Origin of the sequence: Mesorhizobium album (assembly GCF_033977205.1) — a bacterium.
In the GTDB taxonomy this organism is placed as follows: Bacteria; Pseudomonadota; Alphaproteobacteria; order Rhizobiales; family Rhizobiaceae; genus Mesorhizobium; species Mesorhizobium album.
The window spans coordinates 108,428-164,967 of sequence record NZ_JAVIIW010000006.1 but is presented as its reverse complement, the minus strand read 5'-3'; the positions used below and the strand labels follow the sequence as shown (position 1 = coordinate 164,967).

General features: G+C 64.8%; 49 protein-coding genes and 1 pseudogene (2 of these 50 running past the window's edge). 23 read left to right on the top strand and 27 right to left on the bottom strand.

The features are described from left to right. From RFN28_RS07605 to uxaC, 3 genes and pseudogenes are all read right to left on the bottom strand, one after another. Positions 1 to 65, bottom strand: partial view of a sulfotransferase domain-containing protein gene (locus RFN28_RS07605; protein ID WP_320286752.1) — the 5' end (the start) only. It extends 682 nt beyond the left edge of the window; only the first 65 of its 747 coding nucleotides appear in the window; its start codon is at positions 63 to 65; its stop codon lies beyond the left edge, outside the window. A 233-nt stretch (positions 66 to 298) separates the two neighbouring features. Then, positions 299 to 397: pseudogene (locus tag RFN28_RS07600) on the bottom strand (2-deoxy-D-gluconate 3-dehydrogenase); the annotation flags it as partial. A gap of 28 nt (positions 398 to 425) precedes the next feature. Further along, complete coding sequence (gene uxaC / locus RFN28_RS07595; protein ID WP_320286751.1) at positions 426 to 1,835, bottom strand: glucuronate isomerase; 1,410 nt, start codon at positions 1,833 to 1,835, stop codon at positions 426 to 428. Between the two features lie 283 nt (positions 1,836 to 2,118). On the opposite strand from uxaC, the gene RFN28_RS07590 reads away from it, so the two are divergent. Then, positions 2,119 to 3,627, top strand: coding sequence for a mannitol dehydrogenase family protein (locus RFN28_RS07590; protein WP_320286750.1), 1,509 nt, complete (start codon positions 2,119 to 2,121; stop codon positions 3,625 to 3,627). Positions 3,628 to 3,933: 306 nt separating this feature from the next. Here RFN28_RS07590 and RFN28_RS07585 read toward each other — a convergent pair whose 3' ends face one another. The 7 genes from RFN28_RS07585 to RFN28_RS07555 all read right to left on the bottom strand — a co-directional run bounded on the left by RFN28_RS07585 (position 3,934) and on the right by RFN28_RS07555 (position 10,529). Next, a complete protein-coding gene (locus RFN28_RS07585) occupies positions 3,934 to 4,341 on the bottom strand; it encodes a F0F1 ATP synthase subunit epsilon (RefSeq protein ID WP_320286749.1) in 408 nt (135 codons plus the stop codon). 98 nt (positions 4,342 to 4,439) lie between these two features. After that, the gene (atpD, locus tag RFN28_RS07580) at positions 4,440 to 6,023 is read right to left on the bottom strand and encodes a F0F1 ATP synthase subunit beta (protein ID WP_320286748.1); all 1,584 of its coding nucleotides are present in this window, start codon (positions 6,021 to 6,023) and stop codon (positions 4,440 to 4,442) included. 68 nt (positions 6,024 to 6,091) lie between these two features. Beyond that, a complete protein-coding gene (locus tag RFN28_RS07575) occupies positions 6,092 to 6,979 on the bottom strand; it encodes a F0F1 ATP synthase subunit gamma (RefSeq protein ID WP_320286747.1) in 888 nt (295 codons plus the stop codon). A gap of 28 nt (positions 6,980 to 7,007) precedes the next feature. After that, positions 7,008 to 8,537, bottom strand: coding sequence for a F0F1 ATP synthase subunit alpha (gene atpA, locus RFN28_RS07570; protein WP_320286746.1), 1,530 nt, complete (start codon positions 8,535 to 8,537; stop codon positions 7,008 to 7,010). Continuing rightward, entirely contained in the window at positions 8,537 to 9,097 is a 561-nt protein-coding gene (locus RFN28_RS07565) for a F0F1 ATP synthase subunit delta (RefSeq protein WP_320286745.1), read from the bottom strand. Before RFN28_RS07565 ends, atpA begins: the two co-directional genes overlap by 1 nt. Before the next feature lie 226 nt (positions 9,098 to 9,323). Then, a complete protein-coding gene (locus RFN28_RS07560) occupies positions 9,324 to 9,719 on the bottom strand; it encodes an AGROH133_08824 family phage infection protein (protein WP_320286744.1) in 396 nt (131 codons plus the stop codon). A 114-nt stretch (positions 9,720 to 9,833) separates the two neighbouring features. After that, the gene (locus tag RFN28_RS07555; RefSeq protein ID WP_320286743.1) at positions 9,834 to 10,529 is read right to left on the bottom strand and encodes an aspartate/glutamate racemase family protein; all 696 of its coding nucleotides are present in this window, start codon (positions 10,527 to 10,529) and stop codon (positions 9,834 to 9,836) included. A 66-nt stretch (positions 10,530 to 10,595) separates the two neighbouring features. On the opposite strand from RFN28_RS07555, the gene RFN28_RS07550 reads away from it, so the two are divergent. Together RFN28_RS07550 and RFN28_RS07545 are read left to right on the top strand one after the other, a co-directional pair. Continuing rightward, positions 10,596 to 10,841: a type II toxin-antitoxin system Phd/YefM family antitoxin gene (locus tag RFN28_RS07550; protein WP_095816592.1), complete on the top strand. Its 246-nt coding sequence runs from the start codon at positions 10,596 to 10,598 to the stop codon at positions 10,839 to 10,841. Next, positions 10,838 to 11,293, top strand: coding sequence for a type II toxin-antitoxin system VapC family toxin (locus tag RFN28_RS07545; RefSeq protein ID WP_320286742.1), 456 nt, complete (start codon positions 10,838 to 10,840; stop codon positions 11,291 to 11,293). Before RFN28_RS07550 ends, RFN28_RS07545 begins: the two co-directional genes overlap by 4 nt. 10 nt (positions 11,294 to 11,303) lie before the next feature. On the opposite strand, the gene RFN28_RS07540 is transcribed toward RFN28_RS07545, so the two are convergent. Then, on the bottom strand, positions 11,304 to 13,487 hold the full coding sequence (locus RFN28_RS07540; protein WP_320286741.1) for a primosomal protein N': 2,184 nt from the start codon (positions 13,485 to 13,487) through the stop codon (positions 11,304 to 11,306). 91 nt (positions 13,488 to 13,578) lie between these two features. Here RFN28_RS07540 and fsa point away from each other — a divergent pair, with 91 nt between their 5' ends. Continuing rightward, positions 13,579 to 14,235: a fructose-6-phosphate aldolase gene (gene fsa / locus RFN28_RS07535; protein ID WP_320286740.1), complete on the top strand. Its 657-nt coding sequence runs from the start codon at positions 13,579 to 13,581 to the stop codon at positions 14,233 to 14,235. Positions 14,236 to 14,706: 471 nt separating this feature from the next. On the opposite strand, the gene RFN28_RS07530 is transcribed toward fsa, so the two are convergent. Together RFN28_RS07530 and leuS are read right to left on the bottom strand one after the other, a co-directional pair. Continuing rightward, positions 14,707 to 15,288: an LPS assembly lipoprotein LptE gene (locus RFN28_RS07530; RefSeq protein WP_320286739.1), complete on the bottom strand. Its 582-nt coding sequence runs from the start codon at positions 15,286 to 15,288 to the stop codon at positions 14,707 to 14,709. Continuing rightward, the gene (leuS, locus tag RFN28_RS07525; protein WP_320286738.1) at positions 15,275 to 17,902 is read right to left on the bottom strand and encodes a leucine--tRNA ligase; all 2,628 of its coding nucleotides are present in this window, start codon (positions 17,900 to 17,902) and stop codon (positions 15,275 to 15,277) included. The genes RFN28_RS07530 and leuS overlap by 14 nt, the downstream gene beginning before the upstream one ends. A 146-nt stretch (positions 17,903 to 18,048) precedes the next feature. On the opposite strand from leuS, the gene RFN28_RS07520 reads away from it, so the two are divergent. The 3 genes from RFN28_RS07520 to RFN28_RS07510 all read left to right on the top strand — a co-directional run bounded on the left by RFN28_RS07520 (position 18,049) and on the right by RFN28_RS07510 (position 20,519). Further along, on the top strand, positions 18,049 to 18,714 hold the full coding sequence (locus RFN28_RS07520) for a YggS family pyridoxal phosphate-dependent enzyme (protein ID WP_320286737.1): 666 nt from the start codon (positions 18,049 to 18,051) through the stop codon (positions 18,712 to 18,714). Positions 18,715 to 18,911: 197 nt separating this feature from the next. Beyond that, positions 18,912 to 19,313 (top strand): hypothetical protein, encoded by a 402-nt coding sequence (locus RFN28_RS07515; RefSeq protein ID WP_320286736.1) that lies wholly within the window; start codon positions 18,912 to 18,914, stop codon positions 19,311 to 19,313. 156 nt (positions 19,314 to 19,469) lie between these two features. After that, positions 19,470 to 20,519 (top strand): aldo/keto reductase, encoded by a 1,050-nt coding sequence (locus RFN28_RS07510; RefSeq protein ID WP_320286735.1) that lies wholly within the window; start codon positions 19,470 to 19,472, stop codon positions 20,517 to 20,519. Between the two features lie 61 nt (positions 20,520 to 20,580). Here RFN28_RS07510 and RFN28_RS07505 read toward each other — a convergent pair whose 3' ends face one another. After that, positions 20,581 to 21,486 (bottom strand): LysR family transcriptional regulator, encoded by a 906-nt coding sequence (locus RFN28_RS07505; protein ID WP_320286734.1) that lies wholly within the window; start codon positions 21,484 to 21,486, stop codon positions 20,581 to 20,583. A gap of 124 nt (positions 21,487 to 21,610) precedes the next feature. Between RFN28_RS07505 and RFN28_RS07500 the strand changes: the two genes are divergently transcribed. Then, positions 21,611 to 22,792, top strand: coding sequence for an MFS transporter (locus tag RFN28_RS07500; protein ID WP_320286733.1), 1,182 nt, complete (start codon positions 21,611 to 21,613; stop codon positions 22,790 to 22,792). Between the two features lie 38 nt (positions 22,793 to 22,830). Next, on the top strand, positions 22,831 to 23,865 hold the full coding sequence (locus RFN28_RS07495) for an aldo/keto reductase (RefSeq protein ID WP_320286732.1): 1,035 nt from the start codon (positions 22,831 to 22,833) through the stop codon (positions 23,863 to 23,865). A gap of 200 nt (positions 23,866 to 24,065) precedes the next feature. On the opposite strand, the gene RFN28_RS07490 is transcribed toward RFN28_RS07495, so the two are convergent. After that, positions 24,066 to 24,338 (bottom strand): usg protein, encoded by a 273-nt coding sequence (locus tag RFN28_RS07490; protein ID WP_320286731.1) that lies wholly within the window; start codon positions 24,336 to 24,338, stop codon positions 24,066 to 24,068. Between the two features lie 306 nt (positions 24,339 to 24,644). On the opposite strand from RFN28_RS07490, the gene acs reads away from it, so the two are divergent. Then, a complete protein-coding gene (gene acs / locus RFN28_RS07485; RefSeq protein ID WP_320286730.1) occupies positions 24,645 to 26,603 on the top strand; it encodes an acetate--CoA ligase in 1,959 nt (652 codons plus the stop codon). Continuing rightward, positions 26,600 to 27,346, top strand: coding sequence for an MOSC domain-containing protein (locus tag RFN28_RS07480; RefSeq protein WP_320286729.1), 747 nt, complete (start codon positions 26,600 to 26,602; stop codon positions 27,344 to 27,346). Before acs ends, RFN28_RS07480 begins: the two co-directional genes overlap by 4 nt. Positions 27,347 to 27,358: 12 nt before the next feature. Here the strand turns inward: RFN28_RS07480 and RFN28_RS07475 are convergent, their stop codons facing one another. Next, the gene (locus RFN28_RS07475; protein ID WP_320286728.1) at positions 27,359 to 28,627 is read right to left on the bottom strand and encodes a class I SAM-dependent methyltransferase; all 1,269 of its coding nucleotides are present in this window, start codon (positions 28,625 to 28,627) and stop codon (positions 27,359 to 27,361) included. Positions 28,628 to 29,185: 558 nt separating this feature from the next. Here RFN28_RS07475 and RFN28_RS07470 point away from each other — a divergent pair. Then, positions 29,186 to 29,851, top strand: coding sequence for an HAD-IA family hydrolase (locus RFN28_RS07470; protein ID WP_320286727.1), 666 nt, complete (start codon positions 29,186 to 29,188; stop codon positions 29,849 to 29,851). 18 nt (positions 29,852 to 29,869) lie between these two features. Here RFN28_RS07470 and RFN28_RS07465 read toward each other — a convergent pair whose 3' ends face one another. Beyond that, entirely contained in the window at positions 29,870 to 30,091 is a 222-nt protein-coding gene (locus tag RFN28_RS07465; RefSeq protein WP_320286726.1) for a DUF1674 domain-containing protein, read from the bottom strand. Positions 30,092 to 30,213: 122 nt separating this feature from the next. Between RFN28_RS07465 and htpX the strand changes: the two genes are divergently transcribed. The 5 genes from htpX (at position 30,214) to purH (ending at position 36,478) form a co-directional block, all read left to right on the top strand. Further along, positions 30,214 to 31,233: a zinc metalloprotease HtpX gene (gene htpX / locus RFN28_RS07460; protein ID WP_320286725.1), complete on the top strand. Its 1,020-nt coding sequence runs from the start codon at positions 30,214 to 30,216 to the stop codon at positions 31,231 to 31,233. Continuing rightward, positions 31,230 to 31,556, top strand: a complete 327-nt coding sequence (locus tag RFN28_RS07455) for a hypothetical protein (protein ID WP_320286724.1) — start codon at positions 31,230 to 31,232, stop codon at positions 31,554 to 31,556. The genes htpX and RFN28_RS07455 overlap by 4 nt, the downstream gene beginning before the upstream one ends. Beyond that, complete coding sequence (locus RFN28_RS07450) at positions 31,553 to 32,899, top strand: RsmB/NOP family class I SAM-dependent RNA methyltransferase (protein ID WP_320286723.1); 1,347 nt, start codon at positions 31,553 to 31,555, stop codon at positions 32,897 to 32,899. The genes RFN28_RS07455 and RFN28_RS07450 overlap by 4 nt, the downstream gene beginning before the upstream one ends. Before the next feature lie 144 nt (positions 32,900 to 33,043). Further along, a complete protein-coding gene (locus RFN28_RS07445; protein ID WP_320286722.1) occupies positions 33,044 to 34,768 on the top strand; it encodes a heparinase II/III family protein in 1,725 nt (574 codons plus the stop codon). A 93-nt stretch (positions 34,769 to 34,861) separates the two neighbouring features. Next, entirely contained in the window at positions 34,862 to 36,478 is a 1,617-nt protein-coding gene (purH, locus tag RFN28_RS07440; RefSeq protein ID WP_320286721.1) for a bifunctional phosphoribosylaminoimidazolecarboxamide formyltransferase/IMP cyclohydrolase, read from the top strand. Positions 36,479 to 36,676: 198 nt separating this feature from the next. On the opposite strand, the gene RFN28_RS07435 is transcribed toward purH, so the two are convergent. After that, complete coding sequence (locus RFN28_RS07435) at positions 36,677 to 38,053, bottom strand: MFS transporter (protein WP_320286720.1); 1,377 nt, start codon at positions 38,051 to 38,053, stop codon at positions 36,677 to 36,679. 254 nt (positions 38,054 to 38,307) lie between these two features. After that, positions 38,308 to 43,107, bottom strand: a complete 4,800-nt coding sequence (locus RFN28_RS07430) for an NAD-glutamate dehydrogenase (RefSeq protein WP_320286719.1) — start codon at positions 43,105 to 43,107, stop codon at positions 38,308 to 38,310. A gap of 127 nt (positions 43,108 to 43,234) precedes the next feature. On the opposite strand from RFN28_RS07430, the gene RFN28_RS07425 reads away from it, so the two are divergent. The 3 genes from RFN28_RS07425 to RFN28_RS07415 all read left to right on the top strand — a co-directional run bounded on the left by RFN28_RS07425 (position 43,235) and on the right by RFN28_RS07415 (position 45,366). Then, a complete protein-coding gene (locus RFN28_RS07425; protein ID WP_320286718.1) occupies positions 43,235 to 43,798 on the top strand; it encodes a peroxidase-related enzyme in 564 nt (187 codons plus the stop codon). 196 nt (positions 43,799 to 43,994) lie between these two features. Next, positions 43,995 to 44,318, top strand: coding sequence for a YciI family protein (locus RFN28_RS07420; protein ID WP_320286717.1), 324 nt, complete (start codon positions 43,995 to 43,997; stop codon positions 44,316 to 44,318). Positions 44,319 to 44,739: 421 nt separating this feature from the next. Next, positions 44,740 to 45,366, top strand: a complete 627-nt coding sequence (locus RFN28_RS07415) for a DUF1062 domain-containing protein (RefSeq protein WP_320286716.1) — start codon at positions 44,740 to 44,742, stop codon at positions 45,364 to 45,366. A gap of 55 nt (positions 45,367 to 45,421) precedes the next feature. Here RFN28_RS07415 and typA read toward each other — a convergent pair whose 3' ends face one another. Beyond that, entirely contained in the window at positions 45,422 to 47,251 is a 1,830-nt protein-coding gene (typA, locus tag RFN28_RS07410; protein WP_320286715.1) for a translational GTPase TypA, read from the bottom strand. A gap of 196 nt (positions 47,252 to 47,447) precedes the next feature. Between typA and RFN28_RS07405 the strand changes: the two genes are divergently transcribed. Beyond that, positions 47,448 to 47,735, top strand: a complete 288-nt coding sequence (locus tag RFN28_RS07405; protein WP_320286714.1) for a hypothetical protein — start codon at positions 47,448 to 47,450, stop codon at positions 47,733 to 47,735. 229 nt (positions 47,736 to 47,964) lie between these two features. Here the strand turns inward: RFN28_RS07405 and RFN28_RS07400 are convergent, their stop codons facing one another. The 7 genes from RFN28_RS07400 to RFN28_RS07370 all read right to left on the bottom strand — a co-directional run bounded on the left by RFN28_RS07400 (position 47,965) and on the right by RFN28_RS07370 (position 54,965). Continuing rightward, a complete protein-coding gene (locus tag RFN28_RS07400) occupies positions 47,965 to 49,539 on the bottom strand; it encodes an alkaline phosphatase D family protein (protein ID WP_320286713.1) in 1,575 nt (524 codons plus the stop codon). 137 nt (positions 49,540 to 49,676) lie between these two features. Next, positions 49,677 to 51,731 (bottom strand): M3 family metallopeptidase, encoded by a 2,055-nt coding sequence (locus RFN28_RS07395; protein ID WP_320286712.1) that lies wholly within the window; start codon positions 51,729 to 51,731, stop codon positions 49,677 to 49,679. A 131-nt stretch (positions 51,732 to 51,862) separates the two neighbouring features. Beyond that, a complete protein-coding gene (locus RFN28_RS07390) occupies positions 51,863 to 52,279 on the bottom strand; it encodes a nuclear transport factor 2 family protein (RefSeq protein ID WP_320286711.1) in 417 nt (138 codons plus the stop codon). Between the two features lie 6 nt (positions 52,280 to 52,285). Then, positions 52,286 to 52,930, bottom strand: coding sequence for a carbonic anhydrase (locus tag RFN28_RS07385; RefSeq protein WP_320286710.1), 645 nt, complete (start codon positions 52,928 to 52,930; stop codon positions 52,286 to 52,288). Positions 52,931 to 53,067: 137 nt separating this feature from the next. Then, entirely contained in the window at positions 53,068 to 53,817 is a 750-nt protein-coding gene (locus tag RFN28_RS07380) for a DUF429 domain-containing protein (protein WP_320286801.1), read from the bottom strand. Beyond that, positions 53,817 to 54,701: a pyridoxal kinase PdxY gene (gene pdxY / locus RFN28_RS07375; RefSeq protein ID WP_320286709.1), complete on the bottom strand. Its 885-nt coding sequence runs from the start codon at positions 54,699 to 54,701 to the stop codon at positions 53,817 to 53,819. The genes RFN28_RS07380 and pdxY overlap by 1 nt, the downstream gene beginning before the upstream one ends. Before the next feature lie 12 nt (positions 54,702 to 54,713). Continuing rightward, entirely contained in the window at positions 54,714 to 54,965 is a 252-nt protein-coding gene (locus RFN28_RS07370; RefSeq protein ID WP_320286708.1) for a hypothetical protein, read from the bottom strand. A 155-nt stretch (positions 54,966 to 55,120) separates the two neighbouring features. On the opposite strand from RFN28_RS07370, the gene RFN28_RS07365 reads away from it, so the two are divergent. Both RFN28_RS07365 and RFN28_RS07360 read left to right on the top strand, forming a co-directional pair. Further along, positions 55,121 to 55,759 (top strand): LemA family protein, encoded by a 639-nt coding sequence (locus RFN28_RS07365; RefSeq protein ID WP_320286707.1) that lies wholly within the window; start codon positions 55,121 to 55,123, stop codon positions 55,757 to 55,759. A gap of 197 nt (positions 55,760 to 55,956) precedes the next feature. Further along, a protein-coding gene (locus tag RFN28_RS07360; protein ID WP_320286706.1) for a TPM domain-containing protein crosses the window boundary here: on the top strand, positions 55,957 to 56,540 show its 5' portion. Its footprint extends 226 nt past the window's final position; the window shows 584 of its 810 coding nt (coding positions 1–584); the start codon lies at positions 55,957 to 55,959; its stop codon lies off the right edge, out of view.

Below are 56,540 nucleotides of genomic sequence, written 5' to 3'. Positions count from 1 at the left end.
ATCTCTCTGATCGGTCGCCTGGCGGCCGCGCGCAAAAAGCCTTCTGATTTTCGTAGAACGTCCATTCCCGACTTTCTCTCCCGCCGCCTATTCATCCGCTGCCGGCGCAGCCGAACGATGATGTGCGACTCGCCATCTCTTTGGCCGATACGGCGCGAGAGTTCCAGTCTCCTTCGTTAAACCTATCTTCACCATGTTGCGGCACCGTTGTCGTCCTGCGGCAATGTTTGAGTACCGCGGCGGCGCCACGAGCGCCCAGGCAACAAACCCGCGCCTCACGGCGCGGGTTTTCCTTGCATCAGCGCCAGCCGCCGTTCACCGGCATCACCGCGCCATGCATGCAATCCGCCGCCGGCGCCAGCAGGAACACCGCCGCATCGCCGATGTCGTCCGGCCCGGGTCCCGCGAAGCTTGGCAGCCTCCCCTCAAAGGCGATACGCCTTCTTGGCAAGCGTGTAGGCCAGTTCCGCGGCCAGCTCATGCGCTTCCTCCTCGCGCAGCCGGTGTTCGGCGACGAGCCGCGCCAGGAAGGCGCAGTCGACGCGGCGGGCCACATCGTGGCGCGCCGGGATCGACGGGAAGGCGCGTGTGTCGTCGTTGAAGCCGACGGTGTTGTAAAAGCCGGCCGTCTCGGTGGTCATCTCGCGGAAACGGCGCATGCCTTCCGGACTGTCGTGGAACCACCATGCCGGTCCGAGTTTCAGCGCCGGATAGACGCCGGCAAGCGGCGCCAGCTCGCGCGCGTAGCTCGTCTCGTCCAGCGTGAACAGGATGATTGTGAGGTCGCGTTCCAGCCCGACTGCGTCGAGCAGCGGCTTCAGCGCCGTCACGTAATCGGTCTTGGTCGGGATATCGAAGCCCTTGTAGCGGCCGAATCTCTGGAAGATGGAGGGAGAGTGATTGCGCCATGACCCCGGATGGATCTGCAGCACCAGCCCATCATCCAGGCTCATCTTGGCCATTTCGGTCAGCATCTGGGCACGGAACAGCCGCCGCTCGCGCTCGTCCTCGGAACCGCGGCGGATGCGGTTGAACAGCTCCTCCGCCGCGGCGCCGGAAAGATTGGCGGTCTCGGCGGTCGGATGGCCGTGGTCCGTCGAGGTCGCGCCGAATTCCCTGAAATAGGCGCGCCGCTGCCGGTGCGCCTCGAGATAGCCGGCCCAGTTGCCGGTGTGGCAACCGGTGATTTCACCCAAGCGATCGAGATTGGCCGCAAACCCTTCGAAGTCGGGATCGACCACGGCGTCCGGCCGGTAGGCGGTGACGACACGGCCCTTCCAGCCGCTGTCGCGGATCATCCGATGCCATTTGAGGTCGTCGAGCGCGCCTTCGGTCGTCGCGATCACTTCGATGTTGAAGCGCTCGAACAGCGCACGCGGACGATAGTCGTCTTGGCTAAGCTGCGCCGCGATCGCATCGTAATGGCGGTCGGCGGTGCTCGCATCGAGCGGCGCCTCGATGCCGAACAGATGTTCGAGCACATGGTCGAGCCACAGCCGGGTCGGCGTGCCGCGGAAGAGGTAGTAGTGCTCGGCGAAACGCCGCCAGATCGCCCTGCCGTCGGTCTCGACCGGCGCCCCGTCGAGCGCCGGCACGCCGAGCTCTTCCAGCCGCACGCCCTGGCTGAACAGCATGCGGAAAATGTAGTGGTCCGGCACGATCAAGAGCTGCGCGGGATCCGGAAACGGCTCGTTGAGCGCATACCAGCGGGGGTCGGTGTGACCATGCGGGCTGACGATGGGCAGGTCTTTCACGCCGGCGTAAAGCGCGCGCGCCAGAGAGCGCGAATTCGCTTCCGGCGGAAACAGCAGATCCTGATCGGTCAGCGCGATCATCGAAAAAGCGGCTCCTCCAATGCAAGTCGCTCAGAAGTGTGCAACGGTTCTGGGGCAACGACTTGCATCAGTAAAAGGACCTAAAGCGGGTCGCCGGAATCCGCTTCAGCGCGACGCGCTTTAGGGTTGGGTATGGGTACGGTCGGCCAGGGATGATGTCAACGCGGTCGGCCAAGTCCTGGCCTCCTTGCGGTTGCGGGGAACAGGTGGTACGCCGCGTGTGCTCCATCGCACGGGACATCGACATGCCGCTCCCCCGAAACCTCTCAGCCGTTTTGGTGCCATGACCCGCCTTTCCGACAAGACGTTGCGGTCCTTGCCAGGCGAGGTTTCGGTTCCCCTCTATGATCGGGCCAGCGTCAAGCCAGGCATCGTCCATCTCGGCGTTGGTGCTTTTCACCGCGCCCATCAGGCGGCCTATGTCGATGCCTGCCTGGCGGATGGCGAGGTGGACTGGGGCATTATCGGCGTCTCGCTGCGCAGCCCCGACACGCGCGATGCGCTGGCGCCGCAGGACGGGCTCTACACGCTGGCGGTGAGAGACAGCGCCGGGGAGCAGCTGCAGGTGATCGGCTCGATCCTGTCGCTGCTGGTGGCGCCGGAAGACCCCGGCGCGGTGCTTGCCGCGCTGACCGATCCGCGCACCCGCATCGTCACGCTGACCATCACCGAAAAAGCCTATCTCAGGGCAGCCGACGGCGGCCTCGACGGGAACCATCCCGACATTACGCACGACCTCGCGAATCCCGGATCGCCGAAGACGGCGCATGGTTTCCTGGCCGAGGCGCTTGCGCGCCGCCGCGCCGCCGGTACGCCGCCCTTCACGGTGCTTTGCTGCGACAATCTTCCGGCCAATGGCGCCACGTTGCACCGGCTGTTGATAGAGTTTGCGAAGCTGCGCGACGCTCGTGCCGACGCAGGCGATCAGCCGTTAGCCGGCTATGTCGCCGACGAAGTGGCCTTCCCGTCGAGCATGGTCGACCGCATCGTGCCGGCGACGACGGACGCTGACCGGGCGCGCATCGCGGAAGAACTCGGGCTTGGGGACGCTTGGCCTGTTATGACCGAGCCCTTCCGTCAGTGGGTGATCGAGGATCGTTTTCCCGCCGGTCGCCCGGCCTGGGAAAGATTCGGCGTCACCATGGTCGAGGATGTCGGTCCCTTCGAGGATATGAAGCTGAGGCTTCTCAATGGCGCCCATTCAGGCATCGCCTATCTCGGCCTGCTCAGCGGTCATGCCACCGTCGATCGCGCCTTCGCCGATCCGTCGATCCGGCAGTTCGTCGACGCATTGTGGGCCGAAGCCATCCCGACGCTGCCTCAGGATGCTGGGCTCGACACGACTGCCTACACGGCCGAGCTCGCCGAACGCTTTTCCAACACCGCACTTGCCCACCGCACGGCACAAATAGCCAATGACGGCAGCCAGAAGCTGCCGCAGCGCATTGTGGCTTCCGCGCTCGCAAGCCTGGAGGCCGGGTTGCCTCCAGAACACCTATCGCTGGTTGTTGCCGCGTGGATCGCCGCTTGCCAGGCGCGCGGCAAGACCCTGCCGGAAGCCCATTTCACCGATCCGCTCGACGCTGCCCTCGGCGACCTTTTCGCCCGCAATCTGCCGACAGCGGAAATGACGACGGCCGTGTTCGATCTGGCGGGCTTTGCCAAGGACCATCGCAAGCGTCAGACATTGATTGAGTTCGTGGCCACCCACCTTGTGCATGTCAGGCAGGGTGGTCCAGCACTTGCGCTCGCCGCGCTTGGCATTGGCGGCGAGCGCGGAAAAGCCGAATAGCCTCTGCGGCGCCACCTACCTGGCTGCGTTCACGACCTGACGCGAGGAATAATCGACCCCGTTTGAATTCCAGACAGGCGTACCGCCTTGCCGACCAGATTCCCGTAGGGAACCGTGCCCATGATGAAACGGCTGTCCGCCGGGTTGTCGGCCTGCCGAACACCGCCACAGCGTTGTCGACCATCTGGACCATGAGCCTGGTTCGTTGGACATCCGGCGCCCTTCCGAAAAGCAGGCGGACTGTCCATCAAACAAAAAAGCGGGGCAAGCCCCGCCTTTTCAATCCATCATCATCCAGGAAGCTTATCAGGCCGGCAGCAGCGCGCCTTCCAGCGTGGTGAGCTGGCTGAGGAACTGCTCCGCCTTTGCGCGGCTCTCGTCGTCCTTGGCGTCGGCGGCGTCTTCCCTGGCTTCCTGGATACGGCGGGCAAGATCGGCGCGGTCGATGTCGCCGACAGCCACCGCCGATTCGGCAAGCAGCGTGCAGCCCGAAGGCAGGATGTCGGCGAAGCCGCCGAACACGACATAGCGCTCTTCCTTGCCGGCCACGGTCTTCACCGTGACGACGCCGGGCTTGATCATGGTCATGACCGGAGCGTGCTGCGCCAACACGGTCATCTCGCCTTCGGCGCCCGGGATGACGACGGAATCGACCTGCTCGGAAACGAGCAGCCGCTCCGGAGAGACCAGTTCGAACTTGAAAGCTTCAGCCATGCCTGTTTAGCGAGTAGGGAATAGTGAGTAGCGAGCAGTGAAGAACTCTGCCGGCCCACTGATCCCTATTCGCTACTCCCTATTCGCTATTCGCTTCTTTACGCCGCTTCAGCCGCCAGGCGCTGCGCCTTCTCGACCGCTTCCTCGATGCCACCGACCATGTAGAAGGCGGCTTCCGGCAGGTGATCGTAATCGCCGGCGCAAAGGCCCTTGAAGCCCTTGATGGTGTCGGCGAGGTCGACCAGCTTGCCCGGCGAGCCGGTGAACACTTCGGCGACGAAGAACGGCTGCGACAGGAAGCGCTCGATCTTGCGGGCGCGGGCAACCGTCTGCTTGTCCTCTTCCGACAGCTCGTCCATGCCCAGGATGGCGATGATGTCCTGCAGCGACTTGTAGCGCTGCAGGATCGACTGCACCTGGCGGGCGACCTGGTAGTGCTCCTCGCCGACGACCATCGGGTCGAGCATGCGCGAGGTGGAATCCAGCGGGTCGACGGCCGGATAGATGCCCTTTTCCGAGATCGCGCGGTTGAGCACGGTGGTGGCGTCCAGGTGAGCGAACGACGTCGCCGGCGCCGGGTCGGTCAGGTCGTCGGCCGGCACGTAGATGGCCTGCACCGAGGTGATCGAGCCCTTGGTCGTCGTCGTGATGCGCTCCTGCAGCGCGCCCATGTCGGTGGCCAGCGTCGGCTGGTAACCCACGGCCGAGGGGATGCGGCCGAGCAGCGCCGACACTTCCGAGCCCGCCTGCGTGAAGCGGAAGATGTTGTCGACGAAGAACAGCACGTCCTGGCCCTGGTCGCGGAAATACTCGGCGACGGTGAGGCCGGTCAGGCCGACGCGGGCGCGCGCGCCCGGCGGCTCGTTCATCTGGCCGTAGACCAGCGCGGCCTTGGAACCCTGGCCGCCGCCCTTCTTGTTGACGCCGGATTCGATGAACTCATGGTAGAGGTCGTTGCCTTCGCGGGTGCGCTCGCCGACGCCGGCGAACACCGAGAAGCCGCCGTGCGCCTTGGCGACGTTGTTGATCAGCTCCTGGATCAGCACGGTTTTGCCGACGCCGGCGCCGCCGAACAGGCCGATCTTGCCGCCGCGGGCGTAAGGCGCGAGCAGGTCGAGAACCTTGATGCCGGTGACCAGGATCTGCGCTTCGGTCGACTGGTCGACATAGGCCGGAGCCGGCTGGTGGATGGCGCGCTTTTCGACGGCGTCGACCGGGCCAGCTTCGTCGACCGGCTCGCCGATGACGTTGATGATGCGGCCGAGCATGCCCGGGCCGACCGGCACCGAGATCGGCGCGCCGGTGTCATAGACCTCCTGGCCGCGCACCAGGCCTTCGGAAGAGTCCATGGCGATGCAGCGCACGGTGTTCTCGCCGAGGTGCTGGGCGACCTCGAGCACCAGGCGGTTGCCGACATTGTCGGTTTCGAGAGCGTTCAGAATTGCCGGCAGATGGTCTTCGAACTGCACGTCGACGACGGCGCCGATGACCTGGCGGACCTTGCCGGCGACGCCGGTCTTCTTCACCGCGGTGCCCGCCGCCTTGGCCGGAGCTGCTGCCTTGGCCGGAGCGGCCGCCTTCTTGGCCGGAGCGGCCTTCGCGGCTGCTGCCGGGGCCTTTGCCGCTTCCTTGGGGGCCGGTGCCGCCTTGGCGGCGGTCTTTTGGGTAGCTGCTTTCGCCATCGTCTTTGCCCTTTTCGTCTATCTGTTGCTCACGCCGCTGCGGGGTCTCAGACCCCGCCCGCGCGCGCCTAGAGCGCCTCGGCGCCCGAAATGATTTCGATGAGTTCCTTGGTGATCTGCGCCTGCCGCTGGCGGTTGTAAGTGATCGACAGCCTGTTGATCATGTCGCCGGCATTGCGCGTCGCATTGTCCATCGCGCTCATCTTGGCGCCCATCTCGCCGGCCGCGTTCTCAAGCAGCGCGCGGAAGATCTGCACAGCGATGTTGCGCGGGATGAGGTCGGAGAGGATCTCGCCCGGCTCCGGCTCGTATTCGTAGACGGCGCCGCCGGCGCCGTTGCTCGTCTCGGCATTGGCGGAAGCCTGCGCGGCCGGGATGATCTGCTGCGCCGTCGGGATCTGGCTGATCACCGACTTGAACTGAGAGTAGAACAGCGTGCAGACATCGAAGCCGTCCTGGTTGAACAGGTTGATGACCTTGCGCGCGATCGCGTCGGCATTGCCGAAGCCGAGCGTCTTGACCTCGCGCAGGTCGACACGCTCCAGCACCAGCGAGCCGTAGTCGCGGCGCAGGATGTCGTAGCCCTTCTTGCCGACGCAGATGATCTTCACCTGCTTGCCGTCGGAGAGAAGCCGGCGGATATGCTCGCGGGCAAGGCGCGCTATCTGCGAGTTGAAGCCGCCGCACAAGCCGCGCTCGGCAGTGCAGACGATGAGCAGATGCACGTCGTCCTTACCGGTGCCTCTCATCAGCGCCGGGGCGTCACCGCCGCCGCCGATCGCCTGGGTGATGTTGGCCAGAACCGCGCCCATGCGCTCGGAATAAGGACGCGCCGCTTCCGCCGCTTCCTGCGCGCGACGCAGCTTCGCCGCGGCGACCATCTGCATCGCCTTGGTGATCTTCTGCGTCGCCTTGACCGAGGCGATACGGTTACGAAGGTCTTTTAACGAAGCCATGCTTCAAACCCGATCCCGTCCGACTTCTTTAAGCGAAGGTCTTGGCGAAGGCGTCGATCTCGGCCTTGAGCTTGGCGCGCAAATCGTCCGACAGCGCCTTCTCCTTGCGGATGCCGTCGAGCACGTCCTTGCCGGCCGAGCGCATGTGGCTGAGCAGGCCATGCTCGAACTTGCCGACCTGGTTGAGCGCGAGCTTGTCGAGATAGCCGTTGACGCCGGCGAAGATCACCGCGACCTGCTCTTCGGTCTTGAGCGGCGAGAACTGCGGCTGCTTCAGGAGCTCCGTCAGGCGCGAACCGCGATTGAGCAAGCGCTGGGTCGCAGCGTCGAGGTCGGAGCCGAACTGCGCGAAGGCCGCCATCTCCCGGTACTGCGCGAGCTCGCCCTTGATCGAGCCGGCAACCTGCTTCATCGCCTTGACCTGCGCCGACGAGCCGACGCGCGACACCGAGAGACCAACGTTCACCGCCGGGCGGATACCTTGGAAGAACAGGTTGGTTTCGAGGAAGATCTGGCCGTCGGTGATCGAGATCACGTTGGTCGGGATGTAGGCCGACACGTCGTTGGCCTGCGTCTCGATGACTGGCAGCGCAGTCAGCGAGCCGGCGCCGTTGTCCTCATTGAGCTTGGCGGCGCGCTCGAGCAGGCGCGAGTGCAGGTAGAAGACGTCGCCCGGATAGGCTTCGCGGCCCGGCGGGCGGCGCAGCAAGAGCGACATCTGGCGATAGGCGACGGCCTGCTTCGACAGGTCGTCATAGCTGATCAGCGCATGCATGCCGTTGTCGCGGAAATACTCGCCCATGGTGCAGCCGGCGAACGGCGCCAGGAACTGCATCGGCGCCGGATCGGACGCGGTGGCGGCGATGATGATGGAGTAGTCGAGCGCGCCGCGCTCCTCCAGCACCTTGACGAACTGCGCGACGGTCGAGCGCTTCTGGCCGACGGCGACGTAGACGCAGTAGAGCTTCTCCTTCTCCGGGCCGCTGTCGTGCACCGACTTCTGGTTCAGCATCGTGTCGAGGATGATGGCGGTCTTGCCGGTCTGGCGGTCGCCGATGACCAGCTCGCGCTGGCCGCGGCCGACCGGGATCAGCGCGTCGATGGCTTTGAGGCCGGTCGACATCGGCTCGTGCACCGACTTGCGCGGAATGATGCCGGGAGCCTTGACGTCGACGCGGCGGCGCTCGGTGGCCTTGATCGGGCCCTTGCCGTCGATCGGGTTGCCGAGCGCGTCGACCACGCGGCCGAGCAGGCCCGGGCCGACCGGAACGTCGACGATGGCGCCGGTGCGCTTGACGGTGTCGCCTTCCTTGATGTCGCGGTCGTTGCCGAAGATGACGACGCCGACATTGTCGGCTTCGAGGTTCAGCGCCATGCCGCGGATGCCGCCGGGGAATTCGACCATCTCACCGGCCTGGACATTGTCGAGGCCGTAGACGCGGGCAATGCCGTCACCGACGGACAGAACCTGACCGACTTCGGAGACCTCGGCCTCCTTGCCGAAATTCTTGATCTGGTCTTTCAGAATTGCGGAAATTTCCGCGGCGCGGATGTCCATCAGCCGACCTCTTTCAGTGCAAGCTTGAGCGAATTGAGTTTAGTTTTGAGCGACGTATCGATCTGGCGCGAGCCCATCTTGACGATCAGGCCGCCGAGCAGCGACGGATCGACCGTCATGGCGATGGCCACATCCTTGCCGGCGATGCTCTTCAGCGTCGCCTTGAGCTCGGTCTGCTGCGCATCGGTCAGCGCGTGCGCCGAAGTGACTTCGGCGGAAGCCTCGCCGCGATGGTCGGCGGCGATCTGGCGGAACGCCTTGATCATGCCGGGCACGGCGAATAGGCGGCGGTTGCGGGCGACGACGCGCAGGAAATTGCCGACGAGGCCTGTGATCTCGGCCTTGTCGGCGATAGCGGCGATCGCCTTTGCCTGATCCTCACTGGAGAACACCGGGCTGTTGATCAGCCGGGCAAGGTCGGCGCTGTCGTTGAGCAGCGCCTCGAAGTCGTTGAGGTCGGTTTCGACCTTGGCGACCGAATTTTCCTGCAGCGCGAGCTCGAACAGCGAGCTTGCATAGCGTTCTGCGACAGCTGAGATTGGCGATGACGATTGGGCCACGGACCGTCTTTTCTCTTGTCTGACAGGCCCAAGATTGTTGGCGCGAGCGAAAACTCTGGCTAAATCTTTGACCTTACTGCGATTTTTCCAAGCACAGAGGCGCGGCTTCCGCTATCCCCGGCCGAAAGTCGATTGCCGTCTAGCACAGGCCTTTTAAGACCGCAATGCATCGTCCGGCATGGTTTTCAGGCACTTTTGTCGCATCGGGCCAGCCCAGGCGCCGGATTCATGGCACGAAGCCGAAGGCGAAGGCCAGCGGCAGCGCCGCCAGCGCCAACTCGACGACAATCGAAACCCAGTTGAAGGGCGTGTTGGCGCCGTCCGACATCATCGACAAAAGCCGGCCGAAAGCGGTGAACAGCCAGGAGAAGCCGAGCGCCATGTAAAGCAGCGGCTGCGCGAGCAGAATGCAGCACAGGCTGACGCCGAGATAGAAGCCCGACATGCGACCGCGCCCTTCGGCGATCGCCGCCGCCTTCTCCGGCTTGGCCTGCAGCCGCAGGATGCGGAAGGCGAGGTTCGGCGCCAGGAACAGGACGAGTCCGATGAGCAGGGTCACGACGGCGCTCGACCATGCCAGCCATTCGCCCTGGCTCGCCGGCCACGGAAACGCGAAGTCCATCTGATCCCCCTCGTAAAGTCTTGTTTTTGAGATTGCCGGCATTCTAGCGAAGGAAAACCCGCGCGCCAGATGGCGGCCGGCACATTAGAAAAGACGCATCAGAAGAGCGCCTTATCAGGACAGCGCGTAATCGACCGCGGCCCCGGCATGGATGAGCGTGGTGTCGAACACCGGGATGTCGAAATCGGCCTGGCCGATCAGCATGGTGATCTCGGTGCAACCCATGATGAGGCCGTCGATCTTCTCGTCGCGCCGCAGTCGGGCGATCTCGTCGACATAAGCCGCTTTCGAGTCGGCTTTGACAATGCCCTGGCAAAGCTCGTCATAGATGACCCGGTGCACCATGTCGCGACCGGCCTGGTCTGGCACCACGGGCTGCAGCCCGTATTTGTCGGCGAGCCGGCCCTTGTAGAAATCCTGCTCCATGGTGAAGCGCGTCGCGAGCAGAGCCGGGCGCCGCACGCCGGCTTCGACGACAGCGCGCGCCGTGGCATCGGCGATGTGAATGAGCGGGACCGAGATGGCCGCCTGCACCGTATCGGCGAGCTTGTGCATGGTGTTGGTGCAGATCACCAACCCTTCGGCGCCGGCCGCCTCCAGCCCGTGCGCCGCCGCGACGAGGAGAGCCCCGGCGCCGTCCCAATCACCTGCATGCTGGCGTTCGGCGATCTCGGCGAAATCGAACGACCACAGGAGCAGCTTTGCCGAATGCAGGCCGCCAAGCCGCTCGCGCACGATCTCGTTGAGCAGGCGGTAGTAGATCGCCGTCGATTCCCAGCTCATGCCGCCGAGCAGGCCAAGGGTTTTCATGAGGACTTGTTCCTTTCCTATGCAATCTCTATATTGTGACCACATGAGACTACAACGGAGGTCATCATGAAAACCGTCCAGCTTCGGGAGGCCAAGGCAGGGCTCTCGGCACTCGTCGAGGCCGCGGGAAATGGTGAGCCTACTACCATCACCAGGCATGGCAAAGCGATTGCCATGGTTGTTCCGATTGATGAGGGGCGAAAGCTTTATCCGCAAGGCAGCCAAAAAGCCTTTGTCGACTTCCTGCTTCAGTACCCTGGCGGCATCGAATTTGAGCGAAACGAATCGCCGTCACGGGACGTCGAATTTTGAGCGGCTACTTACTCGATACGTCGTTCCTGTCGGCCTTTGCGCCTGACCGTCCTCCGCTTCCCTCGCACGTACTGACATGGGTTGACGAACAACGGGAGCGCGGCTCCTGGCATTTATCGTCCATTGTCGTTTTGGAGCTGGAAAGAGGCATCGCGAAACTGAAGCGATCGGGTGCAAGTTCGAAGGCCGCGCGCGTCAGTGGCTGGTTCGAACGGCTGCTGACGGAATTCGACCAACGCATTCTGCCGGTAGACGTCGCAATCGCACGAGAGGCCGGCAAACTGGAAGATGCCGCGATCGCCAAAGGCTTCAATCCTGGCTTGGCGGATATGCTGATCGCCTCGACTGCCCGTTTGAACGGCATGTCCGTCTTAACGACCAATCTCCGACATTTTGCGGTTCTCGATGTACCTCACCTGAACCCCTTCACCGAGAGTGGTCCGAGGAGGTAATTCCGCAAGCTCACAGAAAGCTTTGCGGGTCGATGTCGACCTGCACGCGCACCGAGCCTCGGAGCTTCGGCCCGTCCGCCAGCATGGCGCGAATAAAACCCTGCATGTCGGCGCGCCGTTCGCCCTGCACCAGGAGGCGGAAGCGGTGGCGGCCACCGATCAGCGACAGTGGCGCTTCGGCCGGCCCAAGCACGAAGATATCGGAGGCGGTCGGCGCGGCGCGCCTCAGGCCGCGCGCGTGGGTTTCGGCCTCGCCGCGCGTGGCGGCACTGACGATGATACCGGCGAGCCGGCCAAAGGGAGGGAGTGCCGCCCGCTCGCGCTCGGCGATCTCGCGCTCGTAAAAGGCTTCCGAATCGCCCGAGACGATCGCGCGCATCACCGGATGGTCGGGCTGATAGGTCTGTAAGAGGCCGAGGCTCTTCTTGCCGGTGCGGCCGGCGCGCCCGGTCACCTGGCTGAGCAGCTGGAATGTGCGCTCGGCGGCCCGCGGGTCGCCATTGGCGAGACCGAGATCGGCATCGACCACGCCGACCAGCGTCATGCCCGGAAAATTGTGGCCCTTGGCGACGAGCTGCGTGCCGATGACGATGTCGGCCTCGCCATTGGCGACGGCTTCCAGTTCGAGCCTCAGCCGGCGCACGCCGCCCAAAAGGTCGGACGAGAGCACGATGGTGCGCGCCTCGGGGAAATGCGCGACAACTTCCTCGGCGATGCGCTCGACGCCCGGCCCGCAGGCCACCAGGTGATCGAGCGTGCCGCATTCCGGGCAGGCCTCAGGCCGCCGCTCGTTGTGGCCGCAGTGATGGCACACGAGCTGGCCGCGAAAACGGTGCTCGACCAGCCAGGCCGAGCAAACCGGGCAGCCGAAGCGATGGCCGCAGACGCGGCAGAGCGTCAGCGGCGCATAACCGCGCCGGTTGAGGAAGAGCAGCGACTGCTCTTGTCTCTCCAGCGTGCGCTGCATGTGTTCCAGCAGGACCGGCGACAGGAAGCCGCCGCGCGCCGGCGGCGAGCGGCGCATGTCGATCGACTTCAGGTCGGGGAGCGCCGCTTCGGCGAAGCGCGACGACAGCACGGCTCTGTTGTACCGGCCCTGGCTGGCATTGACCCGGCTTTCGACCGACGGCGTCGCCGATGCGAGCACGACCGGGAAAGCCCCTATATGGCCGCGCACCACCGCCATGTCGCGCGCATTGTAGAAGACGCGGTCTTCCTGCTTGTAGGCGGGATCGTGCTCCTCGTCGACGACGATCAGGCCGAGTTCCTTGAACGGCAGGAACAGTGCCGAACGCGCGCCGGCGACGACGCGCACGCCGCCTTCCGCCACCTGCCGCCAGACGCGCTCGCGCATCCTTGGCGGCAGGTCCGAATGCCATTCCGCCGGCTTGGCGCCGAACCGGTCCTGGAAGCGTTCGAGGAAGGCATGGGTGAGCGCGATTTCCGGCAGCAGGATCAGCACCTGCCTTCCCTTGTCGAGTGCGGCCGCCACCGCTTCGAAATAGACTTCCGTTTTGCCGGATCCCGTGACGCCGTCGAGCAGCGTGACGTTGAAGACGTCGGCGGAGATGGCGGCGCGCAGCTTGTCGGCGGCCGCTTTCTGGTCCGCCATCAGTTGCGGCACGGCGTGCTCCGGATCGGGCGCCGCGACCACAGGCCTTGGCGGGATCATCACCGTCTCGAACACGCCTTGCGCCCTCAAGCCGTCGATGACCGTCGAGGAGACGCCCGCCGCATGTGCAAGCCCCGATCGCGTCCAGGCAAGGCCGCCTTCCGCCGTCGCCAGCACCCGCCGCCGTGCGTCGGTCAGGCGGTCGGGCTCGGCAAGCGTGCGCTGCAGCCCTTCGATCCAGGGCTCCGGATCGAAAGCCTCCGGCACACGAAGCAGCATGCGCGCCACCATGCCGGGCGCGGAAAGCGTGTAATGCGCGATCCAGTCGACGAAGCGGCGCATGGCCTTGTCGATCGGCGGACAGTCGAAGACCTCCTCGATCGGCCGGAGCTTCTTCGGATCGACCGATTCGACGACGGCGTCCCACACGATGCCGGCCACCTGCCGCGGCCCCAAAGGCACGCGCACGATCGAGCCCGGCACCACGCGCATGCCCTGCGGCACGGCATAGGTATAGGGCCGTTCGGCCGGCATCGGCACCAGCACCGGTGCGGCCGCGACAAAGGGCGAATCTTCCATCATGAGGCGTGACCTTGCCCCGACTTTGCTCTAGATCAAAGGGTGACTCTCGAACGTGCCTGACCGGCACCATGAAATCCCCAAGGAGACCGCCATGAAGTTTTTTGTCGACACCGCCGACATCAAGGAGATTAAGGAGCTGAACGATCTGGGGCTTCTCGACGGGGTCACCACCAACCCCTCGCTGATCCTGAAATCTGGCGGCAAGATCTCCGAGGTGACGAAGCAGATCTGCGACATCGTCGAAGGCCCGGTCTCGGCCGAGGTGGTGGCCACCGAGTTCAAGGACATGATGGCCGAGGCCGAGGCGCTGGCCAAGATCGCGCCCAATGTCTGCATCAAGGTGCCGCTGACGCTGGACGGGCTGAAGGCCTGCAAGACGATCCGCACCGAGTTGAACCGCATGGTCAACGTCACGCTCTGCTTCTCGGCCAACCAGGCGCTGCTCGCGGCCAAGGCCGGCGCCTCCTTCATCTCGCCCTTCGTCGGCCGCATCGACGACACCGGCGCTGATGGCATGGAACTGATCTCGGAAATCCGCACCATTTACGACAATTACGATTTCAAGACCGAGATCCTGACCGCGTCGGTGCGCACAGTGAACCACGTCAAGCAGGCCGCGCTCATCGGCTCCGATGTCGTGACCGCGCCGCCGGCGACGCTGCGGGCGCTGGTCAACCATCCGCTCACCGACAAGGGCCTTGCCGCCTTCCTCGCCGACTGGGCCAAGACCGGCCAGAAGATTTTCTGAGGCTGGGGCAATTCCAGGAAAGGTGTATAACGATTTTCCGTCCGGAATTGCGCAAGGCAAAAGCTACTGAGTAGCGAAGAAGGCCGGGCAACCGGCCTTTTTTCGTGGCAAAGTGCCTATGCCTTGGCAGGTCGCATGCCTTGGCGATTGGTCGGAACGTCCATCGCGATCGTCATCCTCGGGCGAAGCAAGGAGCGACGCGACGCGGCGCAGACCCGAGGATCCATTCCGTGAAATACGAGCGTTGCAACGGTGCAGAATTCTGCTCCGCTGCACCCTTCGATCAAGGTAACGGCATGGATCCCAGGGTCTCCGCGACGGAGCTTACGCTCCTGCTTCGCCCTGGGATGACGAGGTTGGGGAGGCTTCAGCCAATCCCCAGCGCTTGCGCTGATTCCACCGAGACGAACGGTGAAAATCTTGCCCGCCGACAAGCCTGCAACCTTTCAAAATCCCTGTGTCCTTGAGGAACTAGGCCTTCTTGCCGTGCTTGGCCAAGTCCTGGGCGATCGCCAGCCTGAGCAGATCGGCGAGTTCGCGGGCGGCGCGGTTCTCGGCGTCGATCTGCGCCCGGTAGGCGGCAAACTCCTGGCGCGGCCGGTCGAAGGACGACGGGATCGAGCGCTTGCCGACCGCGACCACCGTGCCCGTCGCAGCATCCCTCAGCACATAATTGGCGGTGAGCGTCACGGTGCCGGCCGTCGGCTCGTCCTCTTCGGTCTGCACCTGGACGATGGCCGCCGACTCGACCAGCTCGCTGACGCCGAGGTCGAGCGTATAGGCAGGCGATGCAGGCTCGCCCGAGCCCTGGCCGAAAGCGAAGATCAGATTGTTGCGCACCTGCTGGGCGTAGCGCGTGCCGACAGGCTTGATCGAGATCGATGCCAGCTCGGAGGCGGCGCCGACCTGCGAGCCGGCGACAAGCGGCGCGCTGGAATAGAGCGGCCGCACCGTGCAGGCCGAGACCAGTGCCAGCGAGGCGATCAGGCCGCAGACCGCCACGCGGCCGAGCAGGCGTGCCGCCTCTGACTTTTCCGGATCAGGCAACGACATTGACGATCCTCTGCGGGACGATGATCACCTTGCGCGGGGCCTTACCATCGAGCGCTTTTTGCACGAAGTCGAGAGCCAGCACTGCTTTTTCGACGGCACCTTGGTCCGCGTCGCGGGCAATTGTCAAATCCCCGCGCTTCTTGCCGTTGACCTGCACCGGCAGCACGATCTCGTTGTCGACCACCAGAGCCGGATCGTAGACCGGCCACGGCCGTTCGGCGACCATCTCGGTGCCGCCCAGCGTCTCCCAGCATTCCTCGGCCAGGTGCGGCATCACCGGCGCGATCACATGCACCAGGATCTCCACGGCCTCGCGGCTGGCGCCTTTCAGCGCAGCGTCGGCCTTGCCTTCGGCGACATCGTTGAGCGGCGCGGTCAAAACGTTGGCAAGCTCGTAGATACGGGCGATCGCGCGGTTGAAGCCGAGCTTCTCGATGTCCTCGCCGATCGCCTTCAGGATCTTGTGCGCGGCCTTGGAGACAGTGCCCGCCTCGCCCTCCTTCGCCGCGGCGGGCATCACGCCGTTGAGCTGCTCGGCGGCGATCTGCACCAGGCGCCAGACGCGCTGCACGAAGCGATGAGCGCCGGCGGCACCCTCGTCCGTCCATTCGACATCGCGCTCTGGCGGCGAGTCCGACAGCATGAACCAGCGGGCGGTATCCGCGCCGTAGCCGTCGGTGATCTCTTCCGGGCTCACCGTGTTCTTCTTCGACTTCGACATCTTCTCGAGCGCGCCGATTGTCGCTTCCTCGCCGGTCGCGATCTCGATGGCGCGGCGCTTGCCGCCCACATCCTCGATCCTGACCTCGCTCGGCGACAGCCAGCGTCCATTGGTCGACGGGCCGCCGACACGGTAGGTCTCGTGCACCACCATGCCCTGCGTGAACAGTCCCTTGAACGGCTCTGCGAGGTTGAGGTGGCCGGTCTCGCGCATGGCGCGGGTGAAGAAGCGCGAATAGAGCAGGTGCAGGATCGCGTGCTCGATGCCGCCGATATACTGGTCGACCGCCAGCCAGTCGTCGGCGGCCTTCGGCTCGGTCGGCTCGTTGGCCCAGGGCGCGGTGAAACGGGCGAAATACCAGGACGAGTCGACGAAGGTGTCCATCGTGTCGGTCTCGCGCCGCGCGTCGCCGCCGCATTGCGGGCACTTCACATGCCGCCATGTCGGATGCCGGTCGAGCGGATTACCCGGACGGTCGAACTCGATGTCGTCGGGCAGCCTGACCGGCAGGTCGGCCTTCGGCACCGGCACCACGCCGCAGGCTTCGCAGTGGATCATCGGGATCGGGCAGCCCCAGTAGCGCTGCCGCGAGATACCCCAGTCGCGCAGGCGGAAATTCACCTTGCGCTCCGCCATCGGCCGGCCGCCGATGGTCTTCTGTTCCAGGAGCTTCGCCACTTCGTCGAACGCCTTCTCCGGCTTCATGCCGTCGAGGAAGCGCGAGTTGATCATCACGCCGTCGCCGTCATAGGCCTCCTCGATGATCTGGAAGCTTCCTTGATTTTCGCCTTCCGGCATCACCACCGGAATCACCGGCAGGCCGTATTTGTTGGCGAAGTCGAGGTCGCGCTGGTCGCCGGACGGGCAGCCGAAGATGGCGCCGGTGCCGTATTCCATCAGCACGAAATTGGCGACATAGACGGGCAGCGTCCAGCTGTCGTCGAAGGGGTGCACGACGCGGATGCCGGTATCAAAACCCTTCTTCTCGGCCGTCTCAAGCGCGGCCACCGAGGTGCCCATGTGGCGGACCTCGTCGATGAACTTGGTCAGCGCCGGATTGCTTTCGGCGGCTTTCCTGGCCAGCGGGTGGTCGGCGGCCACCGCCATGAAGGAGGCGCCGAAGATGGTGTCCGGCCTGGTCGTGTAGACTTCCAGCTCATCCATATCGCCGACTGGCGCGGCCAGCGGCCAGCGGATCAGCAGGCCTTCCGAGCGGCCGATCCAGTTGTGCTGCATCAGCTTGACCTTTTCCGGCCATTCGTTGAGCTCGCCCAGCGAATCCAGCAGGTCCTGCGCATAGTCGGTGATCTTGAAGAACCACTGCGTCAGCTCGCGCTGCTCGACCAGCGCGCCCGAGCGCCAGCCGCGGCCGTCGATGACCTGCTCGTTGGCGAGCACCGTCATGTCCTCGGGGTCCCAGTTGACCTTGGAGGACTTGCGCGTCACCAGCCCCTTCTCGACGAAGTCGAGGAACAGCATCTGCTGGCGATGGTAATAGTCGACATCGCAGGTGGCGAACTCGCGCGCCCAGTCGAGCGACAGGCCCATCATCTTGAGCTGCTCGCGCATGACGGCGATGTTCTCATAGGTCCAGTCCTTGGGGTGGACCTTGTTCTGCATGGCCGCGTTCTCGGCCGGCATGCCGAAGGCGTCCCAGCCCATCGGGTGCAGCACGTTGAAGCCCTTGGCCCGCTTGTAGCGTGCCACGACGTCGCCCATCGTGTAGTTGCGCGTGTGGCCGATATGGATCTTCCCCGACGGATAGGGGAACATCTCGAGCACATAGTATTTCGGCTTCGGGTCGTCGTTCCTGGCCTCGAACAGCTTCTTTTCGGCCCAGGCCTTCTGCCATTTGGGCTCTGAGGTGCGCGGATTGTATCGTTCGGTTGCCATAGGATGTTTTTCACTTAAAAGCGGGTGCGCGGCGTCGGACAAGGCCGGCAGCCGAGAAATGTCGTCGCGGTGTTCACCATGGATTGCCGGACCCGTCAACTGCGGCGATCCGGCGTCGGCGCTAAAACTATAGGCAGGATATGGGCATGACGAGTGCCGTCGAACAGCTTTACGCGGTCAAGGCAAGCATCGCGAACGCCGAACGCGAAGCCGGGCGTGAGCCTGGCGCGGTGATGCTGGTTGCGGTGTCGAAGACCTTTGCGGCCGAAGACATTCGTCCCGTGATCGAGGCTGGCCAGCGCTTTTTCGGCGAGAACCGCGTGCAGGAAGCTCAAGGCAAATGGCCGGCGCTGAAAGAGGCATTTCCCGATCTCGAGCTCCACCTGATCGGCCCGCTGCAGTCCAACAAGGCCAAGGAAGCGGTGGCGCTGTTCGACGTCATCGAGACGGTCGACCGCGAGAAGATCGCCGCCGAGCTGGCGAAGGAGATGGCCAGGCAGGGCCGTTCGCCAAAGCTCTATGTCCAGGTCAACACCGGCTCCGAGCCGCAAAAGGCCGGCATCGAGCCGCGCGAGGCGGTCGCCTTCGTCAAGCGCTGCCGAGAGGTTCATGGCCTCGCCATAGAAGGGCTGATGTGCATTCCGCCGGCCGACGAGAATCCCGGCCCGCATTTCGCCCTTTTGGAAAAGATCGCCCGCGAGGCCGGTGTCGAAAAACTCTCGATGGGCATGTCCGGCGATTACGAAACCGCGATCGCCTTTGGCGCGACCAGCGTCCGGGTCGGCACCGCGATCTTTGGCGGCCGAGCCTAGGCCCGACAATACGGGATTTGTCGACGCAGGCACCATCCAACTTCCAGAAAAGTGTATGGCGGCTTTGGCTCGCAATTCCTTTGAAACACAAATGCTTATAGCAGGCGCGTCACACCACCGCATTGCGCCGCTGGATTGGCTCTCTAGCTGCGGGTGAGGAACGAGCGAGCGGCTCCTTTCAACGAAAGTAGGTCTCCATGACCCGCGCACGCCACGACCAGGAAATCAGACACGACCAGCAGGTCTCCCGCGGACTGCACCGATGGGTCTACTACGCCATGGTCGGGCTTGCGGCCTGCTATGCGCTATCGGCCTGGGTCGGCTTCGCCGGCGGCTATGACGAATATCTGCTTTTCGTCGTGACGGGTTTCATCGTGATGTCGGTGGCGCTGCCGGCCATCGCCGGCCGCGTCTGGCGCCACCACCGGCTCAGCCGTCCCGGCAGGGTCAAGACTTTTCCCGACTGGATCGCAGGCGAATTCGACACCGGCGAGCATCCGGTGAAGGCCAGCACCGCGACGATCGAAATTCTCCTGCCTCTTGCCGCCGTCGCATTGGGCATGACGGCCTTCGCTATCCTTGCTCTCGTGGAGAGCTGATCCCGCCCTTCGTCACGATCTCGTTACCAGTCCCGTCAGCGGGGTGATTTCGTAGCACCGGCACTTGAAACGAAACGGGCCGTTCCTATTTCCCTCGTGTCAATCAGACAGACTTGTCATTCAGACACAACCCAATCCTTCTCGGGAAATCTCACCATGCGTTACAATCAGCTTGGCAACACCGGCCTGTTCGTCTCCGAACTCTGCCTCGGCACCATGACCTTCGGCACCGCCGGCGAGAACGCCCAATGGGGCCTGATCGCCAGCCTCGACCAGAAGGGCGTGAACGAGATCGTCGGCCGCTCGATCGCCGCCGGCGTCAACTTCTTCGACACCGCCGACGTCTATTCCTTCGGCGCATCGGAGCGACTGCTCGGCCAGTCGCTCAAGGATCTCGGCGTCAAGCGCTCTGACGTGATCATCGCCACCAAGGTGCACGGCGTCATGGGCGAAGGCCCCAACCAGCGCGGCTCATCGCGCGGCCATATCATGGATTCGGTCGACGGCAGCCTGGAGCGGCTGCAGACCGATCACATCGATCTCTACCAGTTGCACGGCACCGACACGGTGACGCCGATCGACGAGACGCTGAGGGCGCTCGACGACCTCGTTTCCAGCGGCAAGGTCCGCTATGTCGGCGTTTCCAACTGGCAGGCCTGGCGCATCGCCAAGGCGCTCGGTATCGCCGAACGCAAGGACTATGCCCGCTTCGAAACGGTGCAGTCTTATTATTCGATCGCCGGCCGCGATCTCGAACGTGAGATCGTGCCGCTCCTCAACGAGGAAAAGCTCGGCCTGATGGTCTGGTCGCCGATGGCGGGCGGGCTGCTCTCGGGCAAATACGGCCCGGGCGCGCCTGGCAATGGCGAAGGCCGCCGCGCCTCCTTCAACTTCCCGCCGGTCAACGAGGACCGCGCCTGGGCGGCGGTCGCCGTCATGCGCGAGATCGCCAGAAAGCACCATGTCGGCGTCGCCACGGTGGCGCTGGGCTATGTGCTGGCCAAGCCCTTCGTGATGAGCGTCCTCATCGGCGCCAGCCGCATGGACCAGCTAGAGCAGAACCTCGCCGCGACCGGATTGAAGCTCGACGCCGAAGATCTGGCGAGGCTCGACGAGGTGAGCGCGCTGCCCTCCGAATATCCCGGCTGGATGCTGGAGCGGCAGGGCGCCGGCCGCCGCCCGGCGCCCTTCCTGCCGAAGGCGTAGTTGTCCCGACACGGGTCAAACTTTCGCAAGCCGCGCCTCCCCTGGGTGCGCGGCTTGTTCTTTAGAGGCGCACCATCTCGGCGAGAAAGTCGAGAAAGGCCCGCACCCTCGCCGGCAGATGCTTGCCCTGGCCGATATAGACGGCGTGCGTCGGCTCCTCGTCGCCGGGATTGAACTCTTCCAGCAACTGCACGAGCCGCCCGGCGGCAATATCGGGTTCGACATGCCAGCGCGCCAGGCGCGCGATGCCTGCTCCCGCCAACGCGGCCAGCCGCATCGCCTCGCCGTCGCTGACCGTCGCGTTGCCGGAAACCGGGACGACGATCGGCGCGCCATTCGCGTCGATGAAAGGCAAGCCATCGATATGCCGCGCGAAGCCGAAGGCGAGCAGATTGTGACGGTTGAGATCGGCCGGTGTGCGCGGCATGCCGAGCGCTTCGAGATAGGAGGGCGCCGCGACCACCACCATCCGGCTCTGGCCGAGCTTGCGCGCCACCAGCCGCGACTCGCGAAGCGGCCCAGCGCGAATGGCGACGTCGGCGCGCTCTTCCAATAGGTCGATGACACTGTCGGTCAGCACCGCCTCGACCGAAATCTCCGGATAGCGTTCGAGGAAGCGTGGCAGAAGCGGCATCAGCCGGTGCTGGCCGAAAGGCACGTAAGAGTTGACCCTTAGCGTGCCGCGCGGCGCGGCGCCCGCCGCCGCGCCGCGCTCGGCGGCATCGAGGTCGGCCAGGATGCGCACGCCATTGTCGTGGAAGGCGGCCCCTTCCGGCGTCAGTTGCAGCCGCCGCGTCGAGCGGCTGATGAGGCGCGCGCCAAGCCGCGCTTCGAGCCTCGCGATCAGCTTGCTCACCGCCGAAGGCGTCATGCGCAACGCCCGCGCCGCTGCCGAGAAGCTGCCCGCCTCGACGACGCGGACGAACACTTCGATCTCGCCGGAACGATTGATTTCAGGTCTCGCCATTCGTGAATCTATTTCACAGAAAATGTGCCTGATACAAGGCTGGTTCACAGCTTGGCGGATCACGATGTTCGCGGTCGGGTCGCGCGACTGGCGTCCTTCCAGATCAACCGGACACATCACCGTCATGCCACTTGCCCTCTATGCCCTCACCGCCGGCGCCTTCGGCATCGGTGTCACCGAATTCGTCATCATGGGCCTGCTGCTCGACGTCAGCGCCGATCTCGGCGTCTCGATCTCGGCCGCCGGCCTGCTCATTTCCGGCTATGCGCTGGGCGTCGTTATCGGCGCGCCGCTGCTCGGCGCGCTCACCGGCCGCCTGCAGCGCAAGACGCTGCTGCTTGCCCTGATGGTGGTCTTCACAGCCGGCAACCTCGCCTGTGCGCTGGCGCCCGACTACTGGACGCTGATGGCGGCGCGCGTGCTCACCGCTTTCGCCCATGCCTCTTTCTTCGGCGTCGGCTCGGTCGTCGCCACCAGCCTTGTCGCGCCCAACCGGAAGGCTTCGGCGATTGCCCTGATGTTCACCGGCCTCACCGTCGCCAACATCCTCGGCGTGCCGTTCGGCACCTGGCTCGGCCAGGCCTATGGCTGGCGCTCGACCTTCCTGGCCGTCACGCTCGTCGGCGTCATTGCCTTTGCCGTGATAGCGCTGTTGGTGCCGCGCGACGCTGCAGCGAGCGAGGATGAGAGCACCGAAGGCGCGCTTGCCGCGCTTGGCCGCCGGCCGGTGCTGCTCGGCCTTTTGACCACGGTGCTGAGCTGGGTCGGCGTCTTTGCCGCCTTCACCTATCTGGCGCCGATTCTCACCCGGATCAGCGGCTTTTCCGAAGCCGCCGTATCGCCGATCCTGCTCGTCTTCGGCGCCGGGCTGGTGGCGGGCAACCTGCTTGGCGGACGCCTCGCCGACCGGCATCTGGTGCCGACGGTCATTGGCACGCTGGTCGCGCTCTCGGCCGTGCTGTTCGTTATGACCGCCGCCATCCACCAGCCGGTCGCGGCGATGATCGCCGTCGGCCTGCTGGGCGCGGCCGCCTTCGCCACCGTTGCCCCGCTGCAGATGTGGGTGCTGGAGAAGGCCAAGGGCGCCGGCCAGGGCCTCGCCTCGTCCTTCAACATCGCCGCCTTCAACCTCGGCAATGCGATCGGCGCCTGGCTCGGCGGCTTCGTCATCGACCATGGCCCCGGTCTCGGCGCCGTCACCCTGGTCGCCGGCCTGGTGCCACTAGCGGCGCTGCCCGTTGTGCTTCTGGCGCTGCGCTTCGAGCGCGGCCGCCCGATCGCCGCGCCGGCCGCGGCCCGGTGCTGATCACCCCACCTTCGTTTCGACATCCAAGGAGAACGATCATGGAATATCGACGTCTTGGCGCTTCCGGCCTGAAGGTGCCGGCGCTTTCCTTCGGCACCGGAACCTTCGGCGGTTCGGGACCGCTGTTCGGCCATTGGGGCAACAGCGATGCGAGCGAAGCGCGCCGGCTGGTCGACATCTGCCTGGAGGCGGGCGTCAATCTCTTCGACACGGCCGACGTCTATTCGAACGGCGCTTCCGAGGCAGTGCTGGGCGAGGCGATCAAGGGCCGCCGCGACGCCGTGCTGATCTCGACCAAGACCGCGCTGCCGATGGGCGAAGGGCCGGCCGACTACGGCTCGTCGCGCTCGCGTCTGATCCGGTCCGTGGATGCGGCGCTGAGGCGCCTCGGCACCGACTATATCGACCTCTTGCAGCTCCATGCCTTCGACGCGGCGACGCCGATCGAGGAGGTGCTGTCGACGCTGGACGACCTCGTGCGCGCGGGCAAGCTGCGCTATGTCGGCGTTTCCAACTTCTCCGGCTGGCAGGTGATGAAATCGCTGGGTCTTGCCGAAAAGCACGGCTATCCGCGCTATGTCGCGCATCAGGTCTATTACTCGCTGGTCGGGCGCGACTATGAGTGGGAGCTGATGCCGCTCGGCCTCGACCAGGGTGTGGGCGCGCTAGTGTGGAGCCCGCTCGGCTGGGGCCGGCTGACCGGCAAGATCCGCCGCGGCCAACCGCTGCCGGAAAAAAGCCGGCTGCACGATACCGCAAGCTTCGGCCCGCCGGTCGAGGACGAGCATCTCTTCAAAGTGGTCGATGCGTTGGAAACCGTCGCCGCCGAGACCGGAAAAACCGTGCCGCAGGTCGCCATCAATTGGCTCTTGCGGCGGCCGACCGTGTCGTCCGTGATCATCGGCGCGCGCAACGAGGAGCAGCTGCGACAGAACCTCGGCGCCGTCGGCTGGACGCTGACGCCGGAGCAAATGAAGGCGCTCGACGCGGCAAGCGCGGTGACCGCGCCTTATCCGTACTTCCCCTATCGACGTCAGGAAGGTTTCACCCGACTCAACCCGCCGGCGGTGTGACTATGTCGCGACCGTCCCTATCAGGGCGATCGTGAACATTTGGGATTAGCCTCAGCCTCCGAGCTTCGTCATCCACGGGCGAAGCAGCCGCGAAGCGGCGTCGCGAAGACCCGAGGATGACGAAGCGATGGACGTTTTCGCTAGTCGCAACGCAAGCGAACCGTACCAAACTGTCCGTCAAAATTTCTGCGCCACTGCTCCTAGTGAACCAGAAATTCCCCGTCCACCTTCCGCCACTCGTTCGGCGCGATCAGCTTCTGGTGTGTGTAGGTGACCGAGTGCAGCGGGCCGTCGAGCTTGGTCTTCCAGAACTCGATGAAGCGGATCAGCACCGGAAACTTTGGCGCGATGTCGTAGTCCTGCCAGATGTAGCTCTGCAGCAGGTGCGGGTGATCGGGCAAGTGATAGAGAATCTTGGCCGTGGTCAGCCCATAGCCCCTGAGCACCAGGTCCATTTCGAAATGGTCATGCATTTTGCGGCCCCTAGGATCGATCTCCTATGCTCCCAACGCGCGATTCTGCGCTCAGTTGCTTAACTGTCTATTGATTTTTGCTGATAGCAATCGGCTTTTCCTTCGCCAAAACAGTTGGTTAGCAGCGGCGGATGGCGAGTGCTGACAGCATTCAGCGATGCCCCTGCGTCATCCCGCCACCCGAATCCAACGTCTAATGTTGCCGTCGGCGCGGAACTGTTAATAATGCCGCGAATTTCGCGGTCGCATCGCCGTGAGACCGTTGGCGGTCAAGCCGACGGGACGGTTTTGGGAGGAAAGCAAAGAATGTCCGATGTCCAAGTCCACCGCGTCCAGCCGGCGTGGAAGAAGAACGCGCTGATCGACAACGACACCTATCTCAAATGGTATGCCGACAGCGTGAAGAACCCGGACAAGTTCTGGGGCAAGCACGGCAAGCGCATCGACTGGTTCAAGCCCTTCACCAAGGTCAAGAACACCTCTTTCGAGGGCAAGGTCTCGATCAAGTGGTTCGAGGACGGCCAAACCAACGTTTCCTACAACTGCATCGACCGCCATCTGAAGAAGCGCGGCAACCAGACCGCTATCATCTGGGAGGGCGACAATCCTTACGATGACAGGAAGATCACCTATAACGAGCTTTACGCGCATGTCTGCCGCTTCGCCAATGTGCTGAAGAAGCACGGCGTCAAGAAGGGCGACCGCGTCACCATCTACATGCCGATGATCCCGGAAACGGCCTATGCGATGCTTGCCTGCACGCGGATCGGCGCCATCCATTCGGTCGTCTTCGGCGGCTTCTCTCCCGACGCTCTCGCCGGCCGCATCGACGACTGCAAGTCGACCGTCGTCGTCACCACCGACGAGGGCCTGCGCGGCGGCAAGCCGATCCCGCTGAAGGACAACACCGACAAGGCGATCGACATCGCCGCCAAGGCCGGCACCAAGGTCGAGAAGGTCATTGTCGTGCACCGCACCGGCGGCAAGACCGGCTGGGTGCCGGGTCGCGACGTCTGGTACCACGACGAGGCCGCGACCGTTAAGGCCGAGTGCAAGCCGGAAAAGATGAAGGCGGAGGACCCGCTCTTCATCCTCTACACCTCGGGCTCGACCGGCAAGCCGAAGGGCGTGCTGCACACCACCGCCGGCTATCTCGTCTATGTCTCGATGACGCACCAGTATGTGTTCGATTACCATGACGGCGACATCTTCTGGTGCACCGCCGATGTCGGCTGGGTCACCGGCCACAGCTACATCGTCTACGGACCTTTAGCCAATGGCGCCACGACGCTGATGTTCGAGGGCGTGCCGAACTACCCGTCGCAGTCGCGCTTCTGGGAAGTCATCGACAAGCATCAGGTCAACATCTTCTACACCGCGCCGACGGCGCTGCGCGCGCTGATGGGCGCCGGCGACGCCCATGTGAAGAAGACCTCGCGCAAGTCGCTGCGCGTGCTGGGCACGGTCGGCGAGCCGATCAACCCGGAAGCCTGGGAGTGGTATTTCAACGTCGTCGGCAACGCCAAGGTGCCGATCGTAGACACCTGGTGGCAGACCGAGACTGGCGGCATCCTGGTCACCCCGCTGCCCGGCGCCACCGACCTCAAGCCGGGTTCCGCGACGCGCCCCTTCTTCGGCGTCAGGCCGCAGCTGGTCGATGGTGAGGGCAAGGTGCTCGAAGGGGCGGCTGACGGCAATCTCTGCATCATCGATGCATGGCCCGGGATGATGCGCACCGTCTATGGCGACCACGACCGTTTCGTGCAGACTTACTTTACCACTTACAAGGGCAAGTACTTCACCGGCGACGGCTGCCGCCGCGACGAAGACGGCTATTACTGGATCACCGGCCGCGTCGATGACGTGATCAACGTCTCGGGCCATCGCATGGGCACGGCGGAAGTGGAGTCGGCGCTGGTCAGCCACGACAAGGTTTCGGAGGCCGCTGTTGTCGGTTATCCGCACGACATCAAGGGGCAAGGCATCTACTGCTACGTCACGCTGATGGCCGGCACGATGTCGAGCGAAGATCTGCGCAAGGAGCTGGTCGCCCATGTCCGCAAGGAGATCGGCGCCATCGCCACGCCCGACAAGATCCAGTTCGCGCCCGGCCTGCCGAAGACCCGTTCGGGCAAGATCATGCGCCGCATCCTGCGCAAGATCGCCGAGGACGATTACGGCGCGCTCGGCGACACCTCGACGCTGGCCGATCCGGCCGTGGTCAACGACCTCGTCGCCAACCGGCAGAACAAAAGGGCCGTATGACCGGCCAGGCGGCGTTCGGCACCGTCGCCCAGCTCTGGCGCTATCCGGCGAGCTCGCTCGCCGGCGAGCGTCTCGACGCCATCTCTGTCGGCACATCAACTGTCGACGGCGACCGGCTGTTCGGACTGGTCGATGCTTCCGACAACGAAATCGCCCGGCCGGACCGGGACTCGAAATGGCACAAGGTGCCGCTGATCCGTTCGCGGCTCAGCGAAGACCGCCGGCTTGAGGTCGCCGTGCCCGGCGGCGGTTGGCTGCCGGCGCCCGGCCCTGAAAGCGACCGCGCCGTGTCCGAATTCCTTGGCTTCGAGGCCTCGATCCGGCCGTACTTCCGCGAGAACGCGGCGGGCTATGCCGGCCCGCTGACCGTCGAGCGCTACATCAGGACGCCGATCCACCTGCTCACCACCGCCTCGCTGGCCCGGCTGAAGGCGCTGCATCCGCAAGGCGTGCCGGATCCGAGCCGCTTCCGCCCCAACATCGTCGTCGACATGGAGCCGGTCGAAGGCTCTTTCCCGGAGACGGAATGGATCGGCCGCAAGCTCGCGGTCGGCGATCTGCTGCTCACAATCTGCGAGCCCTGCCGCCGCTGCGGCTTCACCATCATTGCCCAGGACGGCTTCGACAACGACCCCGGCATCCTGCGCAACCTGGTGCGCCACAACGCCCATAATCTCGGCGTCTACTGCACCGTCGACCGGCCGGCCCGCGTCGAGGTCGGCGCAGAGGTGCGCCTCGTCTAACCTACCTTCGCCCTACCGATACAAATCCGCACGCGTCGGCGGCAGGCCGCTCGGCCCCCGCGCACGCTTGGTGGCGACGGTCTGAAAAATCTGCGCCGAGGCGCGTTCGAAGGTGATCGAGCAGCCGGTGAGATAGAGCAGCCAAAGCCGCGCTTTCGCCTCGCCGACCTCGGCGACCGCCTCGTCGAAGCGCGCATGGAGCCGCTCGGCCCAGAGCCGGCAGGTGCGCTGATAATGCTCGCGAAGGTTCTCGACATCATGGACGAGGAAGCCATGCGCCTCGAGATTGCCGAGCGTCATGCCGATCGTGTCGAGCTCTCCGCCGGGGAAGATGTATTTGATCAGCGCCTTGTATTCCGGCCCCTTGCGCAACGTCTTGCGGATGTCGCCCTTGCTGCGCCTGGTGATGGCATGGTGCAGATAAATGCCGCCCGGCTTCAACAGGCGATGGACGGCCGAGAAATAGGCATCGTGGTTGGCGAGACCCAGATGCTCGAACATGCCGATCGACGAGATCTTGTCGAAAGTGCCGGAGAGTTCGGTATAGGATTTTATCTCGATGGTGATCCGGTCCTCGAGACCCTCGGCCCGGATGCGCTCGCGGGCAAGGTCCGTCTGGGCTTGCGACAGCGAGACGCCGTGGCCGACCACGCCGTAGTTCTTCGCGGCATGGATGAGCATAGCGCCCCAGCCGCAGCCGATATCGAGTAGCCTTTCGCCAGGCTTCAGCCTGAGCTTGCGGCAGATATGATCGAGCTTGTCGAATTGCGCCTGATCGATGCCGTTGGCGAAATCCCTGAAATAGCCGCAGCTGTAGACCATGCGCTCGTCGAGGAAGAGCCGGTAGAAGGCATTCGAGATGTCGTAGTGGTGCTGGATCGCTTCCTTGTTCGACCCGCTGACATAAGGATTGCGCCCGGAGAGGTCGGTGCGCGCCATCATCTGCTTGCGCGAAAACAACACCATCGGCAGGTCGCGCAGGATCGCCATCTTCGGTAATGATCTGAGCTTCGTTTTGAGCTTGCCCTGGGACGGCACGGCGTAGAAATCGAACAGCGTGCCTTCTTCGATGTCGACGGTCTTGGAGATCCACATCTCGACCAGCGTCGAGAAGGTCGGCCGGCGAACCAGTTGCCAGACGATGTCCTGGTCGTTGATGGCAAGCACCGGACCCTCGGCGGGACCGATCCGCTCGCCGGTCCACAGCCTGACCGCAAAGCCGGGCTTCAGCGTCTCGACGACCGTTCGCACGATCCGTGCGGCCCTGTCGGCGGCATTCATTCCCACCTCCCGATGCGTCGAATACGCTCGCTTGCTCGAGGCACTGTCGTCCAATTGACCCTGGGACCGCAATCCCGATCTGTTGCGCAAATGCACTACTGCGAGGATTTCCCGCTTGGCCATTCCGTCGCGGCACCTTGTCATTTGCCGCGACGCACCCCATTCTTTGGGCCGTGTTCAACCAATCGAAAGGAGGTGATCCGATGTCGAGTGATTTCGTTTTCCATAACGTGAGCTCAGCGGATTGCACTTCCGGGAAGCAGTCTTCCCGTTAAGGCGCGAGAAGCGCGGCGGGTGACCCGAAGGGTCGCCGCCATGAGCCGCGTCATGGACGGAAACACGGAAGGCCGCCTGCTTCGTCAAGAAGCGGCGGCCTTTTCCTTTCACGCATGGTCGACTGCCAGCGCGTGTCCCCAAGACTGCGCGGCTTACGGCGGCATCGGCGCGGACGTTCCCGCGGTGGGCGGAAATGCCGGCCCCTGCCCTTTCCACACGCCACCGGCGAAGCTACGGTGCAATCGCGCTTCGCGCCTCCCCGAAACGATCCCAAGGTAACAGATGTTCGCAGGCAGAAAGTTCGGCGCCTTCCTTTTCGACATGGACGGCACGGTGCTCAACTCGATCGCGGCGGCGGAACGTGTGTGGACTAAGTGGGCAAATCGCCATGGCCTCGACGTCGCGAGCTTCCTGCCGACGATCCACGGCAGGCGCGCGCGGGAGACAATCGCCGCGCTCAAGCTTCCCGGCGTCGATCCGATCGCGGAGGCCGATGCGTTGCTCAAGGCCGAAGCGGCCGACCTCGACGGCATCGTGCCGATCCCGGGCGCGGTGGCGTTTCTGCAATCGCTACCGCCCGAGCGCTGGGCGATCGTCACGTCCGCGCCGCGCGAACTGGCGTTGCTGCGCATTGAGGCAGCCGGGATTCCGGTTCCCGCCATGATGGTTTCGGCCGAGGACGTGACCCGCGGCAAGCCGGCGCCGGACTGCTTCCTTTTGGCGGCAAAGCGTCTCGGCGTCGAGGCGCGCGATTGCCTTGTCTTCGAGGATGCGCCTGCGGGTATCGCGGCGGGCGAAGCTTCCGGCGCCTCGGTGATGGTGATCAGCGCCACGCACGTCCATCCGATTGTGACGCCGCACGCCAGCATCGCCACTTACGACGCGCTTGGCATTGCTCTCGACGACCATGGCTGGATGGTCGTCGAGCCGCAACGCGACGCCGCCTAGTCCTCTTAGGAATTCCTCTTAGAAGTCGCTGGCAAGACCCTTCACTTCCCAGTCGCCGTAGCGGCCGGGTTCCTTGCCGCCGCGGCCGCCGACTTCTTTCGGCAATTGAGCTTCGGCCTGGCGATACGTGCGGCGCCTTGCCTCAGCCTCCGCCAGCGCGCGTTCGGCAGCCGGCGTCAGCCTCTTTTGCGGCTTGTCGCCTGCGGCGGCGGCTTCGGTTTTGCTGAGCTGTTCGGTCATGCGATATCTCTTGCCGATTAAAACAGGGGGCCGATTGAAACGGGGGCCGGCCTTTCCCATCATATAGCCATGGCAAGGGCAGGATCGACCCCTATTCGCCACCACGCCAGACGGATGAGATGATGAACACGCTTCGCACCGCCATGCTTCTTGCCGCGATGACGGCACTATTCATGGGCGTCGGCTTTCTGATCGGCGGCACGGGCGGCATGATGATCGCGCTTTTGATCGTCGCCGGCATGAACCTGTTCAGCTACTGGAATGCCGACAAGATGGTGCTGTCGATGAACGGCGCCTTCGAGGTCGACGAAAGGAGCGACCCCAGATATTACCGGATCGTGCAGGGCCTCGCCCGAAGCGCCGGCCTGCCCATGCCAAGAGTGTACAAGATCGATACGCCGCAGCCCAATGCCTTCGCCACCGGCCGCAATCCCGAGAATGCCGCCGTGGCGGCCTCGACGGGCCTCTTGCGTCAACTTTCGGACGAGGAGGTCGCGGCGGTGATGGCGCATGAGCTTGCGCATGTGCAGCATCGCGACACGCTCACCATGACGATCGTCGCGACGCTCGCCGGCGCGATCTCGATGCTCGGCAATTTCGCCTTCTTCTTCGGCGGCAGCCGCGACAACAACAACCCGTTCGGCTTCGTCGGCGTGCTGGTGGCCATGCTGGTGGCGCCCTTTGCCGCCATGATCGTGCAGATGGCGGTGAGCCGCACCCGCGAATACGAGGCCGACCGGCGCGGCGCCGAGATCTGCGGCCGACCGCTGTGGCTGGCCTCGGCGCTCGACAAGATCGCGCGCGGCGCCGAACGCATTCCCAACCCGGACGCCGAGCGCAATCCGGCGATGGCGCATCTCTTCATCATCAACCCGCTTCACGGCGAGCGCATGGACAATCTGTTTTCGACACATCCTAGCACCGAGAACCGCATCGCCGCCCTGCAGCAGATGGCGCGCGAGATGGGCGGTGCAGCGCAGCCTGCGCGGCGCGAGGCACCGGCGCCGGCTGCGGCCGATGAGCCGCCGGCTGGGCCGTGGGGCAAGGCCACGCCAACCGAACCGGCGCGGCCAAGACCCAATCCGTGGGGCCGCAACCCGACCGGACCGCGCAATGCCGGGCGCAAGGGTCCCTGGTCTTGAGCGGAGCACAGAGGGAAAGCGGGTCAATCCAGCTGGAGGAAATGCGCCTACTTTGCGCCAAGCACTGGAACCCCATCGGCATACCTATGTCGAACGTTCCAACGTCCGACGAGCTCGGATTTCAGCCCCTTCCAGAAGATGAGTATGATAGCTACCTCCAGCAGGTCATGCGTCTCGTTGTCGAAGGCGCATCTGCGGGCCAAATTTCCCATTACCTTAGCCTTGTAGAGAGTGATTATCTGATGCTGTCTTCCCCGGCAGGGAATAAAGATGCCTTTGTCGGTGCCGTCCTTGATTTGGCTAACCGAACATTCACCCGATGAAGCCGCTTCAAAGCCAGACACCGGATGTCGCCGGCCTTGCCGCGCGCAAGGCGGCCGCGCGCCTGCTCGCCGCCGTCCTCGACGCGCATACCCCGCTCGATGGCCTGACCGACAACGAGCACGGCCATCCGCAATACAAGGCGCTCGATGCCCGAGACCGCGCATTGGTGCGCGCCATCCTGGTCACGACCTTGCGTCACCGCATGACAATTGCCGGCCTGCTGGCCAAGCGGTTGGAAAGGCCGCTGCCACCCAATGCCACTGCGCTCTCGCACATCCTGCATGTCGCAGCGGCACAGATCCTGTTTCTCGACATCCCCGACAGCGCCGCCGTCGACCTTGCCGTCACCCATGCCAAGTCCGATCCGCGCACGCTGCGCTTCTCCGGCCTCGTCAACGGCGTGCTGCGCTCGCTCGCTCGCGCCAAAGACGCCGAGCTGGCGCCGGCGCTTGCCGCGACCAGCGAGGCGCCGCAATGGTTCTCCGAGCGGCTGACCGCCGCCTACGGCACCGACAAGGCGCGCGCCATCCTTGCCGCCCATCGCCATGAGGCGCCGGTCGATTTCACCGTCAAAGCCGACCCCGACCTCTGGGCCGAGAAGCTGGGCGGCATCGTGCTGCCGACCGGCACCGTGCGCGTCGAGAAGCTGCAGTCCTCGGTCACCGATCTGCCCGGTTTCGCCGACGGCGCCTGGTGGGTGCAGGACGCGGCGGCAAGCCTGCCCGCTCGCCTGTTCGGCGACATCGAGGGGCAGCGCGTCGCCGATATCTGCGCCGCGCCCGGCGGCAAGACGGCGCAGCTCATCCATGCCGGCGCGAACGTCACCGCCGTCGACACCTCGAAGAACCGGCTGGCGCGGCTGAAGCAGAATCTCGAGCGCCTCGGCCTGGCGGCGGAGCTGGTGCAGACCGACCTGCTCGACTACCGGCCGGCGGAGCTTTTCGACGCCGTGCTTCTCGACGCCCCCTGCTCCTCGACCGGCACCGTGCGCCGCCACCCCGACGTGCCTTGGACAAAGACCATGGCCGATGTCGAGAAGCTCGCCGCGCTCCAGATGAAGTTGCTCACACACGCCGCAACACTCGTCAGACCCGGCGGACGGATCGTCTTTTCCAACTGCTCGCTCGACCCGATCGAGGGCGAGAAACTTTTTAGCGCTTTCCTTGCCGAGACACCGGGTGTGATCGCCGATCCGATCCAACCAGGCGATTTCGCAGGACTCGACCCGTTCCTCACGACTGACGGCACGCTACGCACCACGCCCGCCGACTTGGCGCTGGGCGTTCCAGGGATTTCTGGCCTGGACGGTTTCTTTGCGGCGCGGATGAGAAGGGTCGGCTAAGACATTATCCCACAAGACTTGCTTTTTTGGGGACGCCCCCGCCGGCGGCGCGTGAAGTGCCTCACTTCGGCGAAATCCGCCTTCGCATAAGTTCTTGAATCATATAAGCTTGTGCTTGGGGCAAGAGGACAATCAGGAGGGGCTTTGGCACTTGCTGCCGGCAGCACGACGCGTCTTTGGACGCTTGTCGCGAAGGAGTTCTGGCGCAAGGCGCGCCGGCGCCTGCGCGCCGGTCCCATCTATCGCTGGCGTTATTCCGGCCGCACGCCCGAGCGCGTCCTGATCGCGCCGCCGGATCTCAGGCTCGCCGATCCGCAGATCGCGCTCGAGATCTATTATGGCCGCTATCCGCTGTCCGGCCATATGGTCGAGACCGGCGGCAAGTCGCCCTTCCAGATCAACGTGCCCAGCCGCGGCTGGCAAAAGTCGCTGCACGGCTTCCGCTGGCTGCGCCACATGCGCTCCGCCGGCACCGAGCTCGCCGCCGCCAACGCACGGGCGCTGGTCTCCGACTGGATCGCCATGCACGGCAACCAGATATCCGGCGTCGCCTGGGAGCCGGGCACGACGGCCAAGCGGGTGATCGCCTGGCTGCAGCATTCCTCGATCGTGCTGCAGGGCGCCGAGTTTCCCTTCTACCGTGCCTTCCTGAAATCGCTCGCCATGCAGGTCCGCTATCTGCGGTCGCTGGCGCGCGAGATGCCGGACGGCAAGGACAGGCTGCGAGCCCGCACCGCGCTGGCCTTCGCCGCGCTGTCGCTGCCGGCGCCGGCATCGGCGCTGCGTGCCGCCACGCGCAACCTTGCCGAGGAGCTCGACCACCAGATCCTGCCGGACGGCGGCCACATCTCGCGCAACCCGATGACGGTGCTGGAATTGCTGGCCGACCTTCTGCCGCTGCGCCAGACCTATGCCAACCAGGCCGAGGCGCCGCCGCCGGCACTGATCAACGCCATCGACCGCATGCTGCCGGCGCTGCGCTTCTTCCGCCACCAGGACGGCAGCCTTGCCCGCTTCAACGGCATGGGCGCCACCATTCAAGACCGCATCGCCACCATCCTGCGTCACGACGACACGGTCGGCGCGCCGCTGCTGCATGCGCCGCATTCCGGGTATGAGCGCCTGTCGATGGGCGGCGTGACGGTGATCGCCGATACCGGCCTGCCGCCGCCGCTCGACGTCTCCAACGCCGCACATGCCGGCTGCCTCGCCTTCGAGCTCTCCTCCGGGCGCCAGCACTTCATCGTCAATGCCGGCATCGATACCTATGGCGCCGCCGAATTCCGGCCGCTCGCCCGCGCCACCGCCGCGCATTCGACCGCCACCATCAACGATACGTCCTCAGCGCGCTTCAGCCATTCGCAGCGGGTCAGCGACCTGCTCGGCTCGCCGCTGATCGGCGGTCCGCAGCACGTGCCCTGCAGGCGCATTGACCAGAAGGGCGTGCACGGCTTTGTCGCCCGCCACGACGGCTATGTTGCGCGCTTCGGCTTCCTGCATGAGCGCGAGCTGAAGCTGACCACCAACGGCAATGTGCTTACCGGCCGCGACCGCTTCCTGCGCCCCGGGGGCGCCGCGATCCGCAACAACGGCCGCGATTTCGTCACCGTGCGCTTCCACATCCATCCCGACATCAGCCTGCTGCAGGACGAGCAGGACCGCCTGATGCTCGCTGCCACGCAAGGCGACACATGGGTGTTCACCTGCGCGGAAGTGGTGCCGGAGGTCGAGGAATCGATCTATTTCGCCGGGCTCGGCGGGCCTCGCCGCACCCGCCAGATCGTGCTTGCCTTCAAGGCCTCGGAGATCGCCGAGGTGCACTGGCAACTGACGCGCACCGGCATCGCCGGTTATCCCGAAAACAACTGAGCCAAAGCGAGCCCAAGTTGCGCGCTTGATTTCCGGGCCTCATATGCTACGGCCCGCGGACGTTTCCCAATCAGCCTTGAAAGGCCGCCTGCCATGGCCGTCCCCGCCAAGAACATTCCGGCACCAGACCTCGTTCCGGTTCGCCGCGCGCTGCTTTCCGTCTTCGATAAGACCGGCCTGGTCGACTTCGCCAAGGCGCTTGCCGCCGCCGGCGTCGAGCTGGTCTCTACCGGCGGCACCGCGAGGGAGATCGCCGGGGCCGGCCTTGCCGTCCGCGACGTTTCGGAGCTGACCGGCTTTCCAGAAATCATGGATGGCCGCGTCAAGACCTTGCATCCGTCGGTGCATGGCGCGCTGCTTGGTGTGCGCGACGATCCCGAGCACGCGAAAGCGATGCACGACCACCACATCCAGCCGATCGATCTCGTCGTCTCCAACCTCTACCCGTTCGAGGAAGTCCGCCGCTCCGGCGCCGGCTACGCCTCAATCGTCGAGAACATCGACATCGGCGGTCCGGCGATGATCCGCGCCGCGGCCAAGAACCACGCCTATGTCGCTATCGTCACCGACCCGGACGACTATGCGGCAGTGCTCAACGCGCTGGAGATGAATCTGGGCTCCCTGTCGCTCGACTTCCGCAAGAAGCTGGCGGCCAAGGCCTTTGCCCGCACCGCGACCTATGACGCGGCGATCTCCGGCTGGTTCGCCGAAACGCTGGAGATCGAGCATCCGACCTGGCGCGCCTTCGGTGGCCGCCTCGACCAGGTCATGCGCTACGGCGAGAACCCGCACCAGAGCGCCGGCTTCTATCTCTCCGGCGACAAGCGGCCCGGCGTCGCCACAGCCAGGCAGCTGCAGGGCAAGCAGCTTTCCTACAACAACATCAACGATACCGATGCCGCCTTCGAGCTGGTCGGCGAATTCGATCCGGCCCGCTCGGCGGCGATCGCCATCATCAAGCATGCCAATCCCTGCGGCGTCGCCGAGGGCGCGACGCTGAAGGCGGCCTATGCCAAGGCTCTTTCCTGCGATCCGGTCTCGGCCTTCGGCGGTATCGTCGCCATGAACCGCATCCTCGATGCCGAGGCGGCGGAAGAGATCGTGAAGACCTTCACCGAAGTGATCATCGCGCCCGACGCGACCGACGAGGCCGTAGCGATCGTCGCGGCCAAGAAGAACCTGCGCCTGCTGGTCACCAGCGGCCTGCCCGACCCGCGCGCCGCCGGCACGGTGGTGAAATCGGTCGCCGGCGGGCTCCTGGTCCAGAGCCGCGACAATGCGGTGGTCGATGATCTCGAGCTGAAGGTGGTGACCAAGCGCGCGCCGACCGCGGCCGAGCTGGCCGACCTCAAATTCGCCTTCCGCGTCGCCAAGCATGTCAAGTCGAACGCCATCGTCTATGCCAAGGACGGCGCCACCGTCGGCATCGGCGCCGGCCAGATGAGCCGCGTCGATTCCTCGCGCATCGCCGCCCGCAAGGCGCTGGACGCCGCAGAGGCTGCCGGCCTTGCCGAGCCGCTGACCAAGGGCTCGGTCGTCGCCTCCGATGCCTTCTTCCCCTTTGCCGACGGCCTGCTGTTGGCGATCGAAGCCGGCGCTAGCGCCGTGATCCAGCCAGGCGGCTCGATGCGCGACGAGGACGTGATCGCCGCCGCCGACGAGCACGGCATCGCCATGGTGTTTACGGGCGTGCGGCACTTCAGGCATTGAGCGCCCTTTCCTTCTCCCCTTGTGGGCGAAGGTGTCGCCGAAGGCGACGGATGAGGGGTGCTGGACGGAATGAGGCGTTGGTGATCCAGTCGCCGTGCGCCGTTTGGAAGAGCGCGTTTGCCAAGCTGGAACACCCCTCATCCGTCTCGGCGCTGCGCGCCGATCCACCTTCTCCCACAGGGGGAGAAGGAAAGCGCCCTACTCCTGCGGCTTGTCCGCCGGATAGGGCGTCCCGACCAGGATCGCCATGCCGAGGCCGAGGAACAGCGCGATCACCGCCATGCCGAGCCGGGCCGAGCCGCTGGCGAGCGTGATCGTCGAGACCAGGAACGGCGCCAGGAAGCTGGTTGCCCGCCCGGCCAGCGCATAGATGCCGAAATAGCGCCCCGATTCGGCTGCCGTGACGCTGCGCGCCATGTAGGAGCGCGATGAAGCCTGCACCGGCCCGAAGGCCAGACCGATCAGCAGCCCGTAGAGGATGTAGGCCTTTTCGGCCGCGGTGCCGAACATGCCGCCCGAGTCGGCGGTCGAAAGCGGGGCCAGGCCGAGCAGCGTGAAGCCAGGTCCGGTCGATACGATGCCAAGCGTAGCGACCGACAGCATGACCAGGGCGATCAGAACCACGGCCTTCGAGCCGAGCGCCGTATCGAGGCGCGCCGCGATCCAGCAGCCGAAGATGGCAACGACGTTGAGGATGATGCCGAACATACCGATCTCGGTGATCGACCAGTGGAACATGCCGGCCGCGAAAGTGCCGCCCAGCGCCAACACCGCATTGACGCCGTCCTGGTAGATCATGCGGGCGACGAGGAAGCGGAAGATGCCGGCGCGCTTGCGCACCTCGAAGAGCGTGGACTTCAATTCCAGCAGCCCCTCGCGCACCGCCGGGCCGATCGAAAGCCCCTTGGTGGCGTCCGGCGTGAAGAAGAACATCGGCAGGATGAACAGGAAATACCAGCCGGCCGACATCGGTCCGGTGAAGCGAGCGTCCTCTCCCAGTTTCGGATCGAGCCCGAACAGCGGATCGAGGCCGATGAGCGTCTTGCCGGTTTCCAAATTACCGGCCAGGAACAGCACGACGAAGATCAGCGCCACCATGCCGCCGAGATAGCCGAGCCCCCAGGCGACGTTGGAGATCTTGCCGATCTCTTCCTTCGGGACCAGCCGCGGCATCATCGAATCGTTGAAGACGGTCGAGAATTCCGCCGCCACCGAGGCGAGTGAGAACAAAAGCACGACCAGGAAGGGGTTTGAGCCGGGCGCGGCGAACCACAAAAGCGTGAGGCTGGTGATCTTGATCGCCGCGAAGAAGGCGATCCAGGGCTTGCGCGGCCCGGTCTGGTCGGCGATCGAGCCGAGCACCGGCGAAAGCACCGCGATGACCAGACCCGCAGCGGCGATGCCGTAGCCCCAGGCGGCCTGCCCAGTGGTCGGATCGCTCGCCATGCGCGAGACGAAATAGGGCCCGAAGATGAAAGTGGTGACGACCGTGAAGAAAGGCTGCGCCGCCCAGTCGAAGAACATCCAGCCCCAGATGCCGCGCCCCGTTGCCCGCTGCACTGCTACTTCGGCCATGTCCCCTCCCGCATCGTCCGCTCCGCCCGCGACCCGCGCCATGTCTGCATGTTTTCGGGCAGCGATGCAAATGAACAAGCAAGCGCCTGTGCCTATTGGTTTGCCGCCCCCGATTTCCGCATCAGTAGGAACAAGAGCGCCAGCCCCTACCTCCTCCTTGTGGGGAGGTCGGACCGCAGGTCCGGGTGGGGGGCGGCGCCGCACCCCCATCCCGCTGCTTCGCAGCGACCCTCCCCACAGGGGGAGGGTAAAGCTCACATTCCTGTCAGATCGGTCATCAGGCCCGACGCCACCGAAAGCCGCGACACGGTGATCTCGCCGCCCTCGGTCAGCGCCTGCAGCCGCTCGCGGATGCGCGCGACGCGCTCGCCGCCGGCCTCCAGCCAGGCCGCGACCGGATCCGACGCCTTGCCGTGGCCGGTGAGCGCCGCCACCGCGATGCCGCGCCTCGCGGTGCCGATCGTGTCGGTCGCGCGCGACAGCGCGAGCTGATCGTAATAGTCCGGCGGCGTGATCGAGCGGGCGGCTTCCTCGACGCGCGGGATACGGAAGGCGTCGCTGACTGCGAAGAAAGCCTTGGCCGCGGCGACGATATCGGCGTTCGCTGTGCGCGCGGTGAGCGCGATGTCGGGGATCAGTTCCCCCACTTCGGCGAGCGCCAGCTTCTCGGCCAGCTTCTCGGGCGCGCCGCCCTTGAACAGGTCGTGACGCCGCTCCTCGATCCGCTCGCGCGAGAAGGCGGGCAGCAGCGACACCAGCTTCGGCTCCAGCGCCTTGCGCGCTTCCTGCAGTTCGCCGATGCGCTGGCTGAGCGGCGCCGAACCCGCATCGTTCTTCAGGTACCAACCGCTGGTCACGAAGATGAGGCGGTTGAGCGCCTGGTAGAGGTCGAGCTGGACCTGGCCGTCGATCTGGTTGTCGAGCGCGTCGATCTCGTGATAGAGCGCCGGCAGCGCGAAACCGTCGCGAACCAAGGCGAAAGCCCTCACGACATGGGCCGCGGTGCGACCCGTCGCCTCCTGCAGCCGGTTGACGAAGGACGGCCCGCCGCGATTGACGAGATCGTTGGCGAGAACCCGCGCGATGATCTCGCGCCGCAGCCGGTGGTCGCGGATCTCGCCGGCGAATTTCTTCGCCATGCGCTCCGGGAAATAACCCATCAGGTCGCGGTCGAAATGCGGATCGTCCGGCACGTCGCTGGCGACGATGTCGGAGAACAGCACGATCTTGGCATAGGCAAGCAGCACGCCGAGCTCAGCCCTAGTCAGCGGCTCGCCGCGCGCCTCGCGCTCGGCAAGCGCCGCCGGCGAGGGCAGCGTCTCGACCGCGCGGTCGAGCAGGCCGCGCGCTTCGAGCGCCGTCATGAAGCGGGCCTGGTGCGCGATGTCGGCCAGCCCGCGCTTGCGCGCCAGCGACAGCGCCAGCGTCTGCTGGTAGTTGTTGGAGAGCACCAGCGCGCTGACCTCGTCGGTCATCTCGGCAAGCAGCTTGTTGCGCGCCGGCCGCGCCAGCGAGCCTTTGCGCATGGCGGATGCCAGCGCGATCTTAATGTTGACCTCGACGTCGGAGCAGTTGACGCCGCCCGAATTGTCGATGGCGTCGGAATTGCAGCGGCCGCCCTTCATGCCGAACTCGATGCGCGCCCGCTGCGTGACGCCGAGATTGGCGCCCTCGCCGATGACCTTGGCGCGCACGTCGAGCGCGGTGACGCGGATGGCGTCGTTGGCGCGGTCACCGACATCGGCGTTGGTCTCGCCGGAGGCTCGGACATAGGTGCCGATGCCGCCGAACCACAGAAGATCGACTGGCGCTTTCAGGATGGCGTTCATGATCTCGACCGGCGTCGCCGTGGTCTTGCCAAGCCCGATAGCGGCAGCCGCCGCCTGCGGCAGCGTGATCGACTTCTGGCTGCGCGAGACAACGACGCCGCCTTCCGACAGCTTCGACTTGTCATAGTCCTGCCACGACGAACGCGGCAGCGCGAACATGCGCTGGCGCTCGGCCAGCGAGGCCGCCATGTCGGGATCGGGATCGATGAAGATGTCGCGGTGGTCGAAGGCGGCGATCAGCTTGGTAGCCGGGGACAGGAGCATGCCGTTGCCGAACACGTCGCCCGACATATCGCCGACGCCGACGACGGTGAAGGGCTCGGCCTGGATGTCGCGGTTCATCTCGCGGAAATGCCGCTTGACTGCTTCCCACGCGCCCTTGGCGGTGATGCCCATCTTCTTGTGGTCGTAGCCGGCCGAGCCGCCGCTGGCGAAGGCGTCGTCCAGCCAGAAGTTGTGCTTCTCGGAAATGGCGTTGGCGGTATCGGAGAAGGTCGCCGTGCCCTTGTCGGCGGCGACGACGAAATAGGGATCGTCCTGGTCGCGCCGCACCACGCCGGCCGGCGGGATGACGCCGTCTATGCCGATATTGTCGGTGATGGAAAGCAGGCTGGAGACGAAGTTCTTGTAGGCCGAGGTGCCGGCTTCGAAGATGGCGTCGCGGCCGGCGCTCATCGGCAGCTTCTTCGGATAGAAGCCGCCCTTGGCGCCGACCGGCACGATGACCGCGTTCTTGACCTGCTGCGCCTTGACCAGACCCAGTACCTCGGTGCGGTAATCCTGGGCGCGGTCCGACCAGCGCAGGCCGCCGCGCGCGACCGGGCCGAAGCGCAGATGCACGCCCTCGACCTCCGAACCGTAGACGAAGATCTCGCGCCACGGCCTGGGCGCCGGCAGGCCGTCGACCGCCTGCGAGTCGAGCTTGATCGCCAGCGACTGCCCCTTCTCCTTCGTATCGGCCACGAAATGATTGGTGCGCAGTGAGGCTTCGATCAAATTGAGGTAGCGCCGGATGATGGTGTCGTCATCGATGTTGGGAACCTCTTCCAGCGCGTCCTTGATCTTGGCCTTGAGGTGCTTGGCGGCGATCACGCCCTCTGTGTCGGCCTCCGGCCCGAGCCGGGCGACGAAGAGCTGATGCAGGCCGCGCGCGATCTCGGGATAACGGTTGAGCGCTGCGGCGATGAAATCCTGGCTTTGCGGAATGCCGGCCTGCTGCAAATAACGGCCATAGGCGCGCAGGATGGTGATCTCGCCCGACCAGAGACCCGCGGTCTGGGCCAGGCTGTTATAGCCGTCATTGTCGACATCGCCGCGCCAGACCGACAGGAAGGCGTCTTCGAACAGCGCGCCGCCGTCGGCGAGGTCGATCGGCTTGCCGTAGCTGTTCTCGAGTTCCATGTCGTGGATGAAGACCTTGCCGGAGACCTCGTCGCCGACCTCGAAAGTGCGCTCGCTGATGACGCGGAAGCCGATGTTCTCGAGCACCGGCACGCGACGCGACAGCGCCACCGGGTCGCCGAAGTGGTGGATTTTCAGTGCTGCCTGATGCGGCTCCTGGTCGGCGTGGCGATAATAGTCGATCGCAATCGGATTGGCCGCGCTGATGCCGGAGATGCGTCTGGCGTCCACCAGCGCCACTGCCGGCGAGAAAGTGTTCCGATAGCTTTCCGGCAAGCGCGCCGCGATTGCCGTCAGCGCCGAGTCCGCGCCGGTCTCGGCGGCGGTTTCGCGCAGCGCATCGTCCCAGGTCCGCACGATATCGCGGATCGCCGCCTCGATGGTCGCCTGCTCGATCTTCGGCGTCTTGCCGCCGGAACGGCCGATGATGAAATGCACGCGCGCCAGCCCGCCTTCCGGGAAGGCCGGGTAGAAGGCCGAAAGACGGCCCTCGAACACGGTCTTGAGATAGGTGCCGATCTTCTCGCGCACGACGCTGTCGTAGCGGTCGCGCGGCACGAAGACGAGGATCGAGACGAAGCGGTCGAACTGGTCGGCGCGCACCAGCGCCCTGACGCGCGGCCGCTCGATCAGGCCCAGGATCGCCTCGGCATGCTTCCTGAGGATCGGCACCGGCACCTGGAAGAACTCGTCGCGCGGATAACTCTCCAGCACGTTGATCAGCGCCTTGCCCGAGTGGTCGTTCGGATTGAAGCCCGACTTGGCGATGATGGTCTCTGCCTTCGAACGCAGATACGGGATTTTCATCACCGAGCGCGTGTAGGCGGTCGAGGTGAACATGCCGACGATGCGCAGCTCGCCGAGCAGCGTGCCCTTGGCGGTGTAGGTCTTGACGCCGACATAATCGAGATAGATGCGCCGGTGCACCGACGATTTGGCGTTCGCCTTGGTGACGATGAGCGGCTCGGGACCGTGCAGGAAAGCGCGGATCTCGGGCGTGGTCGACACCGCCTCGGTGCCGCGCCTCAGCACCAGCACGTCGGGATCGGACAGGATGCCGAGGCCAGGCTTGTCGGAACGCTCCAGCATGCCGCTCTTTTCGCCGCCGGTATATTTGAACTCGCGCATGCCGAGAAAGGTGAAATTGTCGTCGCGCAGCCATTCGAGGAAGGCGATCGCCTCGGCGACGCTCTGCTTGTCGAGCGGCACCGGCGCGTAGCGGAATTCCGAGATCGCCTGGTCGAGTCGGGCAAGCATCGGCTTCCAGTCGGTGACGGCCGCGTGCACCTGCGACAGGATCTTCTTCAGCCGCCCGGCCAGCGCCTCCGCCTGCTCGGCAGGAAGGCGGCCGATGTGGACATGAATGACGCTCAGCCGGTCCTGGCTCTCGTCTCCCTTGGCTAAGCCGCCGTCGCCCAGGATTTCCTCGACGCCACCCTTGCCGTGCCGGACGACGACGACGGGATGGGTGACCAGCAACGGCTCGCCGGCAGTCTCCGTGATCTCGCCGAGGACGGAATCGAACAGGAACGGCATGTTGTCGTTGACGACGGTGATCACCGTCATCGGCTTATCCTCGCGCACCACGCCGGACTCGGTGTCGATGGCGACGATCGTCTCGCCCTTGCGGTGCCTCGCCACGGCATGACCGGCGAGATCGCCGGCGCGTTCGAGATCCGCAACGTCATAAGCCGCAATGTCCTCGGCAGGCGCGCGGGCCAGAAGGTAGTCGACGAGCCGGCCCGGTCTTTCGCTCCCCTTTGCCGCGCCTCCTTTTGTCTGGCTGGTCTTTTTCGGCTGGCTCGCGGTTTTCAGGCTGGCCATGATGTGAAATCCCTCCCGTCACATGCTTTTGCGACTATGGTAGCAGATGACGGCTGTTTGGCGACAAAGGTTTGACGACGCTTTAGAAAAATCGAACCGACGCCGTCGCCCTGCGAGGAGAACGGTCATGACCGACAGAATTACCGCACTCGATCTGGCCCAGGCGGAGCTCAGCGAGGCAACGAAAGCCTATTTCGCCAAATGCGAGGAGAAGCTTGGCCTCGTGCCCAATGTGCTTCTCGCATACGCCTTCGACGAGAAGAAGCTGCGCGCCTTCACCGACATGTACAACGACCTGATGCTGGGCGATTCCGGCCTGTCGAAGCTCGAGCGCGAGATGATCGCGGTGGTCGTTTCCTCGATCAACCACTGCTTCTACTGCCTGACCGCGCATGGCGCGGCGGTGCGTCAGCTTTCCGGCGAGCCTGCGCTCGGCGAGATGATGGTGATGAATTTCCGCGCCGCCGATCTGTCCCCTCGCCAGCGCGCGATGCTCGAATTCGCGGTCAAGCTGACGGAGGAGCCGGCAAAGATCGTCGAGGCCGACCGCGCCGCGTTGCGCGAGGCGGGTTTCACCGAACGCGACATCTGGGACATCGCTTCCACCGCCGCCTTCTTCAACATGTCGAACCGCGTGGCTTCTGCCGTCGACATGCGCCCGAACCCCGAATACCACACCATGGCGCGGTGACGCTCGCCGGCTTCATATTAGCAACTTGGAATTTTTCATTGCCCGCCCGGCCGTTTGGGTCGATGATCAACGATTGCGGCATAGCCGCATATCAATGATTGCGGCGCAGCCGCATATCGGATTGCGGCGCAGCCGCACATCGCCACGCGGCGCTGCCGCATCCCCTGGCTCGACGCCGCCGATAAGGGAGTAGAACATGGCGAAATTTCTCTATGTTTATCACGGCTCCGGCAAGATGCCGACCGACGAAGCCGAGCGCAAAGCGGCGATGGACGCCTGGACCGGATGGTACGACAAGCTGGGCTCCGCTGTCGTGGACGGCGGCAATCCCGTCGGCATGTCGAAGATGGTGCTGCCCGGCGGCACGGTCGAGAACAATGGCGGCAGCAACCCGACCGCCGGCTATACGATCGTCGAGGCCAAGGACATTGACGATGCCGTCGCCAAGGCCAAGGATTGCCCAATCCTCATGAACCCAGCCTTCAGCGTCGAGATCGCGCCGATCATCGAGATGACGTAGCGCGCGGGAGCGTCCGCGATCGCCGCGGCGAGGGAAGGCGAGCAGCGCGGGTCTTGCCTGCCCGCCTTCGCATGGCTAGAAGAGCCGACCCTTTTGCCGATTTCGAGCTTCACTTTGCCTCAGTAACCGCCGGTCTCGTCAACCCCCCGAAAGCACCGCAGGCGCAGCTTTGGCGGCACCTGCATCATTTCACGTGTTCTTCAGGCGGCGGTTTCGAGACCGGCTTGGCATTGCTGAGCCGTCGTCGTAGCGCAACCCGCCGACGCCTGACGTCCAACATCCCAGCCTTAGCCACGCCGTGCCCGCGCGGCATGATCCCGAAAAGTGGTATCCGGTTTTCGGAAAAGATCATGCTCAAACAAAGAGGGCATCTCGGACATCGCCGACCTGAAGGACTTCCCGACGGGAAGGGCCTACCGGCATGTCTGGACTGTTGCGTATCCGCTGGGCGATTGCGCCCGCAATCGCGCCTCGACCTCTCATCAACTGCAACCGCTGCGGCGGCGTGAGACCCTACCGATGCAGCGGCAAATTTCGTGTGAATGCCAACGGCAAGCGTATCGACGCCTGGCTGATCTACCGCTGCACCGGCTGCGACAATTCCTGGAATCGAACCATTCTGGAGCGCTGCAACCGCCGCGACATCGACCCGGTGCTTCTGACTGCGCTCGAGAGCAATGATCCGGAGCTCATGCGGCGTCATGCATTCGATGCCGCAGCACTACGGAGCCGGATCGGACGGATCGAGGAATTTTCCGACGTCACGGTCCGAAAAGAGCTGCTGGATCGCAGGCCGGACTGTGCGACCGCGCTTTGGCTTGAGCTCCGGCTCGACGCCGCAACACCCTTGCGGCTCGACCGCCTGCTTGGCGGCGAGCTCGGCATCTCGCGGTCGAGGCTGCAGGCATGGGAAGAGCGGCGCACGCTCGCTGTCGAACCGGACGGCGCCAAAAACCTGCGCAGGCCGCCGCGTGACGCCACGGCGATCCGCATCGATCTTGCCGGCGAGCCCGACCGCGATGCCATCGTCTCGGCCGCATGCGGATGAAATGAAAAGGGAGGGAGCATTGCTCCCTCCCTCAGTAACTGCCTGGGCTAAAGCCTTACGCGGCGCCCATCACCTTGGCCGACTTCTCGAAGCGCTTGCGCTCGTTCGGATCAAGATAGAGCTTGCGCAGCCGGATGGTCTTCGGTGTCACCTCCACAAGCTCGTCGTCCTGGATCCAGGCCAGCGCCCGCTCCAGCGTCATGCGGACCGGCGGCGTCAGCTTCACCGCCTCGTCCTTGCCGGCGGCGCGGATGTTGGTGAGCTTCTTGCCCTTCAGAACGTTCACTTCCAGATCGTTGTCGCGGGAATGGATGCCGATGATCATGCCCTGATAGACCTTGACGCCCGGATCGATGATCATCGGGCCGCGGTCTTCCAGGTTCCACATCGCATAGGCGACCGATTCGCCCTGCTCGTTGGAGATCAGCACGCCGTTGGTGCGGCCGGGCAGCTCTCCCTTGTAAGGCTCATAGGCGTAAAACAGCCGGTTCATCACCGCGGTGCCGCGCGTGTCGGTCAACAGTTCCGACTGGTAGCCGATCAGGCCGCGGGTCGGCGCGTGGAAGACAAGACGCTGGCGGTTGCCGCCGGAGGGGCGCAGCTCCACCATCTCGGCCTTGCGCTCCGACATTTTTTGCACGACGACGCCGGCATGCTCCTCGTCCACGTCGATGACGACTTCCTCGACCGGCTCCAGCAATTCGCCGTTCTCGCCCTTCTGCATGACGACGCGTGGCCGCGACACGGCGATCTCGAAACCTTCGCGACGCATCGTCTCGATGAGCACCGCAAGCTGCAATTCGCCGCGGCCGGAGACGAAGAAGGAATCCTTTTCCGGCGATTCCTCGATTTTCAGCGCCACATTGCCCTCGGCCTCGCGCAGCAGCCGGTCGCGGATGACGCGGCTGGTCACCTTGTCGCCCTCGGTGCCGGCAAGCGGGCTGTCGTTGACGAGGAAGGACATCGTCACGGTCGGCGGATCGATCGGCTGCGCATGCAGCGGCTCGGTCACCGACGGGTCGCAGAAGGTGTCGGCGACAGTGCCCTTCGACAGGCCGGCGATCGCCACGATGTCGCCCGCCTGCGCTTCCTCGATCGGCTGGCGCTCGAGGCCGCGGAAGGCGAGGATTTTCGAGATACGTCCGGTCTCGATCTGAGTGCCGTCATGGTGCAGCACCTTGACCGCCTGGTTGGGCTTGAGCGAGCCGGACTCGATGCGGCCGGTGATGATGCGGCCGAGGAACGGATTGGCTTCAAGGATGGTGCCGATCATGCGGAACGGACCGGGATGCACCGTCGGTGCCGGCACGTGCTTGACGACCAAATCGAACAGCGGCGCCAGGCCCTGCTCCTTCGGGCCCTCAGGGTTCTCCGACACCCAGCCGTCGCGGCCTGAGCCGTAGAGGATCGGGAAATCGAGCTGCTCGTCCGTGGCGTCGAGCGCGGCGAACAAGTCGAACACCTCGTTGACCACTTCGACGTGGCGGGCGTCCGGCCGGTCGATCTTGTTGATGACGACGATTGGCCTCAAGCCCACCTTGAGCGCCTTGCCGACGACGAACTTGGTCTGCGGCATCGGCCCCTCGGCGGCGTCGACCAGCACAATCGCCGAATCCACCATCGACAGGATGCGCTCGACCTCGCCGCCGAAATCGGCGTGTCCAGGCGTGTCGACGATGTTGATGCGGGTGCCCTTCCAGTCAACCGAGGTCGCCTTGGCGAGGATGGTGATGCCGCGTTCCTTTTCGAGGTCGTTGGAATCCATGGCGCGCTCGGCGACGCGCTGGTTGTCGCGGAAGGCGCCGGACTGTTTGAGGAGCTGGTCGACGAGGGTGGTTTTCCCATGGTCGACATGCGCGATGATCGCGATATTGCGGAGGTTCATGTGTCTGGTCTCGGGAGCGTTGCAGGCAGCAGGCCAAAAAGCGCCGCCTTTTTCGGTTGCGCGGCTCATACAAGGTTTTTCGCATTTGCGAAAGGGGACGCCGCGCCCCAAATACATGGTCACTGATTCTTAAAAGTCTTGGTGTGAAATGATTCCGTTAACCAAAGGCGGAACCTTTGAGGGGCCGGGCAATTTCATGTTCATGACCGATCAGGTGTCCAGATTGCGTCCGGTTTTCGCATGGGCAGCACTTGGCGTGCTCATTGCGGCGGGTGCTGCGCAGTCGGCGGCGTCGTTCAAGGAAGCCGACCCCATCCAGCCGCCCGACGCGAAGACCGCGCAGCAGATGTTCGCCGACGCTCCCGACGGCGTCGACCCGATCGTCACCGGCCCGGTCAGCGCCGCCTTCAAGCAGCGGCAGAAGGCAGCGAACTGCGACAGCGCGGTTTGGCCGAACGTTCCGGCGGTCTGCTATCCGGATTGATCCTGCCGCACAGGAACACGGCAAACGTAGCGATCCTTCGCCCCCTCTGCCGGCCATCTCCCCCACAAGGGGGGAGATCAGCAATTTCGGCGCCTCGCTCATTCCTGCAACGTTGAAGATTGGCGAAACGCAAAGGTGACAGCCAATCCCCCCTTGTGGGGAGATGCCCGGCAGGGCAGAGGGGGGCGCTGTCCCGCCAGCGTTCGCTCACTATTCGCAACAGACCCCTTTAAGCCGACCGCACCGGGTCGAGCGTGATCTTGTAGAGCTCGTTGTCGTCGCGATCCATCAGCCGCACCGTGAGCTGTTCGGTGGCGCCGGAGATGTCGACCAGGCCGAAGAACTGCAGGCCCGCTGACGGCGGCAGGTTCTGGCCCTGCTCGGCGGTCGGCGCCTTGATGAACTTCAGCTCCGGACCGAAGGTCATGTCGAGCTCATTGGGGCCGAACGTGCCGGCATGGATCGGGCCGGAAACGAACTCCCAGAACGGGTTGAAATCCTGGAACTGCGCCTTGTCGGGATTGTAGTAATGCGCCGCCGTGTAGTGGACGTCGGCGGTGAGCCACACCGTGTTGGTAATGCCGGCATTCTTGATGTAGCGGAGCAGGTCGGCGAATTCGAGCTCGCGGCCCTTCGGCGCGCCATTGTCGTGATTGCTGACCGCTTCGAAGCCAACCTTCTTTGCCGCATCGTCCCAGACGACAAGGCTGAGCGGCATGTCGGCGGCGATGATCTTCCAGGTCGCCTTCGAATTCGCCAGCTCCCGCTTCAGCCACTTGGTCTGCTGTTCGCCGAGCATGCGCGACTTCGGCGTCAGCGTCTCCTCCTTGTCGGGCCCGTTCGGGCCGCGATAGGAGCGCATGTCGAGGAAGAACACGTCGAGCAGCGGACCGTAAGCGATCTTGCGATAGACGCGGCCCGGCTCCGACGGCTCGTAGCGGATGGTCGTCATCTCATGGAAGGCGCGCGCCGCGCGGGCCGCCAACACATGGATGGATTTTTCCTTGTAGCGATCGTCCTTGCTGAGATCCTTCGAATCCGACCAGTTGTTCAGCACCTCGTGGTCGTCCCACTGGTAGAAGGTCGGGCAGATGGCGGAGAGGCCCAGCACGTGCTTGTCCATCATGTTGTATTTCCACTGGTCGCGATACTCGTCCAGCGTCTCGGCGACCTTGCGCTTGCCGTCGATCATGACGACGTTCTTCCACTTGCCGCCGCCGGGCAGGTCGACCTCGTCCTTCATGGCGCCGTCGGCATAGATCGTGTCGCCGGAATGCAGGAAGAAGTCCGGCGTGTGCTTGGCGATGGTCGAGTAGGTTTTCATGCCGGTCTCGTCGATGCCCCAGCCCTGACCGGCGGTGTCGCCCGACCAGGCGAAGCGCACGTCGCGCTTCGAGGCCGGCGCGGTGCGGAAGCGGCCGACAATCGGCTCGGAGACGGCGTTGATGTCGGAAAGGTCGGCGGCGACCATGCGATAGAAGATGTCCTGGTCCGAAGCGAGATCGGTGAGCAGCCGCTTGACCGTGTAGTCACTGGCGGGCGACGTATCGAGCGCAGCCAGCCGCGTCGCCTCGGCGAAGCTTTCCGTCGTCGACACTTCGTACATGACGCGCGCCGGGCGGTCGGTGCGGGTCCAGACCATGCCAGAGGTCGCGTCGACATCGCCGGACTGGACGCCATGGGTGAAGGCCGGGCGCTGATTGGCGCGGGAATAGTAAGGCAGCGCGAGCCCGGAGGCGGCGACAAGGCCAAAGGCGCTGGCCGAGGTGACGAAAGCGCGGCGGGTCAACGAGATCTTGTTCATGGCTGTCTCCGGATGGCATTGAACGGGACCGCCAAGCTCGGGCCTCATTGTTTCAGGCGCATTTCGGAACCATGAAGTTTTGATAACAATGAACAGGCCGCTCTTCCCTTCTCCCCTTGTGGGAGAAGGAAGGGGCGCTACACCAGCCCTCGCTTCACCATCATCGCATCCGGCGACGGCATCTTCCCACGGAAGGCGGTGTAGAGCTCTTCGGGGTCCTTCGAGCCGCCGGCGGCGTAGATGTTCTTCTTCAACCGCTCGGCGAGTTCCGGATTGAACGGATCGCCGGTCTCTTCGAAGGCCGAGAAGGCGTCGGCGTCGAGCACCTCCGACCACATGTAGGAATAGTAGCCGGCCGAATAGCCGTCGCCTGAAAAGACATGGCCGAAATGCGGGGTGCGGTGGCGCATCGCGATGGTTTCGGGCATGTGCAGCTTTTCAAGCGTTTCGGTTTCGAAACGAAGCGGCTCTTGCGGCGCATCCGGCCGCGCGTGGTAGGCCATGTCGATCAGCGCCGAGGCGGTGAACTCGACGGTGGCGAAGCCGGCGCCGAAGGTGCGGGCGGCGAGCATCTTGTCGAGCAGGTCCTTTGGCATCGGCTTGCCGGTCTTGACGTGCAGCGCATGCTTTTGCAGCACCGCCGGCACCGTCAGCCAATGCTCGTAAAGTTGCGAGGGCAATTCGACGAAGTCGCGGCTAACCGAGGTGCCGGAGACCGAGGGCCAGGTGACGTCGGTCAGCATGCCGTGCAGCGCATGGCCGAATTCGTGGAACAAAGTCTTCGCCTCGTCGACCGACAGCAGCGCCGCCTCGCCGGCCGGCGGCTTGGCGAAATTCATGATGTTGTAAATGACAGGCTTCGCGCCGTGGCCGAGCTTGTAGCCCGACTTCAGCGCGCTCATCCAGGCGCCCGAGCGCTTCGACGGCCGCGCGAAATAGTCGGCCAGGAACAGGCCGCGCTCGCTGCCGTCGGCATTCTTGACCACGAAGGCGCGCGCGTCGGGATGCCAGGCGGCGATGCCGTTCTTCTCCTCGAAGCTGATGCCGAACAGCTTCGTGGCGACATCGAAGCAGGCCTCGATGATGCGCTCGAGCTGCAGATAAGGCTTCAGCTCCGCCTCGTCGAAGGCGAATTTCTCGGCGCGCAGCTTTTCCTGGTAGAAGCGCCAGTCCCAGGCGGCGAATTTCTCGTTGCTGCCGGCTTCGGTCGCCAGCCGCTCCAATTCCTTCCGGTCGGCGGCCGCCTTTTCCAGCGCCTTCTCCCAGACCGGGTCGAGCAGGTCATGCACCGCCTTCGGCGTCTTCGCCATCGTGTCGTCGAGCTTCAGCGCGGCGTAGGATTCATACCCAAGCAGCTTCGCCTTCTCGGCGCGCAGTTTCAGCATGTCGCGTACCACATCCGAGTTGTCGGTCGCGCCGCCATTCTGGCCGCGCATGGTAAAGGCGCGGAAGGCGACCTCGCGCAGGTCGCGGCGCTCGGAAAATGTCGAGAACGGCTCGTAGATCGAGCGCGATAGCGTCACCGCGTAGCAGCCCTTCTGGCCGCGCATCTCGGCGGCCTCGGCCATCGCGCTCTTCAAAAAATCCGGCAGGCCGGCGAGGTCGGCCTCGTCGAGGAACAGCGCCCAGTCGCGCTCATCGGCCAACACGTTCTGGCCGAATCTGGTGCCGAGCGAGGAGAGCTCCTCGTTGATGGCCGCGAGCCGCTTCTTGCCTTCGGCGTCCAGTTTCGCGCCCGAGCGGACAAAGCCTTTCCAGGTCTTTTCTAGCACGCGCAGCGTTTCCGGGTCGAGCTTCAGGCTCTCGCGGCGCTGGTAGAGGTCGTCGATGCGGGCGAACAGTTTCTCGTTCATCGAGATCGCCGAGAAATGCCGCGACATTTTCGGCGAAATATCGCGCTCCAGCGCCTGGATGGTGTCGTTGGTGTGGGCGCCGGCGCGGCACCAGAAGATCGACGAGACATGGTCGAGCGGCTCGCCGGCGAGCTCCAGTGCGGCCAGCGTGTTGTCGAGGGTCGGCGCTTCACCGTTGCCGGCGATGGCGTCGATCTCGGCCTGGTGCGCCTTGAGCGCCGCGTCGAAGACCGGGCCGAAATCATTGTCGCCGATCCGAGAGAAATCCGGCAGGCCGAGCGGGCCTTGCCAAAGGGTCAGCGGATGGGCGGCGAGGTCGACGGCTTTCGAGGATGACATGAGCAATTCCGGTGGGCTGGATGAGGCGGGGGTGCCTCGGATGTAGGGCGATGCCGCGCGCCGCGCAACAAACTGTTTACGCAATTCCGGACGGAAAACCGCTATGCACTTTTTCTGGAATTGCTCTGTACTCAGTAAGCACTGCAGTCCTGCGCGATCGCTGTCTGGGTGCTGGCGGTGATGCGGCCGTCGGCGACGGTGAAGGTTTCGCGCATCAGCGTGTCGTTTTCGGGGAAGTCGTAGCAGGCGATCACCGTCGTCACGCCGTTCTCGCTCTTCTCGATGCGGTGGCGGATCGCGGCGCCCGCGACCGCGTCCTGCCACTGGTCGATCGAGTCGATGAATTCCTGCTTGCTCTGGACGACACCAAGGTCCTCGAGCGTCATGCGCGCGTCGTCGGTTAGCAGCGCCGACAGCCCGGTGCGATCGGCAGCCAGCAGAGCCGAATACCAGCGATCGATGATCGCGCTATCGTCGGCGCGAGCGGCAAGGAGCGAGATCAGCAGCGCGACGGCGGCAAAGACGGCGTGGCGAAAATGGCGATGCATCCCGCCTCAGTCCATTTCCAGCCGCTCGAAATCGCCGGTCTCCTTGTTCATCACCCAGAGCTCGCCGGTCGAGATGTCGAACCAGGCGCCGTGGAGCGTGAGCCTGCCCTTGCCTTCGAGGATCGAGACGCAAGGGAAGGTCCTGAGATTGGCGATCGAATAGCGGATCGAGATGCGCTCCAGCGCGGTCTGACGCTCCGTCGCGGTCATGAATGTGCTGGCCGCCACCGTCTCCGCCGCCGGCGCGATCAGGCTCATCCATTTGCCGATGAAGTCGCCGGGCGAGAGCGGCGCAAAATTGGTGTCGAGCGCGGCGCGGATGCCGCCGCAGCGGCCGTGGCCCATCACCACGATGTTCTTGACCTTCAGGCTCTGCACGGCGAATTCGAGTGCGGCCGAGGTCGAATGGTATTCGCCGTCCGGCTCGAAGGGCGGCACCAGATTGCCGACATTGCGCAAGACGAAAAGCTCGCCGGGACCGGCATCGAAGATCGCCTCCGGCGCCGAGCGGGAATCGCAGCAGGCGACGATCATCGTCTCGGGTGCCTGGCCTTCGCGTGCCAGCGAGCGATAGCGCCCGCTTTCGGCGGGATAGCGGCCGTTCATGAAGTTGCGATAGCCGGTCAGCAGATGTTCGGGGAGATGAGGCATGGGGCGGCGTCTTGACCCTTTCCGGGTTGGAGGCGGCTGCGCGTTCTATTGCGGGAAAGGCTCTAACGGCAAAAGCTATCTGCGGGCAATGCCGAATCGCGGACGGCTCCGTCGCATTCGCGATGTGTTTGGTCCGGCTAGGCCCAGATGGCGACGGGAATGCCGAAACGGTCGGTCAGCGGCGGGTCGGGCGAAGGCCGCGCCTCGCCGCTGGCGATCCGCCTGGCAATCAGCATCATGGCAGCCGCGTCGAGGAAGTCGTCGCTGGCGGCGCCCTTCGGCGGCAGCTGGTCGAGAAAGCTCTTCTCGTAGCCGTGCCGGCAGAGCAGCGCCTTGCGCTCCTCCATGCCGGCCGGGTTGACGATGCCCTTGATCTTCTTCGGCAGCGTCATCGCCGCACCACCGTTCAACCGGCAGAAGGCCACTTCGGGATGCGATTCGAAGATGCGGCCGCGCAAATCCGGCCGCGCGATCAGCAAGGCGTCGATTTCGCGGATCTTCGCAAAGATGCCGAAGGCTTGGATGGAAACGCCGCGCGGCGGATCGGAGGTCGCCATCGCCACCTCGCTCGCCCGCCGGTGCGCGGCATACCAGGCTTCGACGGTGGTGAAGTCGCTTGTGTCGGCATAGAGCGCCGCGCGCGAAGGGATGGCAAACACGCTCGACTGCCGCGACCCGAGCAGCGGCCGCACCAGCGCCTCCGGTCCGCGACCGCCCCGGCTGGAATAATCCGGCAGGCCGATCGGCATGTCGACGGCGATCGTGGCAATTGGCAGCGCGTCGAGCAGCGCCTGGAACCTCGGGAAGACTGAGACCGACGGCGCGGCGCCATCCGTGTTGTGGACGGCGATCCAGCCGGCCTTGCAGCCGTCGACGCCGGCCAGCATCACGCCCGCTTGTCCCGCCCGGGATGCAGGAGATGGCGAAGCTGCACCATGGCCATCGGATGCGACAGGCTCTGCGCGTCGGTCTCGAGTTGCAGCTCGTCGCCGCCGCGCTTGGCGGTGCGGGCGAGAATCTCGTAGACGGCGGCCGTGGTCGATTGCAACGCCTTCAGAGGCGGCTGGCCGGAAAGGATGCGCGCGAGATAGACTGCGGCCGTCAGGTCGCCCAGACCGTTCGGCGGCCTCTCGATCAAGCGGTGCTCGGCAAGCAGCGCCTGGCTGCCGTCGAGTAGGAAATTGCCGGTGCCGCCGGCCATCATCGAGGGCGCCGAGGTGACCAGCATGGTCGAGGGGCCGGTATGGAGCGCTGCCGCCATCACCGACTTGATGTCCGGCAGCGGCGCGCCGGCCATCCATCCGAGCTCGTAGCGGTTGGGCGTGGCGATGTCGGCGATCGGCATCAATCTGTCACGCAACGCAGCGGCCGTGGACTCCGGCACATAGAGTCCGCCCGAATCGCCCATCACCGGATCGCAGACATAAAGGGCGCCCGGGGTCTTGGCCTTGACCGCAGCGACCAGCGAGGCGACGGCTTCTGCCTGGCCGGCCTCGCCGAGATAGCCGGAGAGCACCGCTCTCACCTCGCCCAGCCACGGCGCGCGCTCCAGATCGGCCATCAGCGCCTTGAACTGGTCGAGCGGCGGCACGATGCGCGTGGCGCGGCTGTGGCCGGGATGCCAGGGCAGGATGACGGTCGGCACCGCCCAGACCGGAAAGCCCAGCGTCTCCAGCGCGAACACCGCGGCGCGGTTGCCTACCGAGCCGCGGGCGACATGGCTGGAGATGACGATGACCGCGCGCGGCGCGTCGGTTTTTTCTGCATTCATGGAAATATGTTCCTAGCCACCCTGCGTGGCGACATACACCAGCCAGGCCAAGAGCCCAATGGCGACGATGAGGCCGAGCGTTCGGCCAATGCGGGTGCCCCAAACTTCGATCGGATCGGAGCGGTCGGCATCCGCCGCGGTCACGTGATCGCGCGCGCCCCTGGCGGTGCGGGCGATGAACGATGCGCCGCCCGGCGTCGTCTCGCGCGCCACGCGCTCGAGGATGCGGCGCGATTCTTTCTCGTCGTCCCGGCGCTCGGCCATGGCAAATGTCCTTTCCCGCCCGGACCTTAGCCTGTTCGCGCGACCATTCACAGGGCTCACGGCCCGGACCGAGGCGACGTCTTGACCCAAGTCATTTCCTTGCGCACGGATTGTGGTAATGCTTCGCACGCAACGTCTGTCGAGGGGACCAAATCATGTTCGCCGAGCGCCTTTCCTTACCCTCCGCTTTCAGGAACCTGCCCGCCTTGCTGATGATGGCTTTCGTGCTGCCGCTGCTTGCCGGCTGCGGCTACAACACCATCCCGACGGCGGAGGAGAACGCCAAGGCGGCCTGGAGCGAGGTGCTGAACCAGTACCAGCGCCGCGCAGACCTGATCCCGAACCTGGTTGAGACGGTCAAGGGCTACGCCTCGCATGAGAAGGACACGCTCGACGCCGTCGTCCAGGCGCGCGCCAAGGCAACGCAGATCACGGTCACGCCGGACACGCTGAAGGATCCAGAAACCTTCAAGAAATTCCAGGATGCCCAGGCCGGGCTGACGGGCGCGCTGTCGCGGCTGATCGCGGTGTCGGAGAACTATCCCGACCTCAAGGCCAACCAGAATTTCCTGGCGCTGCAGGCGCAGCTCGAGGGCACGGAGAACCGCATCGCGGTCGCCCGCCGCGACTACATCCAGGCGGTCAGGGACTACAATCTGACGCTCAAAACCTTTCCGTCGGTGCTGTGGGCGACCTTCTGGTTCCGCGGCAACGAGCCCTTCGCGAACTTCACCGTCGAAGAAGACAAGCTGCAGGTGCCGAAGGTGAATTTCGGCACGAAGCAGGGCGGGTGAGCTGACCTAGTAGATCGAGCCTGCCGACCTTGCACTCCGTCCCACCCCCCTCTGTCCTGCCGGACATCTCCCCCGCAAGGGGGGAGATTGGCCGTCATCTGTCCTTTCGCCAATTTTCGGCGTCTGAAGGAGATGGCCGGCGGCGAAGCTGCCAATCTCCCCCCTTGCGGGGGAGATGGCCGGCAGGCCAGAGGGGGGTGCGCAGGAACGCCTTCATTGGCGGTTTGCTAAGCCTTCTCTTCCTCCTTCTCCCCCTCGCCGCGCTCGCCGCCGATCTCCCGGCTCTCACCGGCCGCGTGGTCGACAATGCCGGCATCATCGACGCCGGCACACGCGCGGCGCTGACGCAAAAACTTGCCGATTTCGAAAAGAAGGGCTCCGACCAGATCGTCGTCGCCACAATCCCCAGCCTCGGCGGCGAGGAGATCGAGCCTTACGCCAACCGGCTGTTCCGCTTCTGGAAGCTCGGTCAGGCCAAGGAGAACAACGGCGTCCTGCTTTTGGTCGCGCCGAACGACCGCAGGATGCGCATCGAGGTCGGCTATGGGCTGGAAGGCACGCTGACCGACCTGCATACCAAGCTGATCATCGAGAATGACATGGTGCCGGCCTTCCGCGCCGGCGACTTCTCCGGCGGCATTAGCAAGGCCGTCGACGACATGATCATGGTGCTGGAGGGCAATCCGGAGGAGCTGGAGGCGCGCGGCAAGCGCAACGAGCAGGCGCCCTTCAATTCCGACAACCTGTTCTTCGCCGTTTTCATTTCCATCTGGGTGCTCAT

What these genes read in the sequence shown, in the direction of transcription:
- uxaC (WP_320286751.1), bottom strand. Translation starts at nt 1,835, where the DNA reads ATGATCGCGCTGACCGATCAGGATCTGCTGTTTCCGCCGGAAGCGAAT.
- RFN28_RS07590 (WP_320286750.1), top strand. Translation starts at nt 2,119, where the DNA reads ATGACCCGCCTTTCCGACAAGACGTTGCGGTCCTTGCCAGGCGAGGTT.
- RFN28_RS07585 (WP_320286749.1), bottom strand. Translation starts at nt 4,341, where the DNA reads ATGGCTGAAGCTTTCAAGTTCGAACTGGTCTCTCCGGAGCGGCTGCTC.
- atpD (WP_320286748.1), bottom strand. Translation starts at nt 6,023, where the DNA reads ATGGCGAAAGCAGCTACCCAAAAGACCGCCGCCAAGGCGGCACCGGCC.
- RFN28_RS07575 (WP_320286747.1), bottom strand. Translation starts at nt 6,979, where the DNA reads ATGGCTTCGTTAAAAGACCTTCGTAACCGTATCGCCTCGGTCAAGGCG.
- atpA (WP_320286746.1), bottom strand. Translation starts at nt 8,537, where the DNA reads ATGGACATCCGCGCCGCGGAAATTTCCGCAATTCTGAAAGACCAGATC.
- RFN28_RS07560 (WP_320286744.1), bottom strand. Translation starts at nt 9,719, where the DNA reads ATGGACTTCGCGTTTCCGTGGCCGGCGAGCCAGGGCGAATGGCTGGCA.
- RFN28_RS07555 (WP_320286743.1), bottom strand. Translation starts at nt 10,529, where the DNA reads ATGAAAACCCTTGGCCTGCTCGGCGGCATGAGCTGGGAATCGACGGCG.
- RFN28_RS07550 (WP_095816592.1), top strand. Translation starts at nt 10,596, where the DNA reads ATGAAAACCGTCCAGCTTCGGGAGGCCAAGGCAGGGCTCTCGGCACTC.
- RFN28_RS07540 (WP_320286741.1), bottom strand. Translation starts at nt 13,487, where the DNA reads ATGATGGAAGATTCGCCCTTTGTCGCGGCCGCACCGGTGCTGGTGCCG.
- fsa (WP_320286740.1), top strand. Translation starts at nt 13,579, where the DNA reads ATGAAGTTTTTTGTCGACACCGCCGACATCAAGGAGATTAAGGAGCTG.
- RFN28_RS07530 (WP_320286739.1), bottom strand. Translation starts at nt 15,288, where the DNA reads ATGTCGTTGCCTGATCCGGAAAAGTCAGAGGCGGCACGCCTGCTCGGC.
- leuS (WP_320286738.1), bottom strand. Translation starts at nt 17,902, where the DNA reads ATGGCAACCGAACGATACAATCCGCGCACCTCAGAGCCCAAATGGCAG.
- RFN28_RS07520 (WP_320286737.1), top strand. Translation starts at nt 18,049, where the DNA reads ATGACGAGTGCCGTCGAACAGCTTTACGCGGTCAAGGCAAGCATCGCG.
- RFN28_RS07515 (WP_320286736.1), top strand. Translation starts at nt 18,912, where the DNA reads ATGACCCGCGCACGCCACGACCAGGAAATCAGACACGACCAGCAGGTC.
- RFN28_RS07510 (WP_320286735.1), top strand. Translation starts at nt 19,470, where the DNA reads ATGCGTTACAATCAGCTTGGCAACACCGGCCTGTTCGTCTCCGAACTC.
- RFN28_RS07505 (WP_320286734.1), bottom strand. Translation starts at nt 21,486, where the DNA reads ATGGCGAGACCTGAAATCAATCGTTCCGGCGAGATCGAAGTGTTCGTC.
- RFN28_RS07500 (WP_320286733.1), top strand. Translation starts at nt 21,611, where the DNA reads ATGCCACTTGCCCTCTATGCCCTCACCGCCGGCGCCTTCGGCATCGGT.
- RFN28_RS07495 (WP_320286732.1), top strand. Translation starts at nt 22,831, where the DNA reads ATGGAATATCGACGTCTTGGCGCTTCCGGCCTGAAGGTGCCGGCGCTT.
- RFN28_RS07490 (WP_320286731.1), bottom strand. Translation starts at nt 24,338, where the DNA reads ATGCATGACCATTTCGAAATGGACCTGGTGCTCAGGGGCTATGGGCTG.
- acs (WP_320286730.1), top strand. Translation starts at nt 24,645, where the DNA reads ATGTCCGATGTCCAAGTCCACCGCGTCCAGCCGGCGTGGAAGAAGAAC.
- RFN28_RS07480 (WP_320286729.1), top strand. Translation starts at nt 26,600, where the DNA reads ATGACCGGCCAGGCGGCGTTCGGCACCGTCGCCCAGCTCTGGCGCTAT.
- RFN28_RS07475 (WP_320286728.1), bottom strand. Translation starts at nt 28,627, where the DNA reads ATGAATGCCGCCGACAGGGCCGCACGGATCGTGCGAACGGTCGTCGAG.
- RFN28_RS07470 (WP_320286727.1), top strand. Translation starts at nt 29,186, where the DNA reads ATGTTCGCAGGCAGAAAGTTCGGCGCCTTCCTTTTCGACATGGACGGC.
- RFN28_RS07465 (WP_320286726.1), bottom strand. Translation starts at nt 30,091, where the DNA reads ATGACCGAACAGCTCAGCAAAACCGAAGCCGCCGCCGCAGGCGACAAG.
- htpX (WP_320286725.1), top strand. Translation starts at nt 30,214, where the DNA reads ATGAACACGCTTCGCACCGCCATGCTTCTTGCCGCGATGACGGCACTA.
- RFN28_RS07450 (WP_320286723.1), top strand. Translation starts at nt 31,553, where the DNA reads ATGAAGCCGCTTCAAAGCCAGACACCGGATGTCGCCGGCCTTGCCGCG.
- purH (WP_320286721.1), top strand. Translation starts at nt 34,862, where the DNA reads ATGGCCGTCCCCGCCAAGAACATTCCGGCACCAGACCTCGTTCCGGTT.
- RFN28_RS07435 (WP_320286720.1), bottom strand. Translation starts at nt 38,053, where the DNA reads ATGGCCGAAGTAGCAGTGCAGCGGGCAACGGGGCGCGGCATCTGGGGC.
- RFN28_RS07430 (WP_320286719.1), bottom strand. Translation starts at nt 43,107, where the DNA reads ATGGCCAGCCTGAAAACCGCGAGCCAGCCGAAAAAGACCAGCCAGACA.
- RFN28_RS07425 (WP_320286718.1), top strand. Translation starts at nt 43,235, where the DNA reads ATGACCGACAGAATTACCGCACTCGATCTGGCCCAGGCGGAGCTCAGC.
- RFN28_RS07420 (WP_320286717.1), top strand. Translation starts at nt 43,995, where the DNA reads ATGGCGAAATTTCTCTATGTTTATCACGGCTCCGGCAAGATGCCGACC.
- RFN28_RS07415 (WP_320286716.1), top strand. Translation starts at nt 44,740, where the DNA reads ATGTCTGGACTGTTGCGTATCCGCTGGGCGATTGCGCCCGCAATCGCG.
- typA (WP_320286715.1), bottom strand. Translation starts at nt 47,251, where the DNA reads ATGAACCTCCGCAATATCGCGATCATCGCGCATGTCGACCATGGGAAA.
- RFN28_RS07405 (WP_320286714.1), top strand. Translation starts at nt 47,448, where the DNA reads ATGTTCATGACCGATCAGGTGTCCAGATTGCGTCCGGTTTTCGCATGG.
- RFN28_RS07400 (WP_320286713.1), bottom strand. Translation starts at nt 49,539, where the DNA reads ATGAACAAGATCTCGTTGACCCGCCGCGCTTTCGTCACCTCGGCCAGC.
- RFN28_RS07395 (WP_320286712.1), bottom strand. Translation starts at nt 51,731, where the DNA reads ATGTCATCCTCGAAAGCCGTCGACCTCGCCGCCCATCCGCTGACCCTT.
- RFN28_RS07390 (WP_320286711.1), bottom strand. Translation starts at nt 52,279, where the DNA reads ATGCATCGCCATTTTCGCCACGCCGTCTTTGCCGCCGTCGCGCTGCTG.
- RFN28_RS07385 (WP_320286710.1), bottom strand. Translation starts at nt 52,930, where the DNA reads ATGCCTCATCTCCCCGAACATCTGCTGACCGGCTATCGCAACTTCATG.
- RFN28_RS07380 (WP_320286801.1), bottom strand. Translation starts at nt 53,817, where the DNA reads ATGCTGGCCGGCGTCGACGGCTGCAAGGCCGGCTGGATCGCCGTCCAC.
- pdxY (WP_320286709.1), bottom strand. Translation starts at nt 54,701, where the DNA reads ATGAATGCAGAAAAAACCGACGCGCCGCGCGCGGTCATCGTCATCTCC.
- RFN28_RS07370 (WP_320286708.1), bottom strand. Translation starts at nt 54,965, where the DNA reads ATGGCCGAGCGCCGGGACGACGAGAAAGAATCGCGCCGCATCCTCGAG.
- RFN28_RS07365 (WP_320286707.1), top strand. Translation starts at nt 55,121, where the DNA reads ATGTTCGCCGAGCGCCTTTCCTTACCCTCCGCTTTCAGGAACCTGCCC.